Source organism: Bacillus sp. AR8-1 (assembly GCF_008042345.1).
Lineage (GTDB): Bacteria > Bacillota > Bacilli > Bacillales > Bacillaceae_G > Bacillus_A > Bacillus_A cereus.
On record NZ_QNUB01000037.1, the window covers coordinates 1 to 57,671 of the forward strand.

Below are 57,671 nucleotides of genomic sequence, written 5' to 3' on the forward strand. Positions count from 1 at the left end.
TTCGGGGGTCACTTCATAATTAGATGGCTTTTGTATGTTACTCTATCGTTTCAACTTCACGTGGATTTTTCATCTCTTCCACATATACAACTCTAAATCCGTGATCTTCTAAATCTTTCAATAATGTCTCTAATTCACCGTCGTTAAACTCTTCTCCTAATGTAAACATAATTCTACGAACTAATAAGGCATCATTATCAAAAGTCATCAAACTTTGAATACCAGTGTATTTCTTTAAAACTGTCGATAACTTTTGGATTGCTCCATTATAGTCTTGCGTTCCAATCATGACAGAGTATTTACTAGAGTGAACACCCCATGCATCCTCTAATAACTCAAAAACTTTTTTATGCGTTAAAATTCCAAGGAAAACCCCTTTTTCGTCAACTACTGATAAATAAGGCAATTTTTTTATTGTAAAAAATACTTTAAAGAAAGAAGAATCTTCTCTCACAAATCCCTCTTTATCGTTTAATAATTGCATTACACTCTCGTCAAGTGATCCTTTATATTCTAAAATATCTACTTTATATATATTCCCTAAAAATTTCTCTTTTTTTTCATCTAAAACTGGTACACAACGATAACCCGTTTTATTTAAATGCTCTAACGCTTCCCCTATCGTAATCGAACTTGAGCACAGTAAAACTTCCCTTTTTGGCACGTAATTCCCTTTAATCCTCATAAAAAGCCTCCTTATGTTAAAATACTTTCTGTGCCATAACTATATTATATTTTCAGAAAAAAATAAATAATTTATTTTATTTTTCTGAAAATTATTCATTTTCTTGTCATAATTTATTCATGAATCCTTCACTTGCACTTTCTTCCGCATCCAAAACCCTCCCTCTGAATTCTGAATCACTTCATTGTATCATTGTACGGACCTAATTGTTTTTTAGAAAAGTAATAATTTGTCTCCTTACTTTTCATTAACATATTTCCTTTTATAATTAAAAAATAGGTAGCTATTAGAAAGTAGATCACCCCAAATAACCAATCCAAATTTGTAGCCAGATTGTGTAAAAGAATATACCTCATATATACATAACCAATTGGAACATGTAGTAATACAACCGCACCTAATCCCGGATTATATATTGTTTTAGCTTTTATATTCGCAAAAATACCATGCCATATGAATTGAAAAAATCCCATTAAAATAGGTGCCAACCCAAGCCATATTATATTTTGAAAAAAAACCGGGAGTAAATAAAAAACATACGCAATCAAAATATTTATTACCATAGCAGATTGCGTATTTAATGGATAGCGGTCTGGTATATCACTTTTAAATATAACTACATTAAACAGACCAGCAAAATAACCTGGCCAACGATACTCTTCAAATTGATGCACTAAAATGGCCACAAAACTTAACCCTAACAGTACTTTTATTTCACTCATTTCTCCCAAATTCGCGACTAAAGAAACAACGACAACAATAGCGACAACTAACCCTATATCACACCAATGCTTTCTAAAGAAACTAGCCACCTCTATCACCCACTATCTCAATTTTTATAAAAATAGCGTTCAAATAGGAAATCAATCTGTTTTTCTACAGATGGTACTTTTATATCTGCCCCTGATTCGAGAATTGGCATCATTAATGTGGGAAGAAAAATGGATCCAAATATTTGCACCGTCATCATCATTAAAATTTCCTGATCCGTTTCATTTGTTATCTCGCTCAAAATATTCTTCACTTTACTGAAACCTAGCCTCTTCAAAAAATCCCCATATTCGTATTGAGATGTAAATACCGTAGTTCCCATTGCAATAATCTTCCTAACTAACTCCGGATATTGCCGAATTACTAGTACATAATCCAATAAAAATATTTTTAATCTTTCTTTTGCTGGCACTGTAATATTATCTAAAATAGAAAAAGTGCCTTGAAAGCTAATTAATAAAACTCTAATCGCCTCACTAATTAACTTTTCTTTTGAACCAAAATGGTAATTTACTAGCGCTATATTTATATCTAACAATGTTGCAATTTTCCTTATCGTTACCTTTTCAAAACCTTCTTTTTTAATTAATTCCAATGTTGTATTTAAAATCTTTTTTTCGTTGATACGTTTTCATTCCCTCCCAATTTATCTCCCCCTCTAGAATGTATCAGTTAAACAACGATTTAAACATCGTTTAATTTTATGGTATCACTTTCCAATTTTAAAAATCTATTTAATACTTTCGACATTTCCCTACATTCTCTTCATTCCACACAAAAAATAGATTTCTAAATACAATTTAAAATTATCCATATGCCCATACATGAAGAAAAATATATTGTAACTTGCTCCAAAAACGGCTAAAATAAGAATAAGAATTTTCTGAACATTCCAAGAGTAGGTGGTTTATATGTCCTTATTACGCTCACATATATGTAAATTTATAATTGGTGTTATTGTTATTTTTGCCATAAGTCCTATTCCAGCTCTTTTTATTACACACAATTACTCTTATCAAAATGGATTTATTAGCATTTTTCAAAACTTCGCACAGCTTTCTTCTATATCAATTCCAAAGGTTGATTGGATGCATGAATCTATCTTTTTCTCAGCAAATCAAATGATACATACTTCTAATCATTCAACACCATTATTCCCTTACATATGGGAAATATATTTTATATCGATTGTTCGTTTTACTTTTACCCTTGCGATCGGATTTTTCATAAGTTTGGGTATCGGCCATTTATTTTTCAAAGTACCTAACTCGTTTAAAAAGTTTACTACTGTATTGAATTGGATACCTTACTCTTTTTGCACTGTAGTATTACAATGTTCAGTCTTATTACTACTTCTATACGTCGCACAATTTATAAACCTTCCTTACTACTCATCTTTTATCATCGTATGTAGTACTTCCATGATTATCGTTATGCAAGCAGTAAAAAAATGGATTCCTTTCTTGAAAAACACAAATGAATATGAAATAAAACATGATTCTTTTCTTGTGGATACATTGTTTTTGGCGCTTACTTCGAACCATAAATCAATTTTAGGTTCCATCATTCTTTCATTCGTTTTTATGGAATGCGTTTTTCATGCAAGTGGACTGTTACAATTTATCGTTCAATTTGGCGGAAATTCACCCATAATTGTTACAATCGGCTTATTACTACTCTATATCCCATATAGCATACTTTCTTTCCTTCAAACACTATGGACCACAAACTACTCCAAGCAACAGTCATACACTTTAACGAGAAGCGTTCCGAAACCTTAATTGAAATAACCCTCTATAATCTAAAAGTAGGGGGTTATTCCTTTTGTATAGCGGACAAAATAACAGCAAATTCAAAAACTATTACAGAAACATACCAATATTTGCCCTTTTCCTTTGACTATTCTTTTCATTTAGATTTATTATAAAAGTATAACATAATTGCAGGAGGTGACATCTTTATTCCAAACCTTGGAATGGAGAACACACTTGGACATATTAAATATTTTTCTCATCTTTGTACTTATTCTTATTTCTGGCTTTTTCGTTGCATCAGAATTCGCTGTTGTAAAAGTACGAAAAAGTCGAATTGACCAACTTGCAAATGAAGGTAATAAACAAGCTTTAGCTGCAAGAAGCGTCCTATCTAATTTAGATGTTTATTTATCAGCTTGTCAGCTCGGAATTACAATCACTTCTTTAGGGCTTGGTTGGCTTGGTGAACCGACTGTGGAACATATACTACGACCGCTCTTTGAAAAAATTAATATTACTGGAACAATGGCTAACACTTTATCTTTTGTTATTGCTTTTAGTGTTATTACATTTTTCCACGTTGTATTAGGTGAGTTAGTTCCAAAGTCTTTTGCAATTCAAAAAGCAGAAGCAATCACACTCAAATTTGCAAGACCTCTTATTTTATTTGATAAAATTATGTATCCATTTATTTGGTTACTCAATAGTGCAGCTATATTTTTCACAAAACTACTCGGATTAGAACCTGCCAAAGAAAATGAACTTGCTCATTCTGAAGAGGAATTGCGACTCATTTTAGGTGAAAGTTTTAAAAGCGGTGAAATAAACCAAACCGAATATAAATATGTAAATAACATTTTTGAATTTGATGATCGAGTTGCGAAAGAAATAATGGTTCCTCGTACCGAAATGATTTGCTTATCTACTGAAAATACGTTAGAAGAAAATATGGATATCGTCGCAACTGAAAAATATACACGCTATCCAATCATTGAAAAAGATAAAGATGATATCATCGGGATGATTAATACTAAAGAAGTATTCCATGATCAAACGAAAGGTATTTATAAACCACTTGAATCTTATATACATCCTGTTTTAACAGTATTTGAAACAGTTCCAATTCGTAAAACGTTAGTCCATCTTCAAAAAAATCGCGTTCAGATGGCAATCGTTATGGATGAATATGGTGGCACTGCCGGACTTTTAACGATGGAAGATATTCTTGAAGAAATCATTGGAGAAATTCAAGATGAATTCGATGCGGATGAATCACCTATGATTGAAAAGCGTACACCTAAGCTTACTGTTTTAGATGGAAAGGTGCTCATTTCTGAAGTAAATGATATGTTTGGCCTACATATTGATGATAGTGATTTAGATACAATTGGAGGATGGCTTCTCTCTCAAGCAGTTGACTTAAATATTGAAGCTGGTTATTCCATTGAATATGCTGGTTTTCAATTTAAAGTATTAGAACTTGATGGACATCAAGTCAAAAAAGTTGCTGTACATAAACTAGATATTAAAAAGGAGCTATAAAGTGACTGTTTTATTAACAATTTGTATCATTGCCTGTTTCCTTGTTTCATTTCTCGCCTTTATTTATCCCATTATCCCTGGCATACTTGCTGTCTGGGCTGGATATTTAATTTACCATTTCAGTATAAATGGAGTAGAATTAACAACTTCTTTTTGGATTATTCAAGTCATTTTCACTCTTTTCATTTTCGTTGCTGATTTTATTGCAAATGGATATTTCTTAAAAAAATACGGTAGTTCTAAATGGGGCGAACGTGTCGGAATGATTTCTATCATTGTCGGATCGTTCTTCTTCCCACCATTCGGACTTATTATCATACCGTTTTTATCAGTATTTATAACAGAACTAGTGCATAAAAAAGCGCCAAAAGATGCCTTTCTAGTTGGAGTCGCTACTGTAGTTGGTTTTTTAAGCAGTACAGTAGCGAAAGCAATTCTCCAAATCATTATGATTGTCATCTTCTTGTGTTATATCATATTTTAACCATCCCGACTTCGGGATGGTTTTTTAATATGCAATACCTACTCGACTATTTTCATATATGTTTTTCTTACATAGATCCCATGCAAAGTGTGCTGTATCACCCACTGTAATTTTCGATCCACCTTCTGGCAATATATCTTTTTCAGTTCGATATACCTCTGTCGCCTCACCGTCTATTAAATGTGTCGGACAAACAACTGTCCAACATAAATTATTACTATTACTTAGTACCTTATATGCAGCCAAATGATCTTCTGCTGCTGTTGTCGTTTTCCTTTTTGATTCCGTTGATTGAAAACGATATAAATTTAGATCCGTTCTTGCTTGTAAAATACCAGCCGTTCCTATTGTTATGATTTTATGAACCCCTTCTTCTTCCATTTGCTTAATAATTTGTGGCATACTCTTCGCTAATGTTCCATTTTGATCCGTTCCAAGTGCACTAATTACTATATCGCTTCCTTCTATCGCTTTTTTTATATCATTTTCGTTCAATACATTACCTTCTATCACTCGTAACCTTTCATGTTGTATTTCTATTCTATTTAAATCACGCGCTAATGCAGTCACTTCAGCTGAATCCTTTAATGCTAAATTAATTATGTTTGAACCTACTCGTCCTGTTGCTCCCAATATACATACTTTCATTTGTTTTCCCCCTCTTTCATTCTCTTTCTATTTTTCAATAATATCAATCAATTTACAACAAAAAAGCTTCCTCATATATGAGAGGAAGCTTTATTATTACTTTATTTCTTCTCTTTAGAATCAGTAGACTTCTCGGTTCCGCTTGTTTCTTTATCCTTTTTATCCTCTTGTTGTGTTGTTGTGTCGTCTTCTTTCTTCTTGTCCTCACCTTTACTACAACCTACCATTAATAAAGAACTTGCAAGTGCCATAGCAGTTAATGATTTAACCCATTTGTTCATTTGCGTTTCCTCCCTGTGATAGAATATGTACAACCTCATATTACTCTCTATTTTTAAAGGAGAGATTGAAAAACAGTAAATATAAGGTAAATTTTTGTAAATTTTCTGATAACAAAAACTAATTTAAATTTACATATTTCATTTCCAATCGATACACAATAAAACTAATTTTTTTCTCTAAATGGACATAAAAAAACTAAGGCGCATACCATTCCGCCTTAGTTTCTCATGCAAACTTTTCATTTTCATATAGATGTGTAATCTTATATTCCTTCTTCATAACATATTGCCACACACTATAAGCGTAACGGTTCATTTTCAGGAAACAATTTTCCAAAAATGAGCGGAACTCCGGATTAGCAACTTCCACTGCAACTTGAGCAAACTTTAGAGCTAATCGTTTTAAGTGCGCAATATAACATGTTGCAATATGAATATCCCCTGTATATTTACTAACTGTTTCCTTTTCCATTTCATGCAAACCAAACTCCGTTGTTTCACAGGTTATATGCTGCACATTCTCTCCTTCTTGAAAATTTACTTGTTCATTATATGCTTGTAACATATATGGTAAATGGTGCTGTAATAGATTTTTTAATTCTTCGTCTCTGACCTTTCCAGCATACTCTCCAACCTTGTATATTAGCATATAACTATATCTCATTAACTCTTTCATACAATCCATGAAAGTGCCTCCCTTCTCTAGGGTCTATATGTTATAAATATGATGCTAAAACATTTGCTATTCTTGCTAAAAACCAATCCCATCTACTAATTTTCTCAAAATCTTCTTCAGAAAATCGTTTTGATTTATGAAAGTCTACCTTTAATCGACTCCATACTTCATCAACAACTGTTTTATCATATATGATACAGTTAGACTCACAATTTAAATAAAAACTTCTATTATCAAAATTCGCTGTCCCAATATCAACAATTTCTCCATCAATGATTGTTACTTTCCCATGAAAAAATCCATTTCGATATTGATAAATCTCCGCTCCAGCATGTAACATATCTTTCAAATATGGATAGGCAGCTTGTTTTAACAATATGGCATCACTTTTAAATGGCACGAGAATTTTCACATTAACACCACGATTTAATGCAGCTTTTAACTCTTTCACCATTTCTTTACTTGGTACAAAATATGGTGTAGCGATAATTAAAGACTTTTTAGCCTTTTTTAAAAGTGCCCCATACTTTTCCCATAAGCCTTTTCCATTTGAAAATAGATATTGATATTGTACATTCCCTAATGTCGGTATACTTTCATGTATAGGCATTTTTTCTCCTGTATCTTCTTTCCAATCTTCGGCGAACTTTCTTTCCATATCCGCTGCACCCTCACCATGGATGCGCACGTGATAATCACGCCATGGCCCGAACTTCGGATCTTGTCCAAGGTACTCCTTTCCGATATTAAAACCACCGACGTATGATACCTTTCCATCTATCGTAACAATACGTCTATGATTTCGTTGATGCAAAGAATAGAAAACATTTTTCAGTTTCGGTTTTTTACTAAATGTAAACTTCACACCGTTTTCCTTTAATCGGCTAATTACCTTTTTCTTCAGCTTATATCCACCTATTCGATCGACTGACAATTTCACTTCTACTCCACTAGATGCTTTTTTCTCTAATAACTGTAAAAACTCTTCGCTTATTTCATCTTTTCCTACAATATAAAAATGGATATATATATACTTTTCTGCTTCGTTTATATCCTCAAATAATTTTCTATATAACTCTTCACCGTTCGTATATAGTTGAAATTCACCTAATCGAACTTGTCCTAATTCATATTCACTAGCCATTTCCTTCCCCATTTCCACATCGATGTTCATCCAAATGAATACACCTATTAAACAAAGGATTATAGCGAAAAAGTGCTTCATGGATAAATTCCTTTCTCCACTTACTGTTATTTCTATATCTTCCCTTTTTTATTACATTATCATTCAAGAAAATATGTCATTGCATGATATATGTCCATATCAAACAATAGCTCATTTGCATATTGTATGTTGTATCTTAAAATAAAAGGAGGAAATAACAATGGGCTTCGCACATGGTAATGGATTTGCGCTATTAGTCGTATTATTTATCCTCTTAATCATCGTCGGTGCTGCTTGCTTCTGCTAAGTAGCTACTGTCATATGATATGTGGATGAAAAAACTATAAAAGCGGACACCTATTTTTAGGTGTCCGCTTTTCATTTTAAAACCATTTCCGCCTGCTATTGTAACTTAAATGGCTAAACATTTATCTCAAAAGGTTAACAATGTGGCTACTTTCTTACTCTCTGCCTTACGTATATGACGCTGCTCTGCACGTAACACTGCAATACGATGTAATTCTTTCTCTTCTTCTGTTTCAGGGATAACACGCGGTACTGGAACTGGATTATTTTCCTTACTAAGTGCAACAAAAGTAACGAATGACGTTGCCGCTATACGCTTCTCACCTGAAATTAAATCTTCAGCCACTACCTTCACAAACACTTCCATCGAAGTTCTTCCCGTCCAAATTACGAAAGATTCATAACTAACACAATCTGAAGAACGAACAGGATGTAAGAAATCAACCCAGTCCATAGATGCTGTGACACATTCCTTTCTCGAATGTCTGGATGCTGAAATAGAAGCAACCATATCCATCTCCGCTAATATCTTCCCACCAAATAGCGTGTTATGATCATTTAAATCTGTTGGGAATACCCGGCTCGTTTTGAACACCCTTGACTCATTGGCTGTTTTCCCCTTTACTTCTGTCATTGTTATCACCCCTTTAATGATCTATCCCTAATATTTCAATAATCCCTATACTAAATGAACTACACGTTTAATATTAGCAACATTCAGAACTTTTAGTCCACAAAAAAGAACCGATTTTATCAATCGGCTCCTCTAAATACATATTGTTCTTTCGGCTGTTCAACTTTATTCCATTTTGTTACTTCTAATACAGGAATATTCGCATGAAACGGCTGATAAAACTCAGTAGTTATCTCTCCTTCTACTTGAATCCAGTCATCATTATTCCACTCTACGCCTTCTGGTTTTTTCACTAACATACCATATACACCAGAATCCGCTACACAGTGTATAATACCGAAACGGAATAAGAAATATTGTTCTTTTTTAGAAGAATCATCTCTAAAAACAAACCCTTTAAAAGATAATTTTTTCCCAGTAAACTCGCCAGGATAATTATAAATTGTTTCCATACCCTTTAGGAAGTCTTCATCTTTCAAATTAATATTGTCTTTCGTAACAAACTCTTTCTTCCCTTTTTCCATTACACCTCGGTATCCTTCTTTCCCGTAATAAATACTCGTATCAGGTCTTAGAAATTGTCTTGTCATAAATGGATCCTTACTTTCTGCTTGTGCAACAGGAAAATGAAATCCTTTCGCTTTAACAATATCTGAATCTAACGTTGCAATCGGGAAAAATAAGCCTGAGATAATTGGAAAACAAAACAAGGAGTACGAAAATGCTTTTTTCCACCATGTATTCTCATCTTTTGAATGATCATGTCCGCAATGGCTATGGTCACAACTGCAATCATTTTTCTCTTTTTCCTTTTGGTGCTCTTTTTGGAAAACGACGATAATTTGTACAATCGTTAAGAAACCTAAAATAATTGCTGCTGTTGTTGATAAATAGGCATACTTCATATTGATATACTTCGTAATGTTACCGGAAATATGAAGCTGCGCAATTAATATTGTAAAACCTAATAATATATATGCTCGAAACATAACCTACCACCCCATCGCATAAATGAGTAGTGAGCTTGCATAAACAACAAGAGTAACTGTAACAATAACAACAATTACAAATTTAGTTTTAAATGTCGCAAGCATCATAAACATATTTTTAATATCCACCATCGGTCCGTAAACGAGGAACGCGACAAGTGAAGCTGTTGAAAACGTACTTTGGAACGAAGAAGCGATAAATGCATCTGCCTCTGAACAAAGTGATAATATATAAGCAAGTCCCATCATAACAGCTGATGAAGAAAACGGACCTTGTCCAATAGCAAGAAGTGTTGAAGTTTGTACAAACGTTTGTACCGCTGCTGCAATTAACGCACCTAGTACTAAATATTTTCCCATTGAGAAGAATTCCTCAACAGCGTGTGTACATACATCCCACATTTTTTTACGCAGTAGACGCTTATTATTCACTTCTGGGAAGTGATCATCTCTTAATTGATGTTCTTTAAACATAAAGGATAATATAATTCCAACGATAATGGCTACGATAATCGCTACAATAGAACGATACCATACCATGTGCATACTACTCCCAAAGGCAACGTATGTTGCAAATAAAACAACTGGATTAATAATTGGACCAGTTAACATAAATGCAATCCCTGCATATGGTGGAACGCCTTTTCCGATTAATCGTCTTACAATCGGAACAATTCCACATTCACAACCTGGAAACAACATGCCTAAAAAAGTAGCTAATAAAACAGACAGAAATCGGTTCTTCGGCATCCATTTAGCCACCATATCTTCTGTCACGAACATTTGAATGAATCCTGAAATAAATACACCAATTAGCACAAACGGAAGTGCTTCGATCAATATGGAGATAAAAATTGTATTCATTTGCAGGAATGCTTTCGGTAATTGAAACAATTCCATGATGTATTTCCTCCAACTTTTCATTAACAATATGTAATTTTAACCCCATTTCATTAATTGGACAAGGTTTATATGGCATACATACCCTTTATATACATTACATTGTACAAGTTATATTCTATTCAAAATTTGAGATTTCATAGCAAAAAAGCTGCTCTAGCGTAGTTATATAACTATGCTAGAGCAGCTTTCTTATCGTTAAAAGTAACGTTTCTTCCAAAAAACAAAAGCTAACGTGAAAGATAGTGTTACACATATGATGAGTACAATTACAAAACCGTGGGCTTCCCCTTCAAACGGAACCTTTACGTTCATTCCAAAGAAACTAGAAACCATCGTCGGTAAAGATAAAATGATCGTAATTGACGTTAACAGTTTCATAACACTATTTAAATTATTTGATATAACGGAGCTAAAAGTATTCATCATTCCACTTAAAATGTGACTATATATTTCCGCCATTTCAATAGCCTGTTTATTTTCAATTAATACATCTTCTAATAAATCTTGATCGTCTTCATACATTTTTAAAAATGTACTATTACGCATTAACTTTTGAATTACAATTTTATTAGCCTTTAATGACGTTGTAAAGTATACTAAACTTTTCTCAAGGCCTAATAATGTGAAAATCTCTTTATTTTTCATTGACTGATTTAATTGATGCTCTAAATCAATTGTTTTTCGATTTATTTGCTTTAAGTATCTTAAATAATAAGTAGAAATCGTATATAAGAGCTGAAGTGCAAAGCGCGTCTTTTTAAACGTATAAAATTCTTTAATACGTTGATTAATAAAACGTTCAAAAATTGGATTCTCTTCTAAGCAGATTGTAACAAAACAATCCGGCATCACAATCATACCTATTGGAATCGTGTCATAAATCGAATTTCCTTCTTCGTCATGTCTAACTGTCGGAATATCCACGATAATTAAAGTATTATTGTCTTCCTTTTCAATACGAGAGCGTTCTTCATCATCCAAAGGGTCTTTAATGAAATCTAAGTCTACATTTAAAGTTTGTACTAGATATTGAATTTCTTCTTCTGTTGGATGAAGTACATTAATCCAGCACCCCTTTTGCATTTCCTCAATCTCTTGTAGTTTTCCGTTTCGGTCTGTTAAATATATATTTAACATACTATCACCCCGATTCTTTTTACATGTAGGAATCTACCTCTCTTAAATCACAGTTTTTAAACCGCCATTCTCAGCATATGAAACATACGTTTAAATTTCAATAGAAAAATTATTTTGAAAACGTTTTTATAGGAAAAATATTATAAAGTGAAACTTTAATCAGTGGGTGGCTTCATCCCCCACTGATTATTAGCCCTCACAAATCGGGCTTTTACAGGCTACCCGCCCCCAACCAAACTTCTTTTCTTTCGCTGAATTTTGAGGTGAGGGTCTCACTGCCCGTTAAAGCGGGATAAACATAGAAAAAGACAGAGTGCTCTCTGCCTTAAAAGCTTATGTTGCCTTTATAACATATTTAGAAAGCATCCACAAGTTAAAACCGACTGAAATCGTATAGCCAGCGTATGTTGAAATGATAAAACTTACATAATCGAAATACGGAAGCAATACAATATTTAAAACTATCTTCACAATAATTCCAATCACTAGTCCTAGCACCGTCTTCTGCTGTTGATTGATTCCTTGTAGCATAGCAGCCGTTACTGTAAAAAGAGAAAATAATATGCAAGCAGGAGCATAATACTGTAAAATGATTCTCCCCATCTCTGGATCATTTCCAGCACCGAATAAAAGAGTATATACAGGCTTGGCTAACACCATCATTCCAATTGCCGCCGGTACCGTAATCGCTACTACTAATACATTTGTTCTCGTAAAATGTTTGTACAATAGCTTCGTATTTCCTGCTGTGTAAGCTTTCGTCATCTCTGGTACGAGAGACATACTAAAAGCTGTCGCAACGGATACCGGGATAAGCACAACCATTTGAACAAGACCAATTATCGCATTAATTTTTTCCGCTTCTCCTTGCATATACCCTATTTGTATAAGTAGTTTATTAATTGTAAATGTATCAATCGTCTGATACAACGGAATTGCTAAGCCCACCACAACAAAAGGAATAGAATATGTAAAGAGCTCCTTATAAAGCGAGAAAAAAGATTTCGTTGTTTGTGGTATACTTGCCATTTCTTTTTTCTTTAAGTGCCTTCTCCTTCTCATATAATACGCACTTAAAACAGTTAATCCACCTACCGCTCCCATAAAGGCACCAAATGTTGAAATACCAACTGCTAGCGAGACAGATGCTTTTAAAATATATAAAACGACAAAGCTTCCTATTAAAATGGTTAAAACCCGAAAAAATTGCTCTACAACGACACTTAATGCAGAAGGCCCCATCGATTGGAATCCTTGAAAGAAGCCCCTTAATAAACTCATTACTGGCACAAGTATTAACGCAAAACTTACAATTCGAATATTAGTAGTAACCGCTCCTACACTATTCCCCGTTTGATCATTCCCATCGATGACAAGCTTAGCTAAATGCGGAGCTAGCATATATAACGTAAAACACGAAATGACTCCCATTATAAACATAAACACGATTCCACTTTTCAACACTCTCTTAACCGTATGATAATCATTCAGTTGATCATATTTTGATACCATTTTTGAAACTGCAAGTGGTAATCCCATTGTCGCAATGCTGAGCATAATGGTATAGGGACGATATGCATACGTGTATAAAACATACCCACTCGTACCGACCATTGCTGTAAATGGTATAACATATATAAATCCTAACATTTTTGATATCATCGTTGCCATCGTTAAAAATATAGTTCCACGTATAAACGGTGACCCTTTCATCACATTCCTCCGCTACGCTTTATTATTACACATTATGGACAACTCCTTTTTTTTAGAACCGGAAACAAATAAAAAAGCCAATGAAAAATCATTGACTTTAACGCGCAGCTTTTTTCTTTTTGAAATACTTTAAACCAAAGTATAGAGCAATAAAAAGAACAGCTCCTATAATTATGTAATGTGTGTAATCAGATGCATACTCTTTAATTTGTCGCCAATTCCCACCAAGTTTTTCACCTAAGTATATAAATAGAATTGACCACGGAATGATCGCTACAACCGTATAAAGTGTAAATAGTTTTAATGGCATCTTAGCTAGTCCTGCTGGAATAGAGATCGCATGACGTACTACTGGTATAAAGCGCGCAGAAAATATTACGCCTGCTCCATAACGTTTAAACCAACCTTCTGCTATGTCTAAATGATGTTTATTAATAAGTAGATATTTCCCGTATTTCTCTACAACCGGACGCCCTCCGTAGTATCCAAGCCAGTATAAAAAGATTTGTGCTAAAGTACCACCAATCGTTCCGGCGATAACTGCACCAACAAAACTAATTTTACCATTCGCTACTAAAAAGCCAGCATACGAAAGTACAATTTCACTTGGGATTACTTCAATCATTAAAGCAAGAGCTACTCCAAAGTAACCTAAGCTTGCAAAAAATTGCAATAACTGATCTATTATGTTTGCTAACATGTTCTTTTTTATCTCCTTTTTTCTTCACATACCATCCCATTATTACATAAAGGCTGCAATCTGCCAATATCTTCATTTTAACAATATGTACAATTCAAGCAGGATTAATCTATTAATTTCTCTTTCTGCGGGTCTTTCATGTAGGCAAACATCTCTTTAATTTGGTCTTCTGTATTTCTAGCAATTGATAAATTAGGCAATTCATTTTCACCAAAAAACTCCACCTCTTCTGTTTCAATACTAGTTTTCTTTTCTCCACCAATAATCTCGCATCCAATGAAAATCTTATATACATGCGTCGCCGATGGAGATGGTTGATGTTTTTCTTTATCAAATATAGCTAGTAACTTAAAATGATCTACCTCATAACCAGTCTCTTCGAAAACTTCTTTTGCTGCAACTTCGGTTGGCGTATAACCGACATCAGCCCATCCACCTGGCAATGCCCATTTCCCATCGCTTTTTTCTTTCACAAATAATAACTTTTCATTTTGAAAAACAACCGCTCTTATATCAACTTTAGGTGTTTGATAGCCTGTCTCACTTGCAAATAATTTCTCTACGACTTCCCAATCTGTTTTCGTGTAATGTGACATCATTGAAATAGAAATATCTCGTAATTGCTGGAAACGCTCAATATCATACACATCCTTAGAATACGTTAAACCCGCTTGAGCTATAGATTGTATTTGTTTTACCCAATCAATCCATTTAATCGTCATATATCCGCATCCCCATTCTCTATCAAATATATTACTTCATTTTTATTGATACATCTTTATTATACAAAAAAAAGAGATTGATAACGTTTCAATCTCTTTCAAAATTAATCCAATTCATGTAAGTGGTCTTGTATATACTTTCTTCTCTTATTTATATATTCATAAATCATATCAGCCTCTTGATCAAATGTTTCTAATTTTTCTTTCATGTATGGATCTTGTAGTAAATATGGACGAATCAATTCACACAACCCTTCTACTTTCGGCCTCATAAACGAAACTGTAAATTGATCTTCTAATATTTCTTCTAAAATACTTCGATACTGCTTTCTAAATACAGGTATGTCTAGCAATCTTGCACTTAACGTATTATACCCTTGAATGCGAATATATTCATGATTGAGTGGTCTTCCTTGTACATCTCGCCCCCAAGTCGCATCATAATCCCACGGTATAACTTCAAATAAATTTGTTTCATCGTTATGATATAGTGCGTAGTTATGAACGAAACCATCAAAGTTTTGTGTAAAAATAACTCCTGCTAACCATCTTAAATATTTATCGACATGTAGAAACTTCCCAATCTCTTTTTCATAGGCTTCCCTCGTCAAAGTATTCGCTTGAAATACAAATTCACTCAGTTGTTCTTCACTATTTTTATTCGAATATTTAAATTCATAACCCGCAAAGAGCTCTGTCTTAACATCTTTATCTCGTTCACTCATTAATGAAAAATTCGCATCATCATCTATCGCATAATAAATAGAACCACTCGGTAATCCTCTATTTTTCAAAAAATTTTCATCAACCGATTCTAACTGTAAATACACACCTTGAATTTGACCATTAATTTTTATAAATACATGTTGTGATTTTGGCGAAAGTACACCAATATCATGAAAAAAATCTAAAGATAATTTATTTCGTATGAGAGACGGATCCATAAACTCCGAATTTAAATGAAACTCTTTCGCACCTTGAAATTTTTTAGGCTTATAAAACATAACATGATAAGACTTTTTCTCAAATTCGCGAATATGAGCCCCACGGTATACGATATCAATGTCATACTTCTTTTTTCCATAAGTTAATTTTGCTGGCACTGGACTATCTGACCAAATGTCCTTTTTCAATTCCACTAAGTACATTGGATGAACAAAAAAATCATATGAAGGCAGCATGTTTTCTCATCCCTTCTCAGTTCTCTTCATTCAATGTATGCGCCTTGTCTTGTCCATACATCCGCAATCATCTATTTATATAAAATTACACTCTTGTCCTGTTCAGAAAGATGCCTACATACATATCATGTTAAGGAAAAAGAATACCTTTTCACTTTAATACATGATAAGGAGGATTTCTATGAAACGTGATATTAGAAAAGCTGTCGAAGAAATCAAAAGTGCTGGGATGGAGGATTTCTTACACCAAGATCCAAGTACTTTTGAATGCGATGATGATAAGTTCACTCATCATAATTGTACAACTGGATGTAAATGTACAACTGGGGGTAAATGTCCAAGAACAAGATGTACTCGCGTGAAACATTGTACTTTCGTTACAAAATGTACACATGTAAAAAAATGGACATTTGTTACGAAATGTACTCGTGTACGTGTTCAAAAATGGACGTTCGTTACGAAAGTAACGCGTAGAAAAGAATGCGTTTTAGTTACAAAACGGACTCGCAGAAAACATTGTACATTCATTACAAAATGCATACGCTTTGAAAAGAAATTTTTCTGGACAAAACGAAGTTTCTGTAAAAAATGCGAATTCTTCCCTAACAGACACGGTCACTCTTGCGATGATTCATGTGATCATGGTAAAGACTGTCACGATAGCGGACACAAATGGAATGATTGCAAAGGCGGACATAAATTCCCATCTTGCAAAAATAAGAAATTCGATCACTTCTGGTATAAAAAACGTAACTGCTAGTTTTTATACCACCCAAAAAAGGCCGTTTTGCGGCCTTTTTTACATTTATTGAAAGTGACTTATATCTGCAAATTGTTTCACTTTACCAATACCCTCTTCAAATTCTATTATGCTCAAACTGGCACTATGCATAAATGGATCATCCCACACATTTTCTATTTCCATTCCCGCGAAATGCCCTATAAGTAATTTTGCTGCTGCCGCATGAGAAACAATCAATATGTTTTGTCCTTTATGCCTCTCTAAAAGAAGCTGCATCCCTTCAATTACTCTTTCATAAACGGCCTCGAAATTTTCGCCTGATGTTGACTGAAAAAGATGTGGCTCATTCCAAAATAGATGTACTTCTTCTGGAAATTGCTTTTCTATATCCGCGATTGTTTGTCCTTCCCATATACCCATGTTGATTTCATAGAAATGCTCATCCGCTATAATGGGTATATCACGTTCCCCTTTTATTAACTCTGCCGTATGAAGTGTTCTTTCGCTCGGACTACTATAGATCGCATGGATTGGTAAATCTTTCATTCGATTCCCTAATTGTTTCGCCTGAACTATACCATTTTCAGTTAAAGCAGAATTTTTTCGTCCCTGCATTCGCTTCGCTACATTCCACTCTGTTTCACCATGCCTTGTTACATATATAGTTGTTTTCATTTCTTACTCCCCCTCACCATGTTGGTCGTAATTCCCACGGTTCAACTCTCCCTACAATCCACTCTGCTCGTTTACTTTCAATCCCTTTTATAACTCCATCAGCTATCTCTTCATGCGTAAGCCATCTTCCATATGTATCTTCTAAAATAAAACCTAAAATAATTCTATAATAAATACATTGCGTACTTCCTATTTTTTGTGCAGGCATACGTGATGCTTTACTACCTAAAATATGAAATAAACTATATGTTTTAGACGACAAATCTAGTTCTTTACAAATATTTGATAGTGCATGCTTTGCACTTGTGTGTACCCATGCAACAACTAATGTGATCGGGCCATTTTTCTCAATTGTACTTTTAATAGCTAGCTTTACATCTTCATCATTATGATAATCTAACGAAAGGCATGTAATATTTTCTGGTGCAGAACTCATTCGCTTAACATTTTCTAAATTCACTTCATCTCTCCCGATAATAGAAACATAAAATCCTTTCTCACAAAGCCACATAGAAACTTTCTTTAGCATTCCTGTTCCACCAATTACAAGTGCATGCAAATGCTATCCCTCCCTAATAAAATGTCATATGAGGTTTCTCATCCCTATAATAATTTAAACGGTCTTGCAGTGTCCCTGAGTGAAACTCAAATTTATGACCGTCAGGATCAACAAAGTATATAGATTCACAATCTCTGATATCACGTTCTCTTCCTTGTAAAATATGAACATCATTTTCTTCTAAGCGCTGTATTAAACATTCAAAGTCTTCTCGTTCAACAGAAAATGCAATGTGCGTATAAGATTGATGAATCTCATTTCTCGGAATATGCGTCTCTTCATTAAGCGCTATCCATACTCCACATATGTTAAAATAAGCCAATTTTCTTCCTTTAACTAATAATTCTCCTTCTAATACTTTTTCATAAAACATAATAGAGTTTTCTAAATTAGATACCGAAAAACAAATATGATTGATTCCCCTTAACAACTATAATTCCTCCTTATACAAATAAAAGATGAGCGAAAATTCACTCATCTTTTATTATACTATTTTTTTGTAATATATGCCCATTTATAACTGAAGTCCCCGCCAAACGTATGATTAGCAATACCTTTTACAAATGGCTTCTCTAAATAAGCTGTACTTTGTTGGTACGTAGGAGAAATTGCTGCGTCTTGACCAATTAAGATTTTTTCAGCTTCCGCAAGTGCATTCCAGCGTGCTTTATCATCTTTTAATAGCTCTCCTTTTGATTTCGCTACTAAATCATCATACTTCGGATTAGAATAATCCATTTCATTAAATGAGCTTCCAGTAACAAACATATCAATATAAGTCATTGGATCCGGATAATCAGGGCTCCATGCAGATAATGAGAATTCATATTGGAATTTCTTTTCTAAATCTAGCTTTTGCTTGTATGGTTGCTGTTTCAAATTCACTTTAATACCAGGCAAGTTTTTCTCTAGTTCTTCCTTAATAAAGTCACCCACTTTTTTCCGGCTACCGTTATCATCGTTTAGTAATTCAACTGTAATTGTATCTTGACCAAGCTCTTTCTTCGCTTCTTCCCATAATTTTTTTGCTTTCTCTGCATTATCTTTACTATCACGGAAGTTTTTATTTACAGAGCGGAAATCTTTTCCATCCGGACCTGTCGTGAATTTTTCAGGTACTAAGAAATATGCTGGCAATGAACCGTCATTTAAAATGACATCAGCAATTCCTTTTTTATCGTATGCTAAATCAATCGCTTCACGTACTTTTTGGTTTTTAAATGTTGCATTTTTTTGGTTAAAACGCAAGAAATATATGCGTGGATCTAACTTCGTTTTAAATTCATCTGGCTTATTCTTTTTATATTTATCAACAAATTCAGAAGTTAAAATAACTCGATCTGCTTGATCACTATCATATAAATTTACTCCCGTGCTTGTTTCCTTCACAATACTTACATTAATTTCGTCTAATTTTACAGTATCTTTATCCCAATAATTAGGATTTTTCTTCAACTGATAATTTTGTTCATGTTTCCATTGACTCATTGTAAATGGTCCATTATATAATAATTTATCTGCTTCTAATCCGTATTTATCTCCTTGCTCTTTCACATATTTTTCATTTAATGGGAAAAATGTAGGGAACGACGTAAGCTCAAGAAAATAAGGTGCTGGTTGCTCTAATTCTACTACCAACGTTTTATCATCCTTCGCTTTAACACCCAATTGATCTGCTGGTAATTCACCTTTATTTACTTTCTGTGCATTTTTCACATCAAATAAAATGAATGCATATTCTGCCGCTAATGCTTTATCTAATGTACGTTGCCATGCATATACAAAATCTTGTGCTCGAACTGGATCACCATTTGACCATTTCGCATCACGTAATTCAAATGTATATGTCTTTTTATCTTCACTAATCTTCACATCTTTTGCCATGCCTGGTGTTGGTTTATTATCTTTATCTAGACGATATAAACCTTCCATTGCATTTACAAATACACGGAAAGATACAGAATCCGTTGATTTAGATGTATCCATTGAAGGAATTTCAGCTGTTTCTAGTAAATTTAAAACTTGTTTATCTGCCATTCCCTTATTCGATTCTTTCTTCGTTGTCGAAGCCTTCTCACCATTCCCACATCCCGCAACCAATACACTCGTCGTCAATGCAAGTGCAGCAATTGTTGTTGTCTTTCTCTTCATTCTTCCTTCCCCCAATCTATATGTATAAGTTAAATCCTATTTAATATATTTTATTATACAAAAGATTCTGATTATTTTAAATATTTATTTTTACAAACATAGAAAAAAGCGGTTAGAAATTTCTTTCCAACCGCTTTTTTAAATAGCATTTACTTGTAATCCATCCTCTATATCAAATGGATTTTGAACTTTAAATATTTCTTCCATCAGCTTCAAAAACTCTTCTTCAGTTTTAGATTCACCATTAACCATAAGTGAGTATGGTTCCACTTCACCTAATTTATAATCGACAACAAATTGAATCTTCACCTTTTGTCTTGGCGTTCCGGTGTTATATCCTTGGAATTCTACTAATTCTAACCCTTCCGTTCCACGATAATATATCCAACCTGAATTTTGAAAATAATTTTCGAAAGATTCACCTATTGAAAAGAAAGGATATTCATAAAGCGAGCTTGTACGAACCTTTTGAATAACGTCTCGATCAGTCGGAAAAAAGAAATGACTAAAAAATATGCTAGCAACTGCTAAAATAGTAACAATTGTCGCTCCCATTTTGCTCGTTCCGCCGCTATCATTGATTAGATAGTTTTCAACTGATTTATCTTTTATTTCTCTTGCTTTTATTCGGTATATACGTCTTTCCGCAAATTGATAGTATAATCCATTTGCAAAAATCCCCATTCCAAACAGAATAAAAATGAGTAATAAAAACGTCAGAGGCACCATATTAATGATTGGCAACGCTACATTAAATCCCATATAGTACGAAAATGCATCACAAGCTACTAATAACAGCATAAATAAAGCAGCTGGTATATAATATTTACGATATCCTAGCCAGCCTATATTGAAAATAGCAGCCCAACCATTCCAGCTCCACCTAGCAATCCGCTTATTCTCAAGCTCCCATTTCCTTTGATAATACGGATATTGTCTCCCTACATATACTTCCAGTTCTTTATCTATTAACGAGCTACCTTCATCTTGTTCATTATCCAAGTTTCGCTGACAACTTGCACAATTTAACTGTTCCTCCTCGCAAGGTTGCCCACAATTTATACATTTCAAAACAATCCCTCTTCCCATCCATACGTCATTTCAAAATACCTTCGTGTTTTAATAACCACTCTTTCCTCCATAAACCACCAGCATATCCAACAAGCTTTCCACTCTTTCCTATTACACGGTGACATGGAACAATTATTGAAATTGGATTCCGACTATTCGCCCCTCCTATTGCCCGTACAGCTTTTATATTTCCAACTTTCTCTGCAATATCTAAATATGAAGCACTTACGCCGTATGGAATAGTATAAAGTGCATCCCATACATTTTTTTGAAATGCTGTTCCCTCTGCAGACAGCGGGACCGTAAACTCTTTTCTTTTCCCTTTAAAATATTCATCTAACTCATTTATACATTGTTCTATCATTTCATTTTTATTTTCTTCTTGTCGTTCATCAACAAATATAACAGACGTAATTCCTTCTTGATTCGCTGTAATTTCAAGCAAACCTACTTCGCTTTCATAATAAGCCTGGTACATATGCCATCCTCCAATTCAGTTCATATTAGTCATTGTAACACGAATATACAAAATTTTTCGTATAAGCGTTTTATTAGAGAAACAAAAAAGAGAATGGTAAAATATAAGAAAATTCAATCAAGGAGGCTATTTGATGAATTCCAAGCTTTTTTCACCTTATACAATTAAGAACGTTACACTAAAAAATCGTATCGTTATGTCGCCTATGTGTATGTATTCATCAGGGAGTGAGGATGGCAGCGTTACGAATTTTCATCTCATTCATTATGGAACTCGCGCTGCTGGCCAAGTAGGTTTAGTTATGGTTGAAGCAACTGCGGTGTTAGCTGAAGGACGAATTTCTAACAAAGACTTGGGCATTTGGGATGACAACTTAATTGAAGGCTTACATAAAACGACTACTTTTATACATGATAACGGTGCAAAAGCTGCCATTCAACTCGCTCACGCCGGAAGAAAAGCTGAATTAGAAACAGATGCGTTAGCTCCTTCAGCCATTCCATTTAATGAAACAATGAAAATGCCAATAGAAATGAGCAAACACCAAATTAAAGATACTGTATTAGCTTTTCAGCAAGCTGCAGTACGATCAAAACAAGCTGGATTTGATGTTATTGAAATACACGGTGCTCACGGTTATCTTATTAATGAATTTCTTTCTCCGCTTTCCAATAAGCGGACTGATGAATATGGTGGTTCACCTGAAAACCGCTATCGTTTCTTACGCGAAATCATTGACTCGATAAATGAAGTTTGGAACGGACCGTTATTTGTCCGTATTTCAGCAAATGATTATCATCCTGACGGGTTAACAGTTCAAGATTATGTTCAGTATACAAAATGGATGAAAGAACAAGGAGTAGATTTAATTGATTGTAGCTCTGGGGCTGTTGTCCCTGCACGCATCGATGTTTATCCTGGGTATCAAGTACAATATGCTAAACATATTAAAGAGCATGCTAACATTGCAACTGGTGCAGTTGGATTAATTACGACCGGAGTACAAGCAGAGCAAATTTTAAATAATAACGAAGCAGATTTAATTTTTATCGGACGTGAGTTACTTCGCAATCCGTACTTCCCAAGAATAGCAGCCAATGAACTTGGCTTTGAATTGCAAGAACCTCACCAATATAAGCGAGCACCAGGAAAAATTCATACGAATAAATAAAACCGAGAAGTCATTCTTCTCGGTTTTATTTATTCTATCGTTGTAATTTCATTTGAATTATAAGTATGGATACCCGATTCTTCTCGCAGCGCGGTTATATACATCCCTTTCGCCACATCTTTAGCTGAAATTGGTTTATACTTTTTGAAAGCTCCTTTAAAGATAAAAGGAATAATACGAGATAACTTTTCAGCCATTCGTTCACCGAAACGAAATTCTTGTCGATTTCCTACTAATAATGATGGTCTAAAAATGTGAATACCACCGATCACTAACTTTTGCAATTCTTCTTCCATTTTTCCTTTCACTTGTGAATAAAAGAAAAATGCTTTAGGATTCGCTCCCATAGAAGACACGACAAGGAAATTTTGTACTCCTTGTTTTTCAGCTAAACAAGCAGCTCGTAACGTATATTCATAATCTACTTTTTTAAAATTTGCTTTTGTTTTTGCTTTTTTTATTGTTGTTCCTAAGCAACTAAAAACATCATCCACAGCAAAGAACTCTTTATATTCCTCTAATATCGAAAAATCAACTTGTTTCTGCTGTAACTTCTCATGTTGCAATTGCATTGGCTCTCTTACAAAAATAGTAACCGAATCGTAGTAATCTGATTCAAGTAATAGACGCGTTATCTCTTGTCCAACTAAACCACTTGCACCAAGTATTAACGCTGTTCGCTTATTCATATATGCATATACCTCTTATTTTACTTTTCTCTCCTTCAGTAAAATACAACCTTTAGGAGTTTCCTGCTCTTATTTTACCACAAGTAAAACACTATGCGTACGCATAGTGCTTTACTCACTCTTTTTTCTCATCTCTCTCTTGTAATTTCGTTATTGTTGTAGCGTCCCCTAAATTACTTATTAATCTTCTTAAAAAAATTAATACGAAAGATAATGGCAATACTACCGCTAATATTAATAAAATAGCTTCCATTAAGTAACCCAAGCGCTCATCCCCCTCTTTACCTCCTTTTCAATATATGAAAACAGCGTTGTCACATATGCATGCATTTGCAAAAATAATACACCTATATTTGACAACTTTATAACAAAAACAAATCGGAATGATTATTATTTATTGCAACTTTATTAAAGATGTATTATACTAAGTTCGCAAACTAAAACGGAATTATTCCGTTTTGTATTAAAATGATATTTTTCTTCTATAATTGGGGAAAATATATCCGTAAAAAAGAAAAGAGGAGAACTTCATGCCTAAAAGATTGACTATATTTTCATTCTTACTTATTTTTACCTTAATTTTCGCTGGCTGCTCAAATAAAAAAGAAAGTAATGCCAAGAAAGATGGAAAGCTAACAGTTTATACAACGATTTTCCCACTTGCTGATTTCGCAAAGAAAATCGGTGGCAACTATGTAAATGTTGAAGCAATTTACCCACCTGGTGCAGATTCACATACATTTGAACCAAGTCAAAAACAAACAGTACAAGTTGCAAAAGCCAATTTATTCGTTTATAACGGCGCTGAATTAGAACCATTTGCTGAAAAAATGGAAAAAACATTACAAAAAGAAAATGTTAAAATTGTAAATGCATCTAAAGGTATTGAGCTTCGTGCTTCTACTGAAGAAGAGCATCATGATCATGGAGATGGCCATAAAGAAGATGAACACCATCACGATAAAGACCCGCATATTTGGTTAGACCCTACTCTAGCAATGAAACAGGCAGAAAAAATTAAAAATGCACTTGTAGAATTACAACCTGAACATAAACAAGAATTCGAAAAAAACTTCGCAGCACTTCAAACTAAATTTACTGATTTAGACGATCAATTTAAGGCAGCTGTAGCGAACGCAAAAACGAAAGAAATTTTAGTTTCTCATGCTGCCTATGGTTACTGGGAACAACGATACGGCCTAAAACAAATTCCTATCGCTGGAATTTCAGCTTCTGATGAACCATCTCAAAAACAGCTTGCTGACATTACAAAAACAGTAAAAGAACATAATCTAAAATATATTTTATTCGAAACTTTCTCTACTCCAAAAGTAGCATCTGTTATTCAAAAAGAAACTGGTACAAAAGTTTTACGCTTAAATCACTTAGCTACTGTTTCTGAAGATGATGCAAAAAATAATAAAGATTACTTCACTTTAATGGAAGAAAACGTAAACACATTGAAAGAAGCAACAAACTAATCCATTATATTTTCTAGGCAGCTGAATCTAGTATTCAGCTGCCTTTTTATGTATTTATCCTTGACTTGACCAAAATAACAAGTAAAATTATCCATATTAGCTTTAAAGCTATATTAATTTAGAAGGTGAGTTGGAATTATGAATCTTCACATTTGTGAAGTAACAGCAAAAAATTGGCGTTCAGTAGTTGCTTTAGACGTCGCAAAAGATCAGCAACAATTTATTGAAAGTAACGCGTTTTCTTTAGCAGAATCATTATATGAAGGAAACGGAACGTCAGTAGGTTTATATGATGGAGAAACACTTGTAGGTTATGCAATGTATGGATGGTATTCAGTAAAACATAAAAGTGTATGGCTCGATCGCTTTATGATTGACCAACAATATCAAGGAAAAGGATACGCAAAACGTTTCCTTCGCTTACTCATTCAATTCTTACAAGAAAAATTTGAATGCAAAATAATTTACTTAAGTTTACATCCAGACAACAAACTTGCAATGGGACTGTATGAATCATTTGGTTTCCGATTAAATGGTGATATTGATGATGAAGGTCCAGTTGTAGGTGTTGTAATGGAGTTACTAATAAACGAAAACACAAGCCTGTGAAAACAGGCTTTTTATTATACATGTATCAATTTTTAGTTTCTTTCCCTTATTTAATTCTGTTTTGCAATCTAATAGAATGCTCATAAAAATAAGCCTGCAATTTACGCAGACTTATTTCACACACTCTTCAAAATGTTCTTGGAACCACTCTTTATTAATATCTCTTCCGATGAAAACTACTTCACTTACTCGCTCTTCGCCCTCTTGCCACTCTCTATCGTACGAAGCGGCAAATAACGTATGTACACCTTGGAAAACGATACGTTTATCTACTCCGTCTATCGATAAAATTCCTTTGTAACGATATAAATATTCTCCTAGCTCTTGAACGACAGCTGACATCCACTCATTAAGCTTTTGTAAATCCAGCGGACGTTCTTCACGTAATACAAATGATTTCACACCTTCTAAGTGATTATGTTCTTTATGAGGGTAAATTTGCAACGTATCTTTCGTTTTAAAAGTTTGGATTTGTAATAAAGATGGTATATCTACCTCACAGTTAGTCGCCTCAATTAACTTTGCAGTCGGGTTAATTCCTTGAATTTCATGCAAGAGATTTTCTTTCTCATTCTCTTCAATTAAGTCTAATTTATTTACTAAAACGACATCAGCAAACGCAATTTGCTCTTTTGCTTCTAATCCTTTTTCAAAATGTTTATGTATATGATAACTATCTACCACTGTTACAACACCGTTAATTTGGTATGCAGATTGAATGACTGGATCTAAAAAGAATGTTTGAATAATCGGCCCTGGATTTGCAAGGCCAGTCGTTTCAATTACTAAACCATCAAAATCCATTTTCCCTTCTGCTTTTACGTCCAGTAATTGTTTTAAAGCAACGAGTAAATCTTCACGTACAGTACAGCATAAACAGCCGTTTGTCATTTCCATAATTTCTTCTTCCACATTCATAATCAACTGATTATCAATGCCAATTTGTCCTATTTCATTTACAATCACCGCTAATTTCTTACCGTGATTTTCTGATAAAATACGATTTAATAAAGTCGTTTTCCCTGATCCAAGAAAACCAGTTAATATTGTTACTGGAATCATTCCTTACATCTCCTTATAGCTATATGTTTCTATATTATATCATATAGAGAAAATCATTTTTTTAGCAAAACATATTTATTGTCTGTACACCTAATTAACTATATAATAACATGTAGTAAGAAAGCCTTTTCAAAACATTATTATTCATCAAGGGGGTACTTATAATGGAACGAGTTCAAATGAATGAAACGCTAGAATTCTCTCGTATTATTCAAGGATTTTGGCGTTTAGCAGAATGGAATATGACAAAACAAGAATTACTTTCTTTCATTGAAGATTGTATGGATATGGGAATTACTACTTTTGATCACGCTGACATTTACGGCGGATATACGTGTGAAGGATTGTTTGGAGAAGCTTTACAATTAAAGCCTTCCTTACGAGAAAACATGCAAATTATTACAAAGTGTGGAATCGCTCCCCCATCACCGAAATTTCCAAAGCGATATGTTGCTCACTACAATACTAGTGCAGAGCATATTATGCAAAGTGTAGAAGCATCACTTAAAAATTTACATACAAATTATATTGACGTATTACTTATTCATCGTCCCGATCCTTTTATGAATCCAAATGAAGTGGCAAAAGCATTTTCACAATTAAAACAAGAAGGAAAAGTTCGTCACTTCGGTGTATCTAACTTCTTACCTTCACAATTTAATATGTTAAGTTCGTACTTAGATTTCCCGCTTATTACGAACCAGATTGAAGTTTCTGCATTGCAGCTTGAGCATTTTGAAAAAGGGACAATTGATTTATGCCAAGAAAAACGAATCAATCCAATGATTTGGTCACCTCTTGCTGGTGGGGAAATTTTTACTGGTCAATCAGAACGTGCCGTACGTGTACGCGAAACTGTGCAAAAAGTTGCTACTGAGCTAGGTGTTTCTAGTATCGATACGGTTATGTATGCTTGGTTACTTGCTCATCCAGCTAATATGATGCCAATCGTTGGCTCTGGTAAATTAGATCGCGTAAAAACGGCAGCTCTTGCTACAAACGTTAACTTAGACCGTCAACAATGGTTTACAATTTTCGAAAGCTCTAATGGGCATCCTGTACCATAATGCATAAAAAGAAGAGCTGTTTTCTTACAGCTCTTCTTTTTCATATGTATTTCTAGTCATGGCAAATACACACATATCCCTTAATCCGTTTCCATCTACCGCAACACTCGCACTTTCTAACGTACCTTCTAACTTAAAGCCTAATTTCTCAGGTATCGCTCTACTCTTCTTATTTAAAGAATCACAACGAATTTCTACACGGTTTGCTTTCAATTCAGAAAAAGCGTAATCCGTTATACCTTTCGCAGCCTCTACCATATAGCCTTTTCCGCTAAACCTTGTATCAATCCAATATCCGATTTCAAATTGAGGTATATCCCAATTAATACGATGTAATCCGGCTGAAGCAATAAATGCACCTGTTTCTTTCGAAAATACTAGTAATCTTAAATCTTCACGTTGCAAAAATTGAATATGCGATTTTCTAATACTCTCTTCTATTTCTTCCTCTGTTTGCTCTTTTTGTGCAAACACCATCCAAGGTTTTAGTTCTTGTATTGAAGCTTGAATTGCATCATATACAACTTTACCATCTCCTGGTTTCGGCATTCGAATAAAAAGCCTGTCAGTATAAAATTCAGAAGGAAAATCGAATAATAACGGATTCACTGTAAACACTCCCCATAATTCTTTTATATATAATAATATCCATCTCAAGTTATATAGTAAAGAATTTTCTGAATTGAAAACCTTTTACTCATTCACTTCCTCCGCTACACGAATTCCAGATTCAATCGCACCTTGAATCCATCCGTGATATAGCGTTGTATGATCTCCAGCGAAGAATATTCTCCCCTCTGGTTTGACAATCGCTGGTTGCAGCTCAGATTCTTGACCTGCTTGAAAAAGTGCAAATCCTCCAAGCGCATACGGATCCAATGTCCAGCTTTTTGATATTCCAGATATGAACTCATCATACACTTGACCACCTAATATTGTTGCTAAGTTGTGTAATGCGTAATAAATACGATCACCTTTTGATAAACCATCCCATAACAATGCGTCATAAGACCATGTATAGCTACCTAACATCATAGCCGGTCCTTTCTCACCAATTCCATAACTTGGATAATAGGCATAACGAATTGGCAAATCTGTTATAATTCTGCCACCTAATTGTCCTTGTTCTTCCCAAAATCGGCTTTTAAATTGAATTCCTATTTTCGTCGCAGGCATATAATGTAATTCACGAATTGCTTTCCATTTTTCATGAGATATAGAATCAAACGGATCTACTTCTACAAAACGCATTGTCGAAAACGGAATGGTAACAATAACTAAATCTCCTGTAATACTGCTATATTCAAAAGTTTCCTCGTTCCGATAGAAAGCTGTCACACCATTATCGTGTTGATGTAGCTTCATTAATTTTTGATTATATATAATATTCTCTTCTAATTGCGGTAAAAATGACTTTGGCAATCTATCGTTCCCGCCCACAATTTCACAAAATCCGCTCTCCTCTTGCATAATGTATAGAAAGCGTAAAGTCTCTACAAACGATCGTTCCAAAAAACCTTCTAAATCTAATAGAACACCAATCATCTCAATTGTTACTGGCGAAAAGTAAGTATTATACTGATAAGGGTGATACTTCAAAAATTGTCCTGTGGAATATCTCCCAAAATCCTTCACTACAACATCCCAATTTTTCTCTGGATTTCTTTTAATAAAATTTATTATCGGCTGTACTGCTAATAACAATAGTTCTTCAGACGTTTTTCCCACTTCATTCATTTCCACAGGATACCTTAAAATACTTGGATCCTTTTCATATTGTTTCAACGTCGTTTTCCGTCCATTTACGTATATAATATCCGTCTCATTTCTATTAATAAAAGGACTCACCTGTAGCCCAAATTTTCTTATATAGGCCATCGTTAATGTATGCGAATACGGAATTCTCATTGCTCCGACATCTAAATATAATCCGTTATCTTCCATTCTAACCGTTTCTATACGGCCACCTACCCGGTTGTTTGCTTCAAAAATTTTCACATCATGTCCTGCAGCCTTTAATAAAGATGCTGAAACTAATCCAGCCATACCAGCTCCCACTACAATAATTTGTTTTGGATTTATCGTCTTCTTCAATCCTTTATCTATAACTTTTAACGCTTCATCCATTTCAGTGTTATACATTATATCTTTCTGCACAATTCCACCCCTTACTTCATCAAATGGACGTTAGTGGTTTAGTGCATTTTATTCATAAATCTCCATAAACATAACACCATTGCAATTTGAATATTCACTAAAAGTACATAAGCGACAGATTTCATATTTCTTTATGCTTCGTATAATATAGCAACCACAACGAAGGAGTGACTAAAAAATGAAACATACTTATGATTACCACGCTACAAAAAAGCATTTAGAATTAAAGAAACAAAACTTATGTAAAAAACTTAGCAATATGACACTATCTGAAAAAGAACGTGAACAGCTAAAATGTGAAATTGACAACTATGAATATATTTTAAATCTGGTCGAAATGAATCATTATGAACGCGGATTTTCTCGTTAAAAGTGGAAATAGGATTATCCGCTTTTCATTTTGAGCATTTCACTACGCATTTTTCATAAGTAAATATATAATAGGATGTACATTAAGATTGAGAGGTATATTCTATGATCAAGTTAAGTGTATTAGACCAATCACCTATTTCAGATGGTAGCACAGCAGCCCAAGCTTTTTCACATACAGTTACGCTTGCACAAGAAGTTGAAAAACTCGGATTCACACGTTTTTGGGTATCCGAACATCATAATTCCGTAAGCTTAGCTGGTTCAAGTCCAGAAATACTTATTTCTCATATTGCCGCAAAAACGGATCGTATTAGAATCGGTTCAGGTGGTATTATGTTACCACATTATAGCCCATATAAAGTTGCTGAGAATTTCCGTGTTCTAGAAGCACTGTATCCGAACCGCATCGATCTCGGTGTTGGTAGAGCTCCTGGTGGTATGCCAATAGCAACTCGCGCACTTCAAGAAGGGAAAATGGTCTCACTTGATCAATATCCAGAACAAATTGCAGACGTTGCAATGTACTTACATGATCAAATACCAGAAAACCATCACTATGCAAACTTAAAAGCCACTCCAGTTATCCCAACATCTCCTGAAATGTGGATGCTCGGTTCTAGCGGAGAGAGCGCTAAAATTGCTGCAAACAACGGAGCTTCTTTCGCATTTGCACAATTTATTAATGGCTTCGGAGGCCCTGAAGTTATGAGGGCTTACCAAGAACAATATCAGCCTTCATTTTTAGGAGATAAGCCTAATTCAATCGTTGCCATCTTTGTTATATGCGGAGAAACCAATGAAGAAGCGGAAAAAATTGCTTCTAGTTTAGATTTATCAATCTTATTATTAGAGCAAGGAAAACGAACTACTGGTACACCTTCTATTGAAACTGCTCAAAATTATTCATACAGTGCTTATGATTTATTCCGTATAAAAGAAAATCGTCAACGTATGATTGTTGGTGATCCGTCTTCTGTAAAAGAAAAAATAATAAACTTAAGCAAAGCATACAATACTGACGAATTTATGATTGTCACGATTACCCATCAATTTGAACATAAATTAAAGTCTTATCGCTTACTAGCAAATGCTTTTAATTTATAACTCTAAAAAGAGATGCATCACAAGTGATGCATCTCTTTTTCTTACTACTTATTGTTTTTATTTCCTATATATTCAATAGCTTCTTTTAATAGCTCATCAAAGTTAATAGGATAATCATGATCTAAGTTAGGCACAACTTTATACTTATGTTCTATATTCTTATCTCTTAATAATCGTACAAATTGCTGCGTGGATTCGAAACAATCTTCATCTTGATCCCCGCATACTATATATCCTTTTATATGTTTATCCTGCAGCACTCTTAGCAACTCATCCCATTCTTCAATCTCGGGAAGCCACGGTGCTATAAAAACAAAACCATCCACATCTATATCTTTTTGCAAAATCGTATATAAAGCTACTCTTGCCCCTGCAGAAAAACCACCAATTATTACATTTTCTACTGTATGATTTTCTATAAAATTATTGTAATGCTCTTTTAATTCTTCTTTCCCTCTCTCTATATCATCCCAAACAAATCCATCTGAAAACTTAATTTGTGAAGACTGTGGTAAAGCTAACGTGTAATCTTGTGCCAAAACTGATTTCCAATATGGCTCTACTATTTGAATATTTTCTTGGTCACCATGTAATGTAAGTAGTAGTTTCCCCTCTTTCTTGCTGTATATATATTTCACATCTGGTCTTTCCTTTTTATGTGCTAATTCTTCTCTTTCTTTACATAATTGCACCATTGTATGAAATTCTTTAAATTTATGTAGTGATTTTAAATCTTCGTCGGAAATTAAATATTCATTTCCATACCAGAATCCCTTTTCTATAATGGCCTTCCTCATTAAATGTAATGCTTCTTTTTCAAGTCCTGATGCACTTGCGAGCGCATACTTAAAATTATATATTTGCGCCTCATTCCCTATTACACCTGTAGCGTTTTCCATTATATAATTGTACGCTTCAAAACTTCCTTTATTTGCATAACAACGTAACGTTTCATTTAATAATTGAATGTAAGTCATACTATTTTTCATGTACCAATTCCCCCGAAACTTTTTATAATATTTATTTTGCGAATCTTTATACCACTTTGTGAAGATTTTATATAACTCGCCCTAGCAATATCTTATTCTCCGAATGATACTTAATAGTTATCCTTCTCTGTCCAATACATTTAATATAAATATTAATAAACTGAAAAGTCAATATTTTAACAAACAAAAAAAGACAACAATATATGTATTGTTGTTTTCATTACGTCTACCCGCTCTTTTGTTTTTTTCTATCTGGTTTACTTGAAACTAAATAATGTTTTTCTGAAATATATAAGTCTCTTTTTAAGCTACGATTTAAGTAAGGTCCTAGTTTCATTCCGCATATGAGGCGATCTTCGCTACCTTCAACAATTGGGAACATTTCTTTTTCTGTTACGTATTGATCTACTGCCTTTTGTACGACATCAATTTCTTTCACTAGGTTTAAATTTTCTGCTGTATGTTCAAATACCTCAAGCGTTTCCTTCGTTATGAGAAAATCATTTGTTGGAAATGCAGGTAAATACGGTTTTAACAAATCATAATTTACTGTATAATCTTCATTTACTAATACTGTATAAACGATATTAGCATTCGTTTCTAAAAACTGAGCCATCGCTTGTTCTAATTCATCTTTCGTAATTTCCCGCTCTTCTTTTCCAGTTCTGAAAAAGCGAAACATCGCATCGCCTCCTTTTTACTATATTATAGCATAAAAGAAAACTGAAAAATCATAAAAAAACCCATTGAAATAATTTTTCAATGGGTTTCTTTATATTTTTTATCGTTATTTTAAGAATGCACTTAGCATCCATACATGTTGTTCTAATGTTGTATGAATTGCTAACAGCATGTCAGCTGATGTTTCATCGCCAGCTTCGCCCGCAACTTCCATACCTTCTTTTAATTCTTGAATAAGTGCAGAATAATCATTCACTAATGTTTGCACCATTTCTTCTGCAGATTCTTTGCTTGTCCCTTCGCTGACACTAGATGTTGCGAGATATTCTTTCATTGTCGCTAATGGTTTACCTTCTAAAGCTAAAATACGTTCTGCTAACTCATCAATATACGTTCCAGCTTCATTATAAAACTCTTCAAATTTCTCATGTAATGTAAAGAAGTGTGGCCCTGTCACATACCAGTGATAATTATGTAATTTCACATATAACACATTCCAGTTTGCTACCTGCTTGTTTAATACTTCAACAACATTTGTTTTCGTACTCATACAATCCACTCCTCTTATCATTTTGTAATGTTTATCTTTTAATAACCTAATTACATTTTACCATACATTCCCTTTCCTTTCGAACAATCGGCTTATATGTAACAAAGTTTTAACACCTTTAATACTTCCCTAATATCATTTAATTCATGTATTTTTTCAAACACTTCATACGTCTAATTGTCCAAGCTCATACATATGCATAATAGTACATCAAGCTCATCATAGTAGAAAGAGGGATAACATGGACAATCAACAATGGCAAGTAGCAAAGAAAGTAGCTGCTACTTATATCGGAACTGTCGTTGGAGCTGGATTTGCTACTGGACGAGAAATTGTTGAATTTTTCACAGTGAATGGATTATACGGGACAATTGGCATATGTGTAAGTGGATTTTTTTTTATTTGGCTCGGCACAAAGATGATGTTACTTTCATCACAAATCGGGGCATTTTCAGCGCAAGAATTTAACAAATATTTATTTGGGGATGTATTTGGGAATGTTGTAAACACATTATTATTACTCGTTTTATTCGGTGTAACGAGCGTTATGTTATCAGGGGCTGGTGCAGTATTTGAAGAGCAACTTCGCTTACCAAGACAACTCGGTATTCTCATTACAGTTATCGCTTGTCTCATTATAAGTAGCCGCGGATTACAAGGTGTTTTTGAAGTAAATACACTTGTCGTACCTATTATGATGATTTTTATTATCGGACTTGCTATTACAACCTTTTTTCACGGTACACCTTCCATTAATAACACTATTCCTGCAGAGAGTTGGAATATGAAATGGATTACTAGCCCTATTACATATGTCGCCTTAAATCTTTCTCTCGCCCAAAGTGTTCTCGTCCCATTAGCCAGTGAAGTAAAGGATCGAAAAGCCATTTTTTGGGGTGGGATTTTAGGTGGTGCTGGACTTTCTTTAATTTTATTATGCAGCCATTTAGCAATCTTATCAGTCGATCAATTTTATCAATATAACATCCCAATGGCTGAAGTCATAAGAAGATTTAATGCAACTTTTCACTTCTTCTTCGTTCTCATTATTTTCGGTGAAGTTTTCACAACTTTAGTTGGTAATGTGTTCGGAATGACAAAACAGATGCAATCTATTACTGGGTGGAAAAATCACAATATTATTTTCTTCATTTTACTAATTAGTTATTGCTTTAGTTACATCGGTTACAGTGACTTACTTCATATTCTATATCCTATCATCGGATGGGTAAGTATTGTTATACTTCCAATCATTGCGTTTAAACAACTTCAAAAAACATAAAAAAGCATCCATGTTATTGGATGCTTTTTTATGTTCATTCACAATCATCACATACTTCCCAGTACGGTCCCATTTCTAATGCTAAATACGGCTTTAACTGCAACCGGATCATTCGACTAGGCATGCGCTCTAAAACAAATTGAATACCTTCTTCATCTTCGTCTAATTCAACTTTTGAAATCACAATTCTTTGTATAGTCGTAATGGGAATTCCATCTTTATATAAAGTGATTTTCACCTCATCGTATTCATTAAAATACAATTCGACACTCATTTGATTTTTCAGTATTTCATCAACAATTTTATATGTATCATTTTGTTCTTGGATTATATATTTCCATCCGCCTCTATCTTCTTTCGGAGCTGTTTGAAATAATGTCTCCAAATCCTCGTATAGCATAAGATAACCCCTCTCTTACTAAAAAACGATGAGTATTTTATATACCCTTTATCTCTATCACTATCCATAGCTATTGTACCATATATCACCGTTCTTACCGTATTCATTTGCTTCATAGATACTTATAAAATAACTAATTCTATCTCCATTATTATGTATATTACCTCATTACTCCATACACTCTTACAAGTTTAAATAGCGTCAGGCTTTAATCCATGCAAATATTGTCTACTCTCCGCTTTTATTAGCTCACAGCATTCATACTTTTATATATAGTAAGACTACCACAAATAAAAAAGGAGAGTGACTTATACCACTCCCCTTAAAAGAAATTCCCTATAGCTGCTAAAACTAATACGATTATTAAAATTGCAAATAATAATGAGACAATGAAACTAAAAATAGGTAACGCTTTCTTTTCATTCTTCTTAAATAGTAACTTTAAACTAAGAAAAATATTTACTGGTACAAGTATAAAATAAAAATATTTAACAATTTGTACCGAGCTATTCGAAAGTGTTTTTAATATAAACACTTCAATTAGAAAAACAATAAAAAATGAAATACTTAGCCAAAATGAGACGTAACTAAGCCAAGAATGTCTTTTTGTCCCCCAATACACTCCCATAATACTCTCCTTTTATTTGTATTCTATACGTTAATAATTATACACAAAGCTAACAAATACCTCTATTTTTCGACAAACATTATGTAAAATGCCATTTTAAACGTCATAAAGAAAGTCTACATCCCTATTTGATTTTACACAATAAAACAGACTACCCTCTAGTGGCATAATGCTACTAGAGGATAGTCTGTTCTCTATTAAACTTTAAATCTGTCAATTAGTCCTTGTAACTCTTCAGCCATTTGAGATAACGTGCCCGCTGCGGATCCAATTTCCTCCATCGAAGCTAGCTGTTCTTCAGCTGAAGCCGCAACATTTTGTGTGCTTGTTGCATTATTTTGCGCTGTCATTGCAATTTGTCCTACCGAAATAGATACTTCATTTGCCCCTTTTGACATTCCATTAGCCGTTTCAACCATCGTCTTAATTTGATTAGCTATTTCATTTGTAGATTGTAAAATTTCAGCAAAGTTTTGCTTCGTTTCATTTGCGATAACAAGTCCAGATTGAACTTCCTCATTTACATGATTCATAGATTTGACTGTCTTACCCATATCATCTTGTATTTCACATATTAATTTACTAATTTCACTAGAAGATACGCTAGACTGCTCTGCCAATTTACGCACTTCATCTGCAACAATTGCGAAACCTCTTCCATGCTCACCGGCTCTTGCGGCTTCAATCGCCGCATTTAAAGCTAGAAGGTTTGTTTGATCTGCAATATTTTGAATTACTTCTAAAATATCACCAATTTGTTTTGATTTATTATTTAGTAATTGTATAACTGCATCTGATTGTGACACAGATTCTGCAATAGACTGCATCTGGTTTACTGTTCTTCCTACTAGTTTCCCACCATCTTCTGCTTTTTCACGAGTATGTGCAGAAGCCGTATTAATAGATGATGAACTATTTGCTACATGCTGAATTCCTTCCGTTACATCAAACAGTAACATAGCGCCATTTTCTACGCTTGTTGTTTGCGTCGTTGCCCCACTTGATATTTCATCCATTGCGATTGTGATTTGCTCAGTCGCTTCACTTGCTTGCCTTACACTTGCAGTTAGCTCTTCTGATGCCGCTGCAACATGCCCAGCTGAATCGTTAATTCTTCCGATTAACGTCCGTAACGAATTCGTCATCTCATTAAATCCTTTAGCAAGTTGGCCGATTTCATCATTAGAATGAATTTCAATTGTTTGCGTTAAATCCCCTTCACTTATTTCTTTAGAGGTAACAACTAATCTCTTTAAAGGCTTCGTAATTGAAAGTGTTACAAAATAAATAAGTGCTCCACCTATTACTAATGAGATAAGCATAACAATTAACATATTATAAAATACAGGTTGAGCAGCTTCAATTACTTCACTTGAGTACATAGTCCCACCAATTTTCCAACCTGTTTTTACATTTGTAGCAAATACCATATTCTTTTCACTACCGCCATAAGAATATGAAAAAGCACCGTGATTATCTTCATAAATTTTCTTTGCCCAAGAATCAGCCGCTTTTTCCCCTGATTTTTCTTGTGGATGAGCAATTATTTTTTGCTTTCCATCTAAAATGAAGGCATATCCTTTTTTACCAATATTAATTAACTTTGATGTTTTTAATAAATTATCTAAACTTAAATCTAGCGCAACAACCCCATTTTTATCTTCTGTTTGTTTTGCGATTGTTACGACAATATGTCCATTTCCTTTTGCCTTATATGGCTCAGTAACAACAATACCACCTTGTTTTGCAACCGCATCTTTATACCAAGAACGCTCTGTTGGATCATAGTCTGCTGCCATTTGTATATTTGGTTCTTGTACAAATTTTTTATCATTTCCGGCAACATATACTTGTTCAACATCTTTATTTAAATTTATATATTGAGATAACATTTTCCTTAATTCATCCTGATTATCTCCTTGATACATATTCCCCTGAATCACCCGTGCAAAATTATTCACATCATTAAATTTTGCATCAATCATTTGATTGATTAAATTATCCAGTATTTTTATATTGTCGTTGGCACTACTCTTAATTTGCGATTCAAAATTCTTTTTGGCTGTTTGATAAGACATGCCTCCGATAATAGACACAGCCGCAATTAAAATTACAAAGAATGAAATTAATAGCTTTTTTGCTACTTTCATATCACGAAACAAATTTAATAGTTTCCCCATTATGAACCTCCTAATTTTCAAATTTAAAAGTTAAATTGAGTTAATTATGAATATTTCCCAATCCCTAATTATTATTTTCATAACCTATTATGATGAATACTTTGTAAAGTTTAAACAATTAATTTCCCTTTGTCTATATATATGAATAATATTATTATAAAATTTACAAATAGAAAAAAAACCAAAGGGGCACCCTTTGGTTTTTACATTTTTTTATGTTGTTTAGAAAGCTTTTTCCACTTATCACGCTCTGCTCTGGCAAGGATTACATCTTGTTTTCTCATAAAATACGCCAGTTCTCTTTGTAATTTTTTATAGCTTTTCAAACGATCTATCGTAATAAGTCCGTTATCAATTGCACTATGCACCGCGCATCCTGGTTCATTCTCATGCTTACAATCACGAAAACGGCATGTTGTCGCAAGTTTTTCAATATCAGAGAATGTTGTTTGAATCGCTTCGCTTCCTTCCCAAAGTTGCAATTCTCTCATACCGGGAGTATCAATTACGAGAGCGCCACTTGGCAATTGAAATAACTCTCGATGCGTTGTCGTATGCCTCCCCCTACTATCCTCTTCACGTATATCTCCCGTTTTTGCTACCTCAATTCCTATTAGTGCATTTAACAAAGTTGACTTTCCTACCCCTGATGACCCAACTAAAGCAATTGTTTTCCCTGAAGAAACGAATTGTTTCAACGAATCAATACCTGTATGCTCTAAACTATCAACAACGAAAATAGGAACACCAATTGCTATAGCTTCCGTTTCTACAATTTTCTGTTCCACATCATTACATATACTACTCTTTGTTAAAACAATAACTGGCATAGCACCGCTTTCATACGCTAATAATAAATAACGTTCCATCCTTCTAACATTAAAATCATGATTAAGTGCATTCACTAAAAATAAATAATCTACATTTGCTGCTATTACTTGTTCTTCCGTTCGAGTACCAGCCTCTTGTCTAGAAAAAGAGCTTCTTCTCGGAAAAATACGATGAATGATAGCTTTCTTTTCATTCTCTATTTTCTTTATATACACCCAATCACCAACAGCTGGATAATCTCCCTTCGTTACTGCTTCATGCCGAAACTTTCCAGACAGTTCTGCCATATATTCACCATCATTACAAATAATTCGATATATATGCTTATGCTCAAGTAAAATACGCCCTACTTCAAAGTTCTCTACAGCTTGTTCCTCAAAAAAAGAATCCCAGCCATACGATTCTAAAATATTTTGATTCAAATTGATATCCTCCCTAGTTTAAGCTAAGTGGAAGGATAGTGCGCTCACTTATATCGTTTCGCCCTTTCCATCCACCTTTGTATTTGGTTTATTATTCATATAAGTTATTTTCTCCATAATACATCACCCCGTTCTTATTTTAATTACTCTCATTATATGGAATTCTCCTATAAAAAGCTACATCATTTAACGTAATTTTCAAATAACTTGTTTTTGAGCATTCTAATTTGTCCTCGGTGACTAATTTCATCTTCTAGCACATGAAACCAAAGATAGTGCTGGTTATATACTACACCGTTAGGCCACTTTCTTTCTGACATGAGCCACTCATTACCTTGTTCACTTAAATACTTCAGAGATTCTTCTCGAACACTTTGTAGAAGTTGTACATAATACTGTATTTCATGACCACAGATTGCTCTACCCGCTTCCCCTAAATACAGTGCATCTTCCCATATTTCTAATTCTTCTTTTGTAAAGTCACGATCTTGAAATGAAATAAGCTGATGAACTTTTTCAATAGCTGCTATATGCTTTAATAAGGCGCCAATTGAATTTCCGCTGCTTTGCATAATTAAATCTAATTGCTCAACTGATAAATTTTTTACTTCGCCTAATGTTACAGCTCTCGTATGCTCAAGCAGGCTTACTAATTCCCCTATTTTTTTTGTATAACCATCTACACTTCTTATTCGATAATCTATATTCATATCACGCACCCCTTTCTGCATTCATATTATTGTAAAAATGATTCATATAATAGACTGAAATCTATCTAAATTTTCTGTTATAATTAATTTGAATACAAAATATCCCCAAACAAACTTTCTCAATATGCTTATATGAAATATTAAAAGGAATCAATATAAAATAATCGAATCTTATTCACTAAAAGGAGTGGATTCGATGGAAATGTATCAATGGCTAACCGCTGTTCTTGTTGGTGGCATTACCGGCTTCGTTTCCCATCTAATCAATAACCAAGGTAAGTTATTGCTTCCACGCCGTTTGAAAACATTTTTTCATTTTGGATTTTTAACTGATATTTTTACTGGTAGCCTAGCCGCACTTCTTGGGCTCGTTTTATTCGATGTCACCGCAATAAAAGAAATTATAAAAGTATCCATTGTAACTGCTATTTCCGGTCAAACTTTTTTACTACATCAAGCTCTTGGTGGCGAACAGGCTAAAAATACGCAAATTGGGAAAGCTGATGAGAAGATTCAAGAAATTGACAAATTATTGCGACGTTAGTGTATACTTTCTTTTAAAATTATTGTTATAATGAGAAATAAATATTTTCTATTGCGTCGTTTGTCAGGAGAAAGGGTGTTTCGTATGACAAAAAAGAAAATAGAAGATTTCTTAACAAACTCCGAAAAAGAGGAACTGCTAGAAAACTATAAATGTTTACGAGAAGCCCGCACAAAAAGCGAAGCTAACTATTTTGGCGAAGCAGTAAACCATCTATTAAATAAAGCAAAACAACGAATTATTAAAGATGCAGGTATACATGATGAAAATGCTGCAACTGTTCAATCAAAGAGAAAAGCACTGTTTTAGCTACATTAGCTAAAACAGTGCTTTTTATTACAACATTTTTCACATTACTTTCACATCTATTTCACAATTATAAGTACTCCTATATGTTAAACTAGGTATATCCTTTTCCGAGGAGCTATATGCCGATATATAAACCCCTATCTATATAGGGGTTTTTTATTTTCCTATAATTTTATTACAAATCCTTTTCAATCATACAGCTCAACGACGAATTATTAAAAATACAGCAACTATGCAATCAAAAAGCACCTTTTTAACTTATCCTAAAAAATTGTTTTTTGATTTACTAAAACTTTATGATGCAATTCCTTTTTCATTATCTTTACTAATGCTTTCACCTTTTCTAAACAGAAATAAAGCTACAACATATAATAACGCTGTAAAGCTACCTACTAGTATAAAATTGTGAGATGTTGCAAATAACATTCCTGCTATTACCGCACCAATCATTTGGCCAATGTACATCGAGGCGTTAGCAAGGGCGGCACCTGTTCCTCTTGCTACACTAGACATGTTTTGTAAGTGCCTCATCATTAATACAAACAAAATTCCTGTCACAAAAAACAAAGCAAAGAACAATAACTCCACCAATACAATGTTCTTTACATGTGGAAGTAATACATATAGAACTGCTGTAAATATAATTCCACCGTAGAAAGAAAGGTTATAACCAATTTTATTTACGATTCTAGGACCAAAAATATTACCAGTTAAATTTCCTAATCCTAGTACAAGCATAGCTGTACCTACTTCATGAACTTGTAAGCCAAATTGAATGGAAAGCCATACACCAAAAAATGAAAATGCAGCAAAATTTCCGGTTTGAAAAACAAAGTATGCAAAATAAGAAAGTGAAACCTTTGAATCTGTAAGTAATTGTTTATAACGCTGTAAAATCACTTTTTTATTTCCACCTATATGAACCGACTGTATTTCTGGTAATACAACATAAATAAGAATAACAAGTAGTGCTGATAATATACCAATGAAATAGAATGGGATTGTATAATGTATCGTTGCTAAATAAGCTCCCAGTGGCAGCCCTAAAATTTGAGAGATTGATAACCCTGCTGTTGCAACCCCAATTGCTTTCACAATTTGCTTTTTCTCTATAAGGAGCGGAATGGATGCCCACACTTGTGGAGATACAAAAGCTGCACTTACACCTGCTAAAAATCTAAATGTTAGCATCCATAAAAAACTCGGTGCAATTCCACACAAAAACGTACTTATTGCAAAAAAACTCATACCTAGTACCATCACTTTTTTTCTGTTTAATCCATCTGATATAGGACCAGCAATAAGCGCAAATCCAGCATACCCTAAAGCATACGAACTCACCATCCATCCTGACAAATCGGTTGAAACATGATACACCTGTTGTAATGTCGGCAACAGTGGTGAAATTAAGAAAGTGTCTGTACCGATCATAAACATTATCGTGAAAAATACAGCTAGTACTCTATTCATTTAGACCTTCTCCTTATATAAACAGAGGGTACTATCCCTCTGTTTCACTAATCTTCTAAAATAGATTGGATTTCTTTCATGACTCTTTCATTCAATGAAACGTCTACCGCTTTCACACTTTCTCTTATTTGCTCTGCCCGCTTTCCACCAGGTATAACTGTATCAATTCCTTCTTTATTTAATAACCATGCTAACGCTAAATGAGACACTTCAATATCATTTTCTTTAGCTAGCCCTTTTAACTTTTCCACTTTCTTAAAATTACTCTTATATGTATTTTCTTCAAATAGATTTACATTTTGGCGCCAATCGACTTCGTTCAATTTAAAATCTTCTGTATATTTTCCACCTAATATTCCAAAAGCAAGAGGCCCATATGGAATAAATGAAATACCCGCTTCTATACAATACGGCAACAGTTCTTCCTCAGCCGTACGTTCTAACACATTGTACGGAGATTGTACAACATCTATATGACCATTTTGGTTCGCTTCTTTTAATTGTTCTATGTTTACGTTCGATATTCCAATTGAACGAATTTTCCCTTCTTCTTTTAAACGAGTAAGCTCTCCGATTGAATCTATGTAACTTGTTTCAGGATTTGTAAAATGTAAATAATATAAATCAATATAATCAGTCTGTAATCTTCTTAAGCTATTCTCCACAGCATTTCTTAAATAACTTGGTTCATTGTTAATATAAGTTTCTCCATTTAACAACGGTTGAATTCCACCTTTTGTAGCAAGTATAAACTCATGACGTTTTCCCTTTAATACTTCTCCTACTAATTCCTCTGATCTACCGAAACCATATGAATCTGCTGTATCAAAAAATGTAATCCCTTGCTGAATAGCTTCTTCTACTAATTGCTTTCCCTCTTCTTCATTCACATCAGCATATAAATTATGTCCCCCTACTGCATTTGTACCTAAACCCAACTTTGAAATATTTAGTCCTGCCTTTTGCAATTTTGTATACTTCATTTTTTCTCCCCCTATATTTCTATTGTTCGAATATATTCAAACAATAGAAATATATCACTTTATATGTTATAGTGCAAATATCTTAACTTATACAAGTAGGTGAAATATGCGTACACTCTATCATCCAAATCGAGAAGAAATTCAATTTTCTTCTGTCTTATATGCACTTAGCGATCAAATCCGTTTACAAATTGTAAATATGTTACTAGAGAAAAATGAACAATCTTGTGGTGCTTTAAACATTCCTATTGCGAAATCAACTTTATCTCACCATTTCAAAGTTTTACGTGAGTCAGGTGTTATGTACACACGCCTTGAAGGAACACAACGTTTCATTTCAATTCGTGAAGAAGATTTAAATGCTAGATTCCCAGGTTTGTTACAAGTTGTATTACATGCGACAGAGCCATATTAAAAAACATCTATATGAGATGTTTTTTAATATGGCTATTCTTTTAATAAATCTATTAATCCATTCACTCCCAGGGTTGTTACAAGTTGTATTACATGCGACAGAGCCATATTAAAAAACATCTCATATGAATATGAGATGTTTTTTAATATGGCTATTCTTTTAATAAATCTATTAATCCATTCCCTTCAGATGTACGTTCGTACCCTAAAGGTACAGTTCTTTTAATAAGTTGTGCATATACTTCCGGCTCTGATAACTTTCGACCGTATTCTTTCTCACACTGTTTAATGAGCAAGGCGAGCGCCCCAGCAATATGCGGCGTCGCCATGGAAGTTCCACTTAACACAGCATATTTCCCATCTGGATACGTAGATAATATTTCATCACCTGGCGCTACTAGATCAATTTCTTGATTTGAATTACTAAAACATGCAATCTTCCGCTCTAAATTAACAGCACCAACTTCAATTACCTCAGAGTAAGCACCTGGGAAATCTAATTCCTCTGTTTCATCATCGCAATCTCCATTATTTCCAGCAGCACATACAACGAGAACATCCTGCTTTACCGCATTTTGAATTGCTTCATGTAATTCTGGAACATCTTGCGGACCACCAAGTGACATTGAAATAATTCTTACTTTCTCTTGATTCGGCCCTCTCCAATTTACAGCATAATGAATTGCCTCAATAATTTGCTCATAACTTCCAGAACCATCTCCCGCTAAAACTTTTAATACTAACATTTTAGCAAGTGGTGCAACTCCTAATACACCGACACCATTTTCAGTCGCGGCAATCGTCCCCGCTACATGAGTACCATGTCCGTTATTATCAAGATACACATTTGGATCAGCTTCATAATCTTTTGTGAAATTTCTTCCGTCGATAATACGATCTTTTAAATCTATATGATTAGTATCACACCCTGTATCTAATACGGCAACGACTACATCTTGCCCCTTCACACTCTTTTCCCATACTTGCGGAGCGTGAATCATTTGTACACCTGGTGGAATTTCATTTACTTGTTCTACCACCTTATTTACGGTAAACGGAATCAATTGTATACCTTTTTGTTTATTCACTGTACTACTCATCGTAATCCCTCCTGAAAATGTATTATTTTCATTTCAGACCACTTTTGAATACGTGTAAATGTAACATTCGTTTTATTCTTTGTGTTTTCCTTCTTTTCAAATATTTCTCAACATCATTTACTAACTCTATACTACTTTTTTATTTTCCCTATGATTTGTAGGAAGTAACACCCCATGTCGTTCAACTACTAACCAAAATAAGAGAACCAATTAATGGTCCTCTTACAGTCTTTTAAAAGAATGATATGTAATTTGAAAAATAATATAAATTAAGACTAAACCTCACTCTTGTTTAAAAACTTTTCTATTTCTTTTACTAAATATTCCGCTCCCTCTATCCCAACAGTAATATTTCCATTTGCTAATGATATGTTCTGTTCTGAAACATCACCTGTGATTTGGCAAGCATTGTAAGGTTGATATTTTTGTAAAATGATTTTATCTGCTTCTACAAAAATTTCAAGCGGTGATTTGATTTGTATTCCCAATACATCGCGTAATTCTTTAGGGATAACAATTCGTCCTAATTCGTCTACTTTTCGAATAACTCCTGTTGCTTTCATATTTCTCCCCCCCTTACTCTATATTAATTTTTCCACCTCGCTTTTTCCATTTTATCACTTTTTGGCAATACTTGCCTCTTTTTAGAAAATTTTGTACTCGAGTTAAAAAAACACATTTAATGCATACGTAATCTCTCTTTCAATTGTTTTACATAACGGGATCTTATAAGTAAGAAGTATACAATTTGAATACCTATGAAAATACTTAATACAACTGTATTTTCTTTAAACAATGAGTACTCAAACATTTGCCCTAACGCAGTTAAGGCTACTGCCCCATGTAATGTTGCAACACCAATTGGAACGAAGAATAAAAGCGCCAATCGAATTGTAACTACCTTCGATAATTCCCCACTCGTCAATCCAACTTTTCGAATCATTTCGAACAAGCGAACATCATCCTCCAAATCGGAGAATAAACGGAAGTAAAGGAAACTTCCTGCGCAAACGAAAAATACTATACCAATAAAGAAACCTACAAATAAAATCGGTCCTGCAATTTGTAAACTTTGGTTTTGTTCGTACTCTTCCGCACTAAACGTTGACTGTTCTTGATACGGTTTAATTTGATGAGTAAGCTCTTTACCAATTTCAATCTCATCTTTCGTTCTTTCAGTTTTATACATATAATCTTTTGTCTCTATAAATCCATCTTGTAATGAATCATATTGATTATTAGAGATTACATAAACATTTCCTCTTAATATTTTCCCCAATGAAGATGAAGTAACTTTTTTCACCTTTAAACTTTCATTCATATTGGGTAAAGTAATTTCTTTTCTTTCTTTCATCGCTGGCCCTGGTATATCAGCTGACAAAAATACAATCTCTTTATTGGCTACAGTATTAAATGGTTCTCCTGTTAACTTTGCATATTCCTTATAATCTGATTCTTTTATAAAAGTGGCGCTTCTTAACGACTGTTCCTCCGTTTTCTTTGTCGAAATATTAGTTTTTGAAGCTGCTATATTATGTTTCTTTAATCCTTTGTCAATCATTTGTATATGTTGTGATTCGTTACTATTCCCTTGCTTAGAATGGTAATGAAACGCAATTGGTCTCTCCATTATCCCTTTCGTCATGGATGCGAAGCCGACTAATGTCCCTATTGCGGAAAATGCTACAGTAGAAATAATGGTTACAATAAAGAACATTCTTGCGTTATCTCTCATGCGATACGCTAAATCTGATAACGTAATAATATTAGTCTGTGTCCAATAGAAACGTTTACTTTTTTTACATAATCGAATAATAAAGACACTCAGCTGCTTGTACAACAAATACGTCCCAATAATAACTACCGTTGTAACAGGAATCATCATAATAAATACCATTGCGCCATGCGATAGAAGAGCTCCTACATAGCCAGCACTAAGCAATACTACTGCTAATATTGAAGAAATGATTGATGCTTTCGGTTCCGGTTTTGCCTCTGCTGACCCTCTAAACAACTTCATAATTTTATTTTTACGAATCATTCCTGCACTAAACAATGATATGATCATAAATAATATGAAAAACATAATACTTGTTACAACAATTGCTTTCATCGGTATGTAATAGGATAAGGATATATCTAGTTTTAATATCATCGGGGCGACAAATAGTAATACCCCTGAAAATAACATACCTGAAAGAATACCAAAAATAATTGCCCCTATTCCAATCATAATATTTTCAAAAAAGATAAGACGCTTTAATTGATATTTCGTCATACCTAGCATCATTAAAATTCCTAGCTCACGCTTTCTCGTTTTTAAAAACATTCCCATCGAATATAAAATAAAGAAGAATGTAAATAAGTAAATAATAGACTGTGCAAAAGACATACTTACGAATACGTACTGACCCAATTCTCCTGCACTTAATGCCGGATGAAACGCAAAAAATGAATACACAAAAAAGGCCATAATAGCAAATGCACTACTCAAAAAATAGGCTGAGTATGTCCGTCTATTTCGCGTTACATTCCGATATGCGAGTTCTCTAATGTTCATATTACTTCTCCGCCCTTCTTTCTACTAACTATGTTTTTATATTAGTAAAGTACGGAAATACCTTCCATCGATTCAAATGACAAAAACCTTACAGTTTTGAAAGGTTTAAAAAAATTGCTTATACGTAGTACTTTATTTATAATGACTACATTCATATTCATACACACATCCTATTGTATATTCGTTAGTTTTGCGAAATAATAAAGGATAGAAGTATGTACCATTATACATATAAACTTATTTACCGCTTTAATATGAATAGGAGGAAAACATAATGACATTACAAGAACAGATTATGAAAGCATTACATGTTCAGCCTGTAATTGATCCAAAAGTTGAAATTCGTAAACGAGTTGATTTCTTAAAAGATTATGTAAAAAAAACAGGCGCAAAAGGATTTGTACTTGGTATTAGCGGCGGCCAAGACTCTACTTTAGCAGGACGCTTAGCACAACTTGCAGTTGAAGAAATTCGTAACGAAGGTGGTAATGTAACGTTTATCGCCGTACGTCTTCCTTATAAAGTACAAAAAGATGAAGATGATGCACAATTAGCATTACAATTCATTCAAGCAGATCAATCTGTTGCATTTGATATTGCTTCAACTGTTGATGCTTTTTCAAATCAATATGAAAACTTATTGGGTGAATCATTAACAGATTTCAATAAAGGTAACGTGAAAGCACGTATCCGTATGGTTACTCAATATGCAATTGGTGGACAAAAAGGGCTACTTGTTATCGGAACAGATCACGCTGCAGAAGCTGTAACAGGGTTCTTTACAAAATTCGGAGATGGTGGTGCAGATTTATTACCATTAACGGGATTAACGAAGCGCCAAGGACGTGCATTATTACAAGAGTTAGGTGCAGACGAGCGACTTTACTTAAAAATGCCAACAGCTGATTTATTAGATGAAAAACCAGGTCAAGCTGACGAAACAGAGTTAGGTATTACTTATGATCAATTAGATGATTATTTAGAAGGTAAAGCAGTTCCAGCTGACGTTGCAGAGAAAATTGAAAAACGTTACACAGTGAGTGAGCATAAAAGACAAGTACCAGCGTCAATGTTTGATGATTGGTGGAAATAAAACATAAAAAAGAAGCTAATCTCATTTAGCTTCTTTTTTATATGTTAACGATATACCCCTACTCTTTTCTCCAATAAATCTTGCAGGCAATCTTCATGCTGTTTACAAAATAACGGTGGCATGTCGTCTAACGGGAAAAACTTCAAATCCAACGTTTCATCACCATCTACTTTTTTGTCGCCCCCAACTATTGAGCATGAAAAACACATCACAATTGACTGTGCCTTGTCTCCATTTGGATATGATTGAAAATATTTTGTATACACTCCAATAAGCTCATTTATTTCTACATCATACCCGGTTTCTTCTTTTATTTCTCGGATTGCAGTTTCCGCAGCCGATTCTCCTATCTCCATTGCGCCACCTGGAAAGCCCCAAGCGTTAAAGTCTCCTCTTTTTTGCAGTAATACTTCTCCTTCTTTATTAAATACACAACCACCGGCAAAGTTTAAGAAAACATAATCATGCCCTACTTTTTCACGTAATTCTTTTATATAATTCGCCATTCTCTTCCCCTTTTCATACTTCTTCTATCGCTATTTCTTATCTTTTTCAAGCAATTCAATAATTCGATCTAGCTTCTGGTTCATATTAATCACGTGGTGTTTCTTTGCAACGCTGCTTTGTAATACTCTTCTAATAAACAAAGTAAATGATATGAAAAACAAAACGATAAGTCCGATTACTAAACAAGTATATATCAATGTAAAAATATTACTTTCGAACAAGTTCATTCAGCATTCACATCCTCTCCTTTTTATTTTATCACATAATTCCCAATATTTTAAAGTGATCAACAAATATAAAAAGAGCATCTTTTACAGATGCTCTTTCTCATTGCTTAATACGTAAATGTAATTGTCGCCAATGAATAACCCGCCAGTGCACTATAAGGTGCTACTTGATAAGACACACGCTTTGCACCTTTTGGCCAATTTATTTCATTTAATACTTTCTTTATATCTTGCATCGTTCCATCCATGGACTGCTTATATCGTACTTCTACTTTTTCTGGTTTGGCTGCAAACTGTTGCTGCAACTTTTGCTTAAATTCATTATAATTTTCTGCTCCGTATTCTGCAGATAAGTATTGTAAATTTGTTTCTTTTAACATCTGCTCATATACAATAGTTTTTGAGCTACCAGCTTTTATTTTATTTGTTAATTCACCAAAATAACTTGTAGTTGCCGCTGGATATTTGCTACGATCCCATTCATGATCTTTACTTAACTGTTCGTCAGACATATTAAAATATGAGTAAGTTACACGCCCTGCTTTATCTGGTACTGGATCATCAAATGTAGTATCTAGGTGATACCATTTGTTTTCAATGTTCACTAAATTCCACGCGTGAGCTTGTCCATTTCCTGTGCCTGTTACAATATGATTTTGAATACCTGCCTCTTTTAACAACTCATACGTTAATAATGTATATCCTTGGCAAACGGCAGAACGATTCGCTAATGCTTCATATGCTGTATACGCTTGATAAGACGTATCATAAGACACATGCTTCACAACGTAATCGTGAATAGCTTTTACTTTCTCATGCTCATCCATCCCTGGTTTTACAATTGATCCAACAATTGATTTTGCCTGAGCTTTTACATATTGAGTTTGTTCTTTTGATTCACGGTATTTTACTTGCAGTGTAAACGTATAGTCCCCTGGCATTCCTTTAATAGAATATCTAGTAGACGCTACATTATATTTTACATACTCATCAGCATCTACAATTTTATTAAACTCACCATACAATTGATCCATAATATTTCTAGCATTTCTATCTTTTGTTTTATATGTGATTGTAATATTTTCTTCTCGATTATCAATCTGTTTTTTTAATTCTTTTCTGAAATCATCTAATAACTTTACATCTGATTGTGCTGTCACCGTATTCGGATTTGTAGCTGCATAAGATACAGATGACGCTTGTAAGCCTCCCATTACTATAGTTGAACAAAGTGCGGCAGCTGTCACATACTTAATTGTCTTTCCCATCTTGTCACTCCTTATATTCTATAACTATACGAAAAAGTATCGTATAGTTTCAGAGTATACAATACTTTTTCGTATAGGTCATATGAGATTATGCATATTAACTAATTCACATAAAAAGGTTGTTCTTTTTAAAAGAACAACCTTTTTTCATTAGCATGTTTGTAATACACAGCATGTATTTTCAAAACGTTGATTTTTCAAATCTTCATTACTAATACAGAAATATAGCATCCCTAGTTCTCCCCAAACCATATTACAATTTTTATGATCTGAATCAATTTGGAATAAAAGAGTCATTTGCTGCGGGTCTACTCCCATATATTCTCCTGTCTCATATAACACTTCTTCTTGTACAGAGAATGGCTCACCAAACATTTGATGGTTATCATAGTTATCTGGAATTAGCTCTTCAAGTAATTGCAAGAAACGATCTGAATCAGCCTCATCTTCAATGAAAAGTTCTGGTAATTTGTATGTCAGTTCAAAAGTAATTGCACACTGGTTATATTTCGCTTGTATTTCATTTTCTCTTCGTAATTGCTCTACAGGAACATCATAATAAAGTACACGCCCAGCCTCTGTTAGATTCACATTTTCTTCAAAATAATTTTCAATGCAAAAGAAATACAGCATCCCCGTCTTAGGAAGATTGTGATCCATACCAACATTTTGTAAATCACTTAAGTTAAATTGCGCGATAAATTGTAGTGGATTTCCTTTATGCTTTGGATATTCAAATAAAGCTGGTAGATCAGGAACTCCTCCCATTTTCGAACTACCTATCGCAACAGTTTCCTGCTGCTTTGGCACAACTTTTATACAAGGAAATACAGTATTAATAAGTTCCTCTTTCAAGTGTGTTAGTTCATATTTATCAATTAACACTTCAATTTTTTTATTCATAAATTCTCCTTACATTTACATACTTATTTATATCATAGTACAAAGATTATACTTCATTCTTTACAAAATCAACAAGCCTCCAAAAAACGGGCTTATCCTTCGTACGCGAACAAGTTTAAAAAAGCATACTATACATTGTTCCTACAAACACGATAGTTCTTTAGTTCTTCCAGTACATTTTCCCCTCGTTCATTTTTATTTTTAATATAAGGAGGAATTCCACATGGGTTACGGATATAGTTGCGGCGGTTACGGTTACGGCGGTAGCTGTGGTGGTTGTGGTTACGGAGGTTTCGCTTTATTAATCGTTTTATTCATCCTTCTAATCATCATCGGAGCTAGCTGTTGGGGCGGCTTTGTAGGCTGCTAGTAAACTTAAAAACTATTGAAAAAAAGCACGTACAATACGTGCTTTTTTTCCATTTCCAAATCTTTTATTCGAAAGGAAGTATGTTTAATGAAGATTGATGGTGTTTTTGAAGGAGGCGGTGTGCGCGGTATTGCGCATGTCGGGGCAATTTGCGCGTTAGCCGAAAAAGGTTATGAATGGGAACGTGTAGCTGGTACATCGGCTGGTTCGATTATTGCAGCGCTCCTAGCGGCAGGATATTCTTGTTCAGAGTTAAAAACGATTATAACTGATATTGATTATAATAAATTTACGAAAAGAACTTTTATTGATAGAATTCCTTTTATCGGTAAGGGACTAAGTGCATGGACTACTCTAGGTATATACTCTAATGTATTTATAGAAGAATGGATTGAAGAATTACTTCGAAAAAAAGGTGTTCATTTATTTACTGATTTACCAGATCTAAACAAACTCAAAATCATCGCCTCTGATATTAGTAATGGTAAAATGGTTGTCTTTCCTGACGACTTACCAAACTACGGATTTTTAAATTATCGCTTCTCTATCGCTAAAGCGGTAAGAATGAGTAGTACAATCCCCTTCTTCTTTGAACCCGTAAAATGGAGAACTCCAAAATGGAAGCAGCCTTGTTATATGGTTGATGGAGGAATTCTAAGTAATTATCCAATTTGGATTTTCGATTCACCTACCGCTCCTCGCTGGCCGACTTTCGGATTTCATTTTGTAAAAGATGAGATTCAAGCTGACCCTGCTCACTATAACGAGCCTATTTCTATGTTCAAAGGACTATTTAAAACAATGATGCAAGCTCACGATTTACGTCATTTAGATAAGGAATCAAAAGCAAGAACCATTACAATTCCAACAGGAACGATTACAAGTACTAATTTTGAACTGACAAAGGAAGAAAAAGAATGGCTTTACAATTCTGGTTATAACTCTGCTAATAAATTTTTACAAGCTTGGAACTTTAGGCAATATATTGATGAATATAGAAAAGGAAATCAAGACCGAAAGACAAATCGATTTTTTCGTCAACTTGACTCATAATATTATTATTTTGCATACAAAAACGTTTGACAAATTAATAGTAAATAAGCCTAGTAATTTCTTATATTACTAGGCTTATTTACTTCCTATACAATCTCGTACATTGTTTAAGGGTACGATAACCCTTCGGCTTCTTCTGCAGTAATAACTATGTAACGATTTCCCGTTCTTAATCCTAACAGTTCTGCTTTTTCAATTGCTTCTTGCTGCGTCTCCGCATAAGCAGCTAAATATTTTTCTCCATTGATCATTTGACAAATTACATATTGTTTCATTACTTTCTCCTCTTACTTTTTCATTAGTTGTGCAAGTTTTTTTATACCTATTTCAATTTCTTCTAACGTTGCGTATGAATACGATAGGCGCAAAAATTGATTTGCACTTCTATCATATAAAGTACCTGGGTTTAATAAAACCTTTTCTTGCAGAGCTTTATCAAATAAACTGCGATATGAAATGGGTACTTTTATATGTACCCATATATAAAATCCCCCTGTTGGTTCATGCCAAGTTGCTATTTCACGAAGATATTTATCTAACATTAGTAACATAAAATCTCTTCGTTTTTTCAATTCACTTCTTACAAAGCGCAAATGCTCATCATATAGACCATTTGTAAACCACTCTGCTGCAATTTGCTGGGATATAGTGCTTGAACCATAATCTGTTTGCATTTTTATGTCTGACAATCTTTGAATTACTGGCTCAGGTCCAACAATCCATCCAATTCTTAACCCTGGACTAATTACTTTGGACATGCTTCCAATATGTAGTACAATTCCATTTTTATCATAGGCTTTTAAAGGTTTCGAACAAGGTGCATCAAACCATAAGTCTTGATACACTGCGTCCTCTATAATAGGTAATCCAATTTCATTACATATTTCTATCACTTCTATTCGTCTCTTCGCATTCATACTAAAGTTCGTTGGATTATGAAAAGACGGGATTGTATATAAAATAGATGCATTAAATTGCTTCTTATATTTTGTAATATATGATGTATTTAAACCGTTCTCATCCATTGGTATTCCAATGAAACGCATTCCTGCGGATTGAAAAACATTAAGCGAATATAAATAGGATGGTTTTTCTAATAAGATGGATGCCCCTTTTGGAAGAAGCCCCATAGAGATAAGTTGCAGCGCTTGAATTGCTCCTGAAACAATTAATATAGAGTCAGGAGATACATATACACCATGCCCCTTTAAGTATTCGGAAATCTTTTCCCTTAAATAAAAATTTCCTTTCGGCTCTTCATACCCAAGCGTCACATTTGACTTTAAAAGCTTATTCATAATTTCTTTCATCTTTTTCTCAGGTAAGAGACTCGGCGCGAGCTCACCTGTTCCTAATCGAATTACATGTGGATAAAATTCAGCTTGATTAATCTCCTGAATAGCTGGGAGATTCGGATAATGAAGTCCTGTTTCTACATAAGACTGCCAATTAGGCGGGGGTGCGTAAGTTGAAGCATTCTCATTATTATTTACAACAATTGTTCCTTTCCTGCCATTCCCTTCTATGTATCCCTTTGCAACTAGTTCATCGAAAGCCATTACAATTGTGCTTCGATTCACACCAAATGTATGTGCCAACTCTCTTTGTGAAGGTAATTTCGTTCCAACGGTCCATTCTCCATTAACGATCCTTTCTTTTATATAAGTTTCTATTTGTTTATACAGCGGAGTCGCTAGAGACATATTCGGTTTCCAAACGAATCTTCCCATTATATCACCTTATATTCTTTTTGGTTGGTAACCTCCCCAACCATATGGATGGATACAAATTTTCATTTCTTCTATACAATATACACTATCATAATGAATTAAAATAGGAGGTAATATGATGAGTGAAGCAATTATTCATGGTATCATTCTTGCATTTGGACTTATCATTCCATTAGGTGTACAAAATGTTTTTGTCTTTAACCAAGGTGCGAGCCAACCAAACATTTGGAGGACAGCTCCCGTAGTATTAACTGCCTCTATATGTGATACGTTACTCATATTGATTGCAGTGCAAGGTGTCTCCCTTGTACTCCTTACTTTTTCTTGGCTAACTAACTCATTATATATAATTGGATTTTTCTTTCTCCTATACATGGGCTTTGTTATTTGGAGAAGTAATCCTTCCAACGATGTAAAACAAGAAAAAAGTATGCCCTTAAAAAAGCAAATCCTTTTCGCAGCATCAGTTTCGTTATTAAATCCACATGCTATTTTAGACACAATCGGTGTAATTGGAACAAATTCTATTCAATACATAGGAAGTGAAAAATGGGCTTTCACACTTGCAACTATTATCGTTTCTTGGATTTGGTTTATAAGCTTAGCTTTAGCGGGGAAATTTCTAAAAAGACTAGACTCAACCGGAAAGACAATTTTATTTTTAAATAAATTTTCTGGTCTCATCATATGGGGTGTCGCACTTTATATGTTAAAACAAGTTATTTATTCTTAATGAACGAAAGAGAATTGCATGTTACTCAAAACATCATGCAATTCTCTTACAAATTATGAAGTAGGTTCCGGTTTCTGTTTTACCGCCTTTGCATCCTTTGCTGGTTTAATCCAAATGATTGCTATGACAGCACCAATGGCAGCGAAAATACTTGTCAAATAAAACACTTCATGGTCCGCCCCTTTCATAAAAAAAGAATATAAAGGTGGTCCAGCTGCTACACCAATAAATCGCATTGAACTATAAAAGGACGTAACCGTTCCCCTTTGCTCCTTTTCAATCCCTTGTGTAATGAGAGCATCTAAACATGGGAGTGCCATACCAATTCCTATCCCCATAATAACGAGACAAAGAAGTAGTAAGTAAATCCCTTTTATAAATAAAGGAATGATGACTGATGCAGCTGCCATTAAAAAACCAATATAAATACACTTCTTCATAACATTTTGATTATCTCCAATTTTTTTACCGGCCATATAGGAACTAAGTGACAGTACAAGTAACGGGATAGCAAGCACACACCCTTTCCATATACCATGAATGTCATACTTTGATTCCAGTATAGTCGACAAATAAAAGAGAATTCCGAATAAAATAAGCATAATAATTGCACCTAATGCAAAAATGGCAATTAACCATCTTCCTTTTTCTCGAAACGTAGACAGAATAGATTTTATAAACTCTTTAAGTGGTGGTACTTCTCCTTCTTGTTTCTTTGCCTTTACTAGAACAAGTAACAAAACAATTGATATGACACATAAAACTGGAATCGCCCAAAATGGTAAGAACCATACAATGGCAGCAAGAGCAGATCCTAAAATAGGGCTCAGCACTTTTCCAAATGTATTGGATGTCTCAATGATTCCCAAGCCTGTACTAACTTGTTTTTCGTCTTTGTATAAATCACCAACACACGGTATAACAACCGGCATTGCACCAGCAGCACCAATACCTTGAATCGCTCTACCAATCAATATCCAATTGTAGGGATTATCAACTTTCCAAGATACCCAACCAGTTATCGCTCCTCCTATAGCTGCAATCAGCAAACTCGGAACCATTACCATCTTTCGTCCCCATCTATCTGATAAATAACCAGCAATCGGTATAAGTAGAATGGCTACGATAGAGTAAATTGTAATAATCATGGATACTTGAAACGATGAAATATGTAATTTCTTTTCAATAGTCGGCAGAATTGGGATGAGCATTGAATTCCCTAATGTCATAACAAGTGGAACTGATGCAAGCGCAATTAAACAACAGTTTTCTTTTTTTAACATGTTGGCTTCGAAACCTTTCATCATATATTTCTTACCATATAATAGCCCCGCTGGAACGTAACTTTTCATTCCACCAGGGCTATTACATCTTTACTACTTCCCATTCACAACAAAAGAAATTGGGGAAATTATAGTATTATTCCTATTCTTTGAATCCAGTTCACAATATATCCATACCAATTAATTGAAAAAAAAAGAAAGGAAGAATCCTTCCTTTCTCCTATAACCTTCTACAATTAGCGAGTATATCCGCCACCAAGTTGTTGTTCTGCCATCGCTACAAGGCGTTTTGTAATTTCACCGCCTACAGAACCGTTTGCACGTGAAGAAGTATCAGCGCCAAGTTGTACACCAAACTCTTGTGCAATTTCATATTTCATTTGATCTAAAGCTGCTTGTGCTCCATGTGATGCTAATTGATTAGAATTACGATTTCTAGCCATTACCAATCACCTCCTTATTTATATATAAATTGTGTTAAATTCAAATTAAAATACATGGAAATTTTTGGTTATTTTTTACCGTAAAAAAAGAGCCTCTAAAACGAGACTCTCACATCATTTCACATTACGAAGTTACTACTTCTAATTTTCTATTTATTAATACTTTCATTTCTTCTTTTAATATCTCTTTTGAATTATGTCCAAACCATTCTAAGGAAGCAAAAAGATCCGTACCTCTCACTTCCTGAATAATCTCATCATAATTTACAATACCTTCAAATAACGGAACCATACCTATACGACTTCCTGCTGCAGCATATACATTATTA

At 34.0% G+C, this 57,671-nt stretch carries 66 protein-coding genes and 2 pseudogenes (1 of these 68 running past the window's edge); 19 read left to right on the forward strand and 49 right to left on the reverse strand.

The window, feature by feature from the left end; all coding sequences use genetic code 11:
• Nucleotides 1-37: 37 nt before the first annotated feature.
• From cbpA to DN400_RS22310, 3 genes and pseudogenes are all read right to left on the reverse strand, one after another.
• A complete protein-coding gene (cbpA, locus tag DN400_RS22300; RefSeq protein WP_001220528.1) occupies nt 38-685 on the reverse strand; it encodes a cyclic di-AMP binding protein CbpA in 648 nt (215 codons plus the stop codon).
• Between the two features lie 176 nt (nt 686-861).
• Nucleotides 862-1,506 carry an HXXEE domain-containing protein gene (locus DN400_RS22305; RefSeq protein ID WP_097912466.1) on the reverse strand — a complete coding sequence of 215 codons (645 nt, stop codon included), beginning with the start codon at nt 1,504-1,506 and terminating at the stop codon, nt 862-864.
• Between the two features lie 8 nt (nt 1,507-1,514).
• Nucleotides 1,515-2,101: pseudogene (locus DN400_RS22310) on the reverse strand (TetR/AcrR family transcriptional regulator).
• Nucleotides 2,102-2,367: 266 nt separating this feature from the next.
• On the opposite strand from DN400_RS22310, the gene DN400_RS22315 reads away from it, so the two are divergent.
• From DN400_RS22315 to DN400_RS22325, 3 genes are all read left to right on the forward strand, one after another.
• Entirely contained in the window at nt 2,368-3,237 is an 870-nt protein-coding gene (locus DN400_RS22315) for a hypothetical protein (protein ID WP_000055272.1), read from the forward strand.
• Between the two features lie 207 nt (nt 3,238-3,444).
• A complete protein-coding gene (locus tag DN400_RS22320; RefSeq protein WP_000353735.1) occupies nt 3,445-4,752 on the forward strand; it encodes a hemolysin family protein in 1,308 nt (435 codons plus the stop codon).
• Nucleotide 4,753: 1 nt separating this feature from the next.
• Nucleotides 4,754-5,236, forward strand: a complete 483-nt coding sequence (locus DN400_RS22325; RefSeq protein ID WP_147801944.1) for a DUF456 domain-containing protein — start codon at nt 4,754-4,756, stop codon at nt 5,234-5,236.
• Between the two features lie 24 nt (nt 5,237-5,260).
• Here the strand turns inward: DN400_RS22325 and DN400_RS22330 are convergent, their stop codons facing one another.
• The 4 genes from DN400_RS22330 to cls all read right to left on the reverse strand — a co-directional run bounded on the left by DN400_RS22330 (nt 5,261) and on the right by cls (nt 8,066).
• Nucleotides 5,261-5,884, reverse strand: coding sequence for an NAD(P)-dependent oxidoreductase (locus DN400_RS22330; protein WP_000861649.1), 624 nt, complete (start codon nt 5,882-5,884; stop codon nt 5,261-5,263).
• A gap of 101 nt (nt 5,885-5,985) precedes the next feature.
• Complete coding sequence (locus DN400_RS22335) at nt 5,986-6,165, reverse strand: hypothetical protein (RefSeq protein WP_001045960.1); 180 nt, start codon at nt 6,163-6,165, stop codon at nt 5,986-5,988.
• 226 nt (nt 6,166-6,391) lie between these two features.
• Nucleotides 6,392-6,850, reverse strand: coding sequence for a spore coat protein (locus tag DN400_RS22340; protein WP_000340543.1), 459 nt, complete (start codon nt 6,848-6,850; stop codon nt 6,392-6,394).
• 31 nt (nt 6,851-6,881) lie between these two features.
• Entirely contained in the window at nt 6,882-8,066 is a 1,185-nt protein-coding gene (gene cls / locus DN400_RS22345; protein ID WP_002093961.1) for a cardiolipin synthase, read from the reverse strand.
• A 160-nt stretch (nt 8,067-8,226) separates the two neighbouring features.
• Between cls and DN400_RS22350 the strand changes: the two genes are divergently transcribed.
• Nucleotides 8,227-8,313, forward strand: a complete 87-nt coding sequence (locus DN400_RS22350; RefSeq protein ID WP_000505094.1) for a YjcZ family sporulation protein — start codon at nt 8,227-8,229, stop codon at nt 8,311-8,313.
• A gap of 126 nt (nt 8,314-8,439) precedes the next feature.
• Here DN400_RS22350 and DN400_RS22355 read toward each other — a convergent pair whose 3' ends face one another.
• The 8 genes from DN400_RS22355 to cotH all read right to left on the reverse strand — a co-directional run bounded on the left by DN400_RS22355 (nt 8,440) and on the right by cotH (nt 16,291).
• The gene (locus DN400_RS22355) at nt 8,440-8,946 is read right to left on the reverse strand and encodes an acyl-CoA thioesterase (protein ID WP_000141164.1); all 507 of its coding nucleotides are present in this window, start codon (nt 8,944-8,946) and stop codon (nt 8,440-8,442) included.
• 119 nt (nt 8,947-9,065) lie between these two features.
• Nucleotides 9,066-9,935: a TIGR03943 family putative permease subunit gene (locus tag DN400_RS22360; protein WP_000488059.1), complete on the reverse strand. Its 870-nt coding sequence runs from the start codon at nt 9,933-9,935 to the stop codon at nt 9,066-9,068.
• 3 nt (nt 9,936-9,938) lie between these two features.
• Nucleotides 9,939-10,835, reverse strand: coding sequence for a permease (locus DN400_RS22365; protein WP_098616381.1), 897 nt, complete (start codon nt 10,833-10,835; stop codon nt 9,939-9,941).
• 198 nt (nt 10,836-11,033) lie between these two features.
• Complete coding sequence (locus DN400_RS22370) at nt 11,034-11,975, reverse strand: magnesium transporter CorA family protein (RefSeq protein ID WP_000932389.1); 942 nt, start codon at nt 11,973-11,975, stop codon at nt 11,034-11,036.
• A gap of 333 nt (nt 11,976-12,308) precedes the next feature.
• Nucleotides 12,309-13,688: a putative polysaccharide biosynthesis protein gene (locus DN400_RS22375; protein WP_000678842.1), complete on the reverse strand. Its 1,380-nt coding sequence runs from the start codon at nt 13,686-13,688 to the stop codon at nt 12,309-12,311.
• A 97-nt stretch (nt 13,689-13,785) separates the two neighbouring features.
• The gene (uptA, locus tag DN400_RS22380; protein ID WP_000880691.1) at nt 13,786-14,388 is read right to left on the reverse strand and encodes an undecaprenyl phosphate transporter UptA; all 603 of its coding nucleotides are present in this window, start codon (nt 14,386-14,388) and stop codon (nt 13,786-13,788) included.
• A gap of 104 nt (nt 14,389-14,492) precedes the next feature.
• Nucleotides 14,493-15,110 (reverse strand): NUDIX hydrolase N-terminal domain-containing protein, encoded by a 618-nt coding sequence (locus DN400_RS22385; RefSeq protein WP_000153584.1) that lies wholly within the window; start codon nt 15,108-15,110, stop codon nt 14,493-14,495.
• A gap of 104 nt (nt 15,111-15,214) precedes the next feature.
• Nucleotides 15,215-16,291, reverse strand: a complete 1,077-nt coding sequence (gene cotH, locus DN400_RS22390) for a spore coat protein CotH (RefSeq protein ID WP_000937999.1) — start codon at nt 16,289-16,291, stop codon at nt 15,215-15,217.
• 181 nt (nt 16,292-16,472) lie between these two features.
• Between cotH and exsB the strand changes: the two genes are divergently transcribed.
• Complete coding sequence (gene exsB / locus DN400_RS22395; RefSeq protein WP_000817500.1) at nt 16,473-17,051, forward strand: exosporium protein ExsB; 579 nt, start codon at nt 16,473-16,475, stop codon at nt 17,049-17,051.
• 45 nt (nt 17,052-17,096) lie between these two features.
• On the opposite strand, the gene DN400_RS22400 is transcribed toward exsB, so the two are convergent.
• The 6 genes from DN400_RS22400 to DN400_RS22425 all read right to left on the reverse strand — a co-directional run bounded on the left by DN400_RS22400 (nt 17,097) and on the right by DN400_RS22425 (nt 21,967).
• Entirely contained in the window at nt 17,097-17,708 is a 612-nt protein-coding gene (locus tag DN400_RS22400; protein WP_000858830.1) for a phosphoserine phosphatase 1, read from the reverse strand.
• Nucleotides 17,709-17,721: 13 nt separating this feature from the next.
• A complete protein-coding gene (locus DN400_RS22405) occupies nt 17,722-18,267 on the reverse strand; it encodes a short-chain dehydrogenase (RefSeq protein ID WP_016512982.1) in 546 nt (181 codons plus the stop codon).
• Nucleotides 18,268-18,280: 13 nt separating this feature from the next.
• The gene (gene fosB, locus DN400_RS22410; protein ID WP_000943771.1) at nt 18,281-18,697 is read right to left on the reverse strand and encodes a FosBx1 family fosfomycin resistance bacillithiol transferase; all 417 of its coding nucleotides are present in this window, start codon (nt 18,695-18,697) and stop codon (nt 18,281-18,283) included.
• Between the two features lie 59 nt (nt 18,698-18,756).
• Nucleotides 18,757-20,418: a peptide ABC transporter substrate-binding protein gene (locus DN400_RS22415; protein WP_000824276.1), complete on the reverse strand. Its 1,662-nt coding sequence runs from the start codon at nt 20,416-20,418 to the stop codon at nt 18,757-18,759.
• 138 nt (nt 20,419-20,556) lie between these two features.
• Nucleotides 20,557-21,507: a DUF2628 domain-containing protein gene (locus DN400_RS22420; protein WP_075720181.1), complete on the reverse strand. Its 951-nt coding sequence runs from the start codon at nt 21,505-21,507 to the stop codon at nt 20,557-20,559.
• Between the two features lie 7 nt (nt 21,508-21,514).
• Nucleotides 21,515-21,967: a methylated-DNA--[protein]-cysteine S-methyltransferase gene (locus tag DN400_RS22425; RefSeq protein WP_000283912.1), complete on the reverse strand. Its 453-nt coding sequence runs from the start codon at nt 21,965-21,967 to the stop codon at nt 21,515-21,517.
• A 133-nt stretch (nt 21,968-22,100) separates the two neighbouring features.
• Between DN400_RS22425 and namA the strand changes: the two genes are divergently transcribed.
• Entirely contained in the window at nt 22,101-23,138 is a 1,038-nt protein-coding gene (gene namA, locus DN400_RS22430) for an NADPH dehydrogenase NamA (RefSeq protein ID WP_071714397.1), read from the forward strand.
• A gap of 29 nt (nt 23,139-23,167) precedes the next feature.
• On the opposite strand, the gene DN400_RS22435 is transcribed toward namA, so the two are convergent.
• Both DN400_RS22435 and DN400_RS29615 read right to left on the reverse strand, forming a co-directional pair.
• Complete coding sequence (locus DN400_RS22435) at nt 23,168-23,827, reverse strand: oxidoreductase (RefSeq protein WP_147801945.1); 660 nt, start codon at nt 23,825-23,827, stop codon at nt 23,168-23,170.
• Nucleotides 23,828-23,942: 115 nt separating this feature from the next.
• The gene (locus tag DN400_RS29615) at nt 23,943-24,092 is read right to left on the reverse strand and encodes a hypothetical protein (RefSeq protein ID WP_000540932.1); all 150 of its coding nucleotides are present in this window, start codon (nt 24,090-24,092) and stop codon (nt 23,943-23,945) included.
• A 265-nt stretch (nt 24,093-24,357) separates the two neighbouring features.
• Here DN400_RS29615 and DN400_RS22440 point away from each other — a divergent pair, with 265 nt between their 5' ends.
• Entirely contained in the window at nt 24,358-25,308 is a 951-nt protein-coding gene (locus DN400_RS22440) for a metal ABC transporter substrate-binding protein (protein ID WP_071714398.1), read from the forward strand.
• A gap of 138 nt (nt 25,309-25,446) precedes the next feature.
• Nucleotides 25,447-25,917, forward strand: a complete 471-nt coding sequence (locus tag DN400_RS22445) for a GNAT family N-acetyltransferase (RefSeq protein WP_065228698.1) — start codon at nt 25,447-25,449, stop codon at nt 25,915-25,917.
• A 111-nt stretch (nt 25,918-26,028) separates the two neighbouring features.
• Here DN400_RS22445 and DN400_RS22450 read toward each other — a convergent pair whose 3' ends face one another.
• Complete coding sequence (locus DN400_RS22450; protein WP_000613422.1) at nt 26,029-26,979, reverse strand: CobW family GTP-binding protein; 951 nt, start codon at nt 26,977-26,979, stop codon at nt 26,029-26,031.
• Between the two features lie 164 nt (nt 26,980-27,143).
• Between DN400_RS22450 and DN400_RS22455 the strand changes: the two genes are divergently transcribed.
• Nucleotides 27,144-28,046, forward strand: coding sequence for an aldo/keto reductase (locus DN400_RS22455; RefSeq protein WP_071714399.1), 903 nt, complete (start codon nt 27,144-27,146; stop codon nt 28,044-28,046).
• Between the two features lie 24 nt (nt 28,047-28,070).
• Here the strand turns inward: DN400_RS22455 and DN400_RS22460 are convergent, their stop codons facing one another.
• Entirely contained in the window at nt 28,071-28,655 is a 585-nt protein-coding gene (locus tag DN400_RS22460) for a GNAT family N-acetyltransferase (RefSeq protein WP_071714400.1), read from the reverse strand.
• 84 nt (nt 28,656-28,739) lie between these two features.
• Nucleotides 28,740-30,203, reverse strand: a complete 1,464-nt coding sequence (locus DN400_RS22465) for a flavin monoamine oxidase family protein (RefSeq protein WP_065228695.1) — start codon at nt 30,201-30,203, stop codon at nt 28,740-28,742.
• Nucleotides 30,204-30,381: 178 nt separating this feature from the next.
• Here DN400_RS22465 and DN400_RS22470 point away from each other — a divergent pair, with 178 nt between their 5' ends.
• Both DN400_RS22470 and DN400_RS22475 read left to right on the forward strand, forming a co-directional pair.
• Nucleotides 30,382-30,573: a DUF3896 domain-containing protein gene (locus tag DN400_RS22470; RefSeq protein ID WP_000683366.1), complete on the forward strand. Its 192-nt coding sequence runs from the start codon at nt 30,382-30,384 to the stop codon at nt 30,571-30,573.
• 104 nt (nt 30,574-30,677) lie between these two features.
• Complete coding sequence (locus DN400_RS22475) at nt 30,678-31,679, forward strand: LLM class flavin-dependent oxidoreductase (protein ID WP_098675058.1); 1,002 nt, start codon at nt 30,678-30,680, stop codon at nt 31,677-31,679.
• A 44-nt stretch (nt 31,680-31,723) separates the two neighbouring features.
• On the opposite strand, the gene DN400_RS22480 is transcribed toward DN400_RS22475, so the two are convergent.
• The 3 genes from DN400_RS22480 to DN400_RS22490 all read right to left on the reverse strand — a co-directional run bounded on the left by DN400_RS22480 (nt 31,724) and on the right by DN400_RS22490 (nt 33,899).
• Nucleotides 31,724-32,668 carry an alpha/beta hydrolase gene (locus tag DN400_RS22480; protein WP_147801946.1) on the reverse strand — a complete coding sequence of 315 codons (945 nt, stop codon included), beginning with the start codon at nt 32,666-32,668 and terminating at the stop codon, nt 31,724-31,726.
• A 226-nt stretch (nt 32,669-32,894) separates the two neighbouring features.
• Nucleotides 32,895-33,350: a DUF3939 domain-containing protein gene (locus DN400_RS22485; RefSeq protein ID WP_000488209.1), complete on the reverse strand. Its 456-nt coding sequence runs from the start codon at nt 33,348-33,350 to the stop codon at nt 32,895-32,897.
• A 105-nt stretch (nt 33,351-33,455) separates the two neighbouring features.
• Nucleotides 33,456-33,899, reverse strand: coding sequence for a Dps family protein (locus tag DN400_RS22490; protein WP_000105199.1), 444 nt, complete (start codon nt 33,897-33,899; stop codon nt 33,456-33,458).
• Nucleotides 33,900-34,140: 241 nt separating this feature from the next.
• Here DN400_RS22490 and DN400_RS22495 point away from each other — a divergent pair, with 241 nt between their 5' ends.
• Nucleotides 34,141-35,181, forward strand: coding sequence for a YkvI family membrane protein (locus tag DN400_RS22495; RefSeq protein ID WP_000370207.1), 1,041 nt, complete (start codon nt 34,141-34,143; stop codon nt 35,179-35,181).
• Between the two features lie 34 nt (nt 35,182-35,215).
• On the opposite strand, the gene DN400_RS22500 is transcribed toward DN400_RS22495, so the two are convergent.
• The 6 genes and pseudogenes from DN400_RS22500 to DN400_RS22520 form a co-directional block, all read right to left on the reverse strand.
• Nucleotides 35,216-35,581 carry a DUF3979 family protein gene (locus DN400_RS22500; protein ID WP_000965063.1) on the reverse strand — a complete coding sequence of 122 codons (366 nt, stop codon included), beginning with the start codon at nt 35,579-35,581 and terminating at the stop codon, nt 35,216-35,218.
• Between the two features lie 322 nt (nt 35,582-35,903).
• On the reverse strand, nt 35,904-36,209 hold the full coding sequence (locus tag DN400_RS22505) for a hypothetical protein (RefSeq protein ID WP_000539572.1): 306 nt from the start codon (nt 36,207-36,209) through the stop codon (nt 35,904-35,906).
• A 197-nt stretch (nt 36,210-36,406) separates the two neighbouring features.
• A complete protein-coding gene (locus DN400_RS30320) occupies nt 36,407-37,354 on the reverse strand; it encodes a methyl-accepting chemotaxis protein (protein ID WP_406566133.1) in 948 nt (315 codons plus the stop codon).
• Nucleotides 37,349-38,389: pseudogene (locus DN400_RS30325) on the reverse strand (HAMP domain-containing protein); the annotation flags it as partial. The gene DN400_RS30320 and the pseudogene DN400_RS30325, both read right to left, overlap by 6 nt.
• 203 nt (nt 38,390-38,592) lie before the next feature.
• Nucleotides 38,593-39,642 carry a ribosome small subunit-dependent GTPase A gene (rsgA, locus tag DN400_RS22515; RefSeq protein ID WP_097924392.1) on the reverse strand — a complete coding sequence of 350 codons (1,050 nt, stop codon included), beginning with the start codon at nt 39,640-39,642 and terminating at the stop codon, nt 38,593-38,595.
• 182 nt (nt 39,643-39,824) lie between these two features.
• On the reverse strand, nt 39,825-40,352 hold the full coding sequence (locus DN400_RS22520) for a DinB family protein (RefSeq protein ID WP_065228693.1): 528 nt from the start codon (nt 40,350-40,352) through the stop codon (nt 39,825-39,827).
• 196 nt (nt 40,353-40,548) lie between these two features.
• Between DN400_RS22520 and DN400_RS22525 the strand changes: the two genes are divergently transcribed.
• Together DN400_RS22525 and DN400_RS22530 are read left to right on the forward strand one after the other, a co-directional pair.
• Nucleotides 40,549-40,896 (forward strand): DUF4257 domain-containing protein, encoded by a 348-nt coding sequence (locus tag DN400_RS22525; RefSeq protein ID WP_000426317.1) that lies wholly within the window; start codon nt 40,549-40,551, stop codon nt 40,894-40,896.
• Between the two features lie 84 nt (nt 40,897-40,980).
• Nucleotides 40,981-41,205, forward strand: coding sequence for a hypothetical protein (locus DN400_RS22530; RefSeq protein ID WP_000162602.1), 225 nt, complete (start codon nt 40,981-40,983; stop codon nt 41,203-41,205).
• Nucleotides 41,206-41,499: 294 nt separating this feature from the next.
• On the opposite strand, the gene DN400_RS22535 is transcribed toward DN400_RS22530, so the two are convergent.
• Both DN400_RS22535 and DN400_RS22540 read right to left on the reverse strand, forming a co-directional pair.
• Nucleotides 41,500-42,675 carry an MFS transporter gene (locus tag DN400_RS22535; RefSeq protein ID WP_098256149.1) on the reverse strand — a complete coding sequence of 392 codons (1,176 nt, stop codon included), beginning with the start codon at nt 42,673-42,675 and terminating at the stop codon, nt 41,500-41,502.
• Between the two features lie 47 nt (nt 42,676-42,722).
• A complete protein-coding gene (locus DN400_RS22540; protein WP_097912483.1) occupies nt 42,723-43,658 on the reverse strand; it encodes an aldo/keto reductase in 936 nt (311 codons plus the stop codon).
• A gap of 106 nt (nt 43,659-43,764) precedes the next feature.
• Here DN400_RS22540 and DN400_RS22545 point away from each other — a divergent pair, with 106 nt between their 5' ends.
• Nucleotides 43,765-44,073, forward strand: a complete 309-nt coding sequence (locus DN400_RS22545) for an ArsR/SmtB family transcription factor (RefSeq protein ID WP_001259903.1) — start codon at nt 43,765-43,767, stop codon at nt 44,071-44,073.
• Between the two features lie 151 nt (nt 44,074-44,224).
• Here DN400_RS22545 and DN400_RS22550 read toward each other — a convergent pair whose 3' ends face one another.
• The 3 genes from DN400_RS22550 to DN400_RS22560 form a co-directional block, all read right to left on the reverse strand.
• On the reverse strand, nt 44,225-45,172 hold the full coding sequence (locus DN400_RS22550; RefSeq protein ID WP_000099763.1) for a S8 family peptidase: 948 nt from the start codon (nt 45,170-45,172) through the stop codon (nt 44,225-44,227).
• A gap of 275 nt (nt 45,173-45,447) precedes the next feature.
• Nucleotides 45,448-45,735 (reverse strand): AbrB/MazE/SpoVT family DNA-binding domain-containing protein, encoded by a 288-nt coding sequence (locus DN400_RS22555; protein WP_000648324.1) that lies wholly within the window; start codon nt 45,733-45,735, stop codon nt 45,448-45,450.
• Between the two features lie 116 nt (nt 45,736-45,851).
• Nucleotides 45,852-47,732, reverse strand: coding sequence for an FtsX-like permease family protein (locus DN400_RS22560; RefSeq protein ID WP_001025995.1), 1,881 nt, complete (start codon nt 47,730-47,732; stop codon nt 45,852-45,854).
• A 274-nt stretch (nt 47,733-48,006) separates the two neighbouring features.
• Here DN400_RS22560 and nadE point away from each other — a divergent pair, with 274 nt between their 5' ends.
• Nucleotides 48,007-48,825 (forward strand): ammonia-dependent NAD(+) synthetase, encoded by an 819-nt coding sequence (nadE, locus tag DN400_RS22565; protein ID WP_000174904.1) that lies wholly within the window; start codon nt 48,007-48,009, stop codon nt 48,823-48,825.
• Between the two features lie 44 nt (nt 48,826-48,869).
• On the opposite strand, the gene DN400_RS22570 is transcribed toward nadE, so the two are convergent.
• From DN400_RS22570 to DN400_RS22585, 4 genes are all read right to left on the reverse strand, one after another.
• Nucleotides 48,870-49,331 (reverse strand): NUDIX hydrolase, encoded by a 462-nt coding sequence (locus DN400_RS22570; protein WP_000024996.1) that lies wholly within the window; start codon nt 49,329-49,331, stop codon nt 48,870-48,872.
• A gap of 30 nt (nt 49,332-49,361) precedes the next feature.
• Complete coding sequence (locus DN400_RS22575; protein ID WP_001048104.1) at nt 49,362-49,559, reverse strand: DUF4083 domain-containing protein; 198 nt, start codon at nt 49,557-49,559, stop codon at nt 49,362-49,364.
• A gap of 107 nt (nt 49,560-49,666) precedes the next feature.
• Nucleotides 49,667-50,827, reverse strand: a complete 1,161-nt coding sequence (locus tag DN400_RS22580; protein ID WP_000520633.1) for a transglutaminase domain-containing protein — start codon at nt 50,825-50,827, stop codon at nt 49,667-49,669.
• Between the two features lie 150 nt (nt 50,828-50,977).
• Nucleotides 50,978-51,730, reverse strand: a complete 753-nt coding sequence (locus DN400_RS22585) for a YwqG family protein (RefSeq protein ID WP_001034838.1) — start codon at nt 51,728-51,730, stop codon at nt 50,978-50,980.
• A gap of 223 nt (nt 51,731-51,953) precedes the next feature.
• Between DN400_RS22585 and DN400_RS22590 the strand changes: the two genes are divergently transcribed.
• Nucleotides 51,954-52,100 (forward strand): YjcZ family sporulation protein, encoded by a 147-nt coding sequence (locus DN400_RS22590; RefSeq protein ID WP_000540425.1) that lies wholly within the window; start codon nt 51,954-51,956, stop codon nt 52,098-52,100.
• 87 nt (nt 52,101-52,187) lie between these two features.
• Nucleotides 52,188-53,153, forward strand: a complete 966-nt coding sequence (locus DN400_RS22595; protein ID WP_000686807.1) for a patatin-like phospholipase family protein — start codon at nt 52,188-52,190, stop codon at nt 53,151-53,153.
• A 107-nt stretch (nt 53,154-53,260) separates the two neighbouring features.
• On the opposite strand, the gene DN400_RS22600 is transcribed toward DN400_RS22595, so the two are convergent.
• Nucleotides 53,261-53,428 (reverse strand): DUF3933 family protein, encoded by a 168-nt coding sequence (locus DN400_RS22600; protein WP_000816390.1) that lies wholly within the window; start codon nt 53,426-53,428, stop codon nt 53,261-53,263.
• A gap of 12 nt (nt 53,429-53,440) precedes the next feature.
• On the reverse strand, nt 53,441-54,883 hold the full coding sequence (locus tag DN400_RS22605; RefSeq protein ID WP_097853480.1) for an aminotransferase-like domain-containing protein: 1,443 nt from the start codon (nt 54,881-54,883) through the stop codon (nt 53,441-53,443).
• Nucleotides 54,884-55,001: 118 nt separating this feature from the next.
• Between DN400_RS22605 and DN400_RS22610 the strand changes: the two genes are divergently transcribed.
• On the forward strand, nt 55,002-55,616 hold the full coding sequence (locus DN400_RS22610; protein WP_071714406.1) for a LysE/ArgO family amino acid transporter: 615 nt from the start codon (nt 55,002-55,004) through the stop codon (nt 55,614-55,616).
• 53 nt (nt 55,617-55,669) lie between these two features.
• Here DN400_RS22610 and bcbE read toward each other — a convergent pair whose 3' ends face one another.
• The 3 genes from bcbE to DN400_RS22625 form a co-directional block, all read right to left on the reverse strand.
• Entirely contained in the window at nt 55,670-56,899 is a 1,230-nt protein-coding gene (bcbE, locus tag DN400_RS22615; RefSeq protein ID WP_071714448.1) for a bacillibactin exporter BcbE, read from the reverse strand.
• Between the two features lie 236 nt (nt 56,900-57,135).
• The gene (locus tag DN400_RS22620; protein ID WP_000113545.1) at nt 57,136-57,342 is read right to left on the reverse strand and encodes an alpha/beta-type small acid-soluble spore protein; all 207 of its coding nucleotides are present in this window, start codon (nt 57,340-57,342) and stop codon (nt 57,136-57,138) included.
• A 124-nt stretch (nt 57,343-57,466) separates the two neighbouring features.
• On the reverse strand, nt 57,467-57,671 hold the 3' portion of the coding sequence (locus DN400_RS22625; protein WP_061661206.1) for a sugar phosphate isomerase/epimerase family protein. Its footprint extends 638 nt past the window's final position; the window shows 205 of its 843 coding nt (coding positions 639-843); its start codon lies beyond the right edge, outside the window — the gene reads right to left on this strand; the stop codon is at nt 57,467-57,469.

Bases quoted from the DNA above. Each gene is read 5' to 3' on its own strand.
- cbpA (WP_001220528.1), bottom strand. From the start codon at position 685: ATGAGGATTAAAGGGAATTACGTGCCAAAAAGGGAAGTTTTACTGTGC.
- DN400_RS22315 (WP_000055272.1), top strand. From the start codon at position 2,368: ATGTCCTTATTACGCTCACATATATGTAAATTTATAATTGGTGTTATT.
- DN400_RS22330 (WP_000861649.1), bottom strand. From the start codon at position 5,884: ATGAAAGTATGTATATTGGGAGCAACAGGACGAGTAGGTTCAAACATA.
- DN400_RS22335 (WP_001045960.1), bottom strand. From the start codon at position 6,165: ATGAACAAATGGGTTAAATCATTAACTGCTATGGCACTTGCAAGTTCT.
- DN400_RS22340 (WP_000340543.1), bottom strand. From the start codon at position 6,850: ATGGATTGTATGAAAGAGTTAATGAGATATAGTTATATGCTAATATAC.
- cls (WP_002093961.1), bottom strand. From the start codon at position 8,066: ATGAAGCACTTTTTCGCTATAATCCTTTGTTTAATAGGTGTATTCATT.
- DN400_RS22350 (WP_000505094.1), top strand. From the start codon at position 8,227: ATGGGCTTCGCACATGGTAATGGATTTGCGCTATTAGTCGTATTATTT.
- DN400_RS22355 (WP_000141164.1), bottom strand. From the start codon at position 8,946: ATGACAGAAGTAAAGGGGAAAACAGCCAATGAGTCAAGGGTGTTCAAA.
- DN400_RS22360 (WP_000488059.1), bottom strand. From the start codon at position 9,935: ATGTTTCGAGCATATATATTATTAGGTTTTACAATATTAATTGCGCAG.
- DN400_RS22365 (WP_098616381.1), bottom strand. From the start codon at position 10,835: ATGGAATTGTTTCAATTACCGAAAGCATTCCTGCAAATGAATACAATT.
- DN400_RS22370 (WP_000932389.1), bottom strand. From the start codon at position 11,975: ATGTTAAATATATATTTAACAGACCGAAACGGAAAACTACAAGAGATT.
- DN400_RS22375 (WP_000678842.1), bottom strand. From the start codon at position 13,688: ATGAAAGGGTCACCGTTTATACGTGGAACTATATTTTTAACGATGGCA.
- uptA (WP_000880691.1), bottom strand. From the start codon at position 14,388: ATGTTAGCAAACATAATAGATCAGTTATTGCAATTTTTTGCAAGCTTA.
- DN400_RS22385 (WP_000153584.1), bottom strand. From the start codon at position 15,110: ATGACGATTAAATGGATTGATTGGGTAAAACAAATACAATCTATAGCT.
- cotH (WP_000937999.1), bottom strand. From the start codon at position 16,291: ATGCTGCCTTCATATGATTTTTTTGTTCATCCAATGTACTTAGTGGAA.
- exsB (WP_000817500.1), top strand. From the start codon at position 16,473: ATGAAACGTGATATTAGAAAAGCTGTCGAAGAAATCAAAAGTGCTGGG.
- DN400_RS22400 (WP_000858830.1), bottom strand. From the start codon at position 17,708: ATGAAAACAACTATATATGTAACAAGGCATGGTGAAACAGAGTGGAAT.
- DN400_RS22415 (WP_000824276.1), bottom strand. From the start codon at position 20,418: ATGAAGAGAAAGACAACAACAATTGCTGCACTTGCATTGACGACGAGT.
- DN400_RS22420 (WP_075720181.1), bottom strand. From the start codon at position 21,507: ATGGGAAGAGGGATTGTTTTGAAATGTATAAATTGTGGGCAACCTTGC.
- DN400_RS22425 (WP_000283912.1), bottom strand. From the start codon at position 21,967: ATGTACCAGGCTTATTATGAAAGCGAAGTAGGTTTGCTTGAAATTACA.
- namA (WP_071714397.1), top strand. From the start codon at position 22,101: ATGAATTCCAAGCTTTTTTCACCTTATACAATTAAGAACGTTACACTA.
- DN400_RS22435 (WP_147801945.1), bottom strand. From the start codon at position 23,827: ATGAATAAGCGAACAGCGTTAATACTTGGTGCAAGTGGTTTAGTTGGA.
- DN400_RS22440 (WP_071714398.1), top strand. From the start codon at position 24,358: ATGCCTAAAAGATTGACTATATTTTCATTCTTACTTATTTTTACCTTA.
- DN400_RS22445 (WP_065228698.1), top strand. From the start codon at position 25,447: ATGAATCTTCACATTTGTGAAGTAACAGCAAAAAATTGGCGTTCAGTA.
- DN400_RS22450 (WP_000613422.1), bottom strand. From the start codon at position 26,979: ATGATTCCAGTAACAATATTAACTGGTTTTCTTGGATCAGGGAAAACG.
- DN400_RS22455 (WP_071714399.1), top strand. From the start codon at position 27,144: ATGGAACGAGTTCAAATGAATGAAACGCTAGAATTCTCTCGTATTATT.
- DN400_RS22470 (WP_000683366.1), top strand. From the start codon at position 30,382: ATGAAACATACTTATGATTACCACGCTACAAAAAAGCATTTAGAATTA.
- DN400_RS22475 (WP_098675058.1), top strand. From the start codon at position 30,678: ATGATCAAGTTAAGTGTATTAGACCAATCACCTATTTCAGATGGTAGC.
- DN400_RS22480 (WP_147801946.1), bottom strand. From the start codon at position 32,668: ATGAAAAATAGTATGACTTACATTCAATTATTAAATGAAACGTTACGT.
- DN400_RS22485 (WP_000488209.1), bottom strand. From the start codon at position 33,350: ATGTTTCGCTTTTTCAGAACTGGAAAAGAAGAGCGGGAAATTACGAAA.
- DN400_RS22490 (WP_000105199.1), bottom strand. From the start codon at position 33,899: ATGAGTACGAAAACAAATGTTGTTGAAGTATTAAACAAGCAGGTAGCA.
- DN400_RS22495 (WP_000370207.1), top strand. From the start codon at position 34,141: ATGGACAATCAACAATGGCAAGTAGCAAAGAAAGTAGCTGCTACTTAT.
- DN400_RS22500 (WP_000965063.1), bottom strand. From the start codon at position 35,581: ATGCTATACGAGGATTTGGAGACATTATTTCAAACAGCTCCGAAAGAA.
- DN400_RS22505 (WP_000539572.1), bottom strand. From the start codon at position 36,209: ATGGGAGTGTATTGGGGGACAAAAAGACATTCTTGGCTTAGTTACGTC.
- DN400_RS30320 (WP_406566133.1), bottom strand. From the start codon at position 37,354: ATGACGAATTCGTTACGGACGTTAATCGGAAGAATTAACGATTCAGCT.
- DN400_RS22520 (WP_065228693.1), bottom strand. From the start codon at position 40,352: ATGAATATAGATTATCGAATAAGAAGTGTAGATGGTTATACAAAAAAA.
- DN400_RS22525 (WP_000426317.1), top strand. From the start codon at position 40,549: ATGGAAATGTATCAATGGCTAACCGCTGTTCTTGTTGGTGGCATTACC.
- DN400_RS22530 (WP_000162602.1), top strand. From the start codon at position 40,981: ATGACAAAAAAGAAAATAGAAGATTTCTTAACAAACTCCGAAAAAGAG.
- DN400_RS22535 (WP_098256149.1), bottom strand. From the start codon at position 42,675: ATGAATAGAGTACTAGCTGTATTTTTCACGATAATGTTTATGATCGGT.
- DN400_RS22540 (WP_097912483.1), bottom strand. From the start codon at position 43,658: ATGAAGTATACAAAATTGCAAAAGGCAGGACTAAATATTTCAAAGTTG.
- DN400_RS22545 (WP_001259903.1), top strand. From the start codon at position 43,765: ATGCGTACACTCTATCATCCAAATCGAGAAGAAATTCAATTTTCTTCT.
- DN400_RS22550 (WP_000099763.1), bottom strand. From the start codon at position 45,172: ATGAGTAGTACAGTGAATAAACAAAAAGGTATACAATTGATTCCGTTT.
- DN400_RS22555 (WP_000648324.1), bottom strand. From the start codon at position 45,735: ATGAAAGCAACAGGAGTTATTCGAAAAGTAGACGAATTAGGACGAATT.
- DN400_RS22560 (WP_001025995.1), bottom strand. From the start codon at position 47,732: ATGAACATTAGAGAACTCGCATATCGGAATGTAACGCGAAATAGACGG.
- nadE (WP_000174904.1), top strand. From the start codon at position 48,007: ATGACATTACAAGAACAGATTATGAAAGCATTACATGTTCAGCCTGTA.
- DN400_RS22570 (WP_000024996.1), bottom strand. From the start codon at position 49,331: ATGGCGAATTATATAAAAGAATTACGTGAAAAAGTAGGGCATGATTAT.
- DN400_RS22575 (WP_001048104.1), bottom strand. From the start codon at position 49,559: ATGAACTTGTTCGAAAGTAATATTTTTACATTGATATATACTTGTTTA.
- DN400_RS22580 (WP_000520633.1), bottom strand. From the start codon at position 50,827: ATGGGAAAGACAATTAAGTATGTGACAGCTGCCGCACTTTGTTCAACT.
- DN400_RS22585 (WP_001034838.1), bottom strand. From the start codon at position 51,730: ATGAATAAAAAAATTGAAGTGTTAATTGATAAATATGAACTAACACAC.
- DN400_RS22590 (WP_000540425.1), top strand. From the start codon at position 51,954: ATGGGTTACGGATATAGTTGCGGCGGTTACGGTTACGGCGGTAGCTGT.
- DN400_RS22595 (WP_000686807.1), top strand. From the start codon at position 52,188: ATGAAGATTGATGGTGTTTTTGAAGGAGGCGGTGTGCGCGGTATTGCG.
- DN400_RS22600 (WP_000816390.1), bottom strand. From the start codon at position 53,428: ATGAAACAATATGTAATTTGTCAAATGATCAATGGAGAAAAATATTTA.
- DN400_RS22605 (WP_097853480.1), bottom strand. From the start codon at position 54,883: ATGGGAAGATTCGTTTGGAAACCGAATATGTCTCTAGCGACTCCGCTG.
- DN400_RS22610 (WP_071714406.1), top strand. From the start codon at position 55,002: ATGAGTGAAGCAATTATTCATGGTATCATTCTTGCATTTGGACTTATC.
- bcbE (WP_071714448.1), bottom strand. From the start codon at position 56,899: ATGTTAAAAAAAGAAAACTGTTGTTTAATTGCGCTTGCATCAGTTCCA.
- DN400_RS22620 (WP_000113545.1), bottom strand. From the start codon at position 57,342: ATGGCTAGAAATCGTAATTCTAATCAATTAGCATCACATGGAGCACAA.